Origin of the sequence: Microbacterium shimangi, assembly GCF_043556445.1 — a bacterium.
Lineage (GTDB): Bacteria > Actinomycetota > Actinomycetes > Actinomycetales > Microbacteriaceae > Microbacterium.
In genome coordinates this window covers 792,630-848,785 of record NZ_JBIGII010000003.1, presented here as the reverse complement: position 1 = coordinate 848,785, position 56,156 = coordinate 792,630, and the positions used below count along the sequence as shown (strand labels likewise).

At 68.8% G+C, this 56,156-nt stretch carries 54 protein-coding genes, 1 tRNA gene and 1 pseudogene (2 of these 56 cut by a window edge); 14 read left to right on the top strand and 42 right to left on the bottom strand.

Annotated elements, in window-relative coordinates; all coding sequences use genetic code 11:
• Both ACFXQA_RS05715 and ACFXQA_RS05710 read right to left on the bottom strand, forming a co-directional pair.
• Nucleotides 1–848: the start of an ABC transporter ATP-binding protein gene (locus ACFXQA_RS05715; protein WP_394518827.1), read on the bottom strand. It extends 1,264 nt beyond the left edge of the window; 848 of the gene's 2,112 nt are visible here — the first part of the coding sequence; it begins with the start codon at nt 846–848; the stop codon falls past the left edge of the window.
• Nucleotides 845–2,572 carry an ABC transporter ATP-binding protein gene (locus ACFXQA_RS05710; RefSeq protein WP_394518826.1) on the bottom strand — a complete coding sequence of 576 codons (1,728 nt, stop codon included), beginning with the start codon at nt 2,570–2,572 and terminating at the stop codon, nt 845–847. The genes ACFXQA_RS05715 and ACFXQA_RS05710 overlap by 4 nt, the downstream gene beginning before the upstream one ends.
• A 113-nt stretch (nt 2,573–2,685) precedes the next feature.
• On the opposite strand from ACFXQA_RS05710, the gene ACFXQA_RS05705 reads away from it, so the two are divergent.
• Entirely contained in the window at nt 2,686–3,294 is a 609-nt protein-coding gene (locus ACFXQA_RS05705; RefSeq protein ID WP_394518825.1) for a hypothetical protein, read from the top strand.
• A gap of 56 nt (nt 3,295–3,350) precedes the next feature.
• Here the strand turns inward: ACFXQA_RS05705 and ACFXQA_RS05700 are convergent, their stop codons facing one another.
• The 5 genes from ACFXQA_RS05700 to ACFXQA_RS05680 all read right to left on the bottom strand — a co-directional run bounded on the left by ACFXQA_RS05700 (nt 3,351) and on the right by ACFXQA_RS05680 (nt 8,081).
• Nucleotides 3,351–3,809, bottom strand: coding sequence for a heat shock protein transcriptional repressor HspR (locus ACFXQA_RS05700; RefSeq protein ID WP_394518824.1), 459 nt, complete (start codon nt 3,807–3,809; stop codon nt 3,351–3,353).
• A gap of 34 nt (nt 3,810–3,843) precedes the next feature.
• Nucleotides 3,844–4,833 (bottom strand): DnaJ C-terminal domain-containing protein, encoded by a 990-nt coding sequence (locus ACFXQA_RS05695; RefSeq protein ID WP_394518823.1) that lies wholly within the window; start codon nt 4,831–4,833, stop codon nt 3,844–3,846.
• Between the two features lie 7 nt (nt 4,834–4,840).
• On the bottom strand, nt 4,841–5,449 hold the full coding sequence (locus ACFXQA_RS05690; protein WP_394518822.1) for a nucleotide exchange factor GrpE: 609 nt from the start codon (nt 5,447–5,449) through the stop codon (nt 4,841–4,843).
• 2 nt (nt 5,450–5,451) lie between these two features.
• Nucleotides 5,452–7,311, bottom strand: a complete 1,860-nt coding sequence (dnaK, locus tag ACFXQA_RS05685) for a molecular chaperone DnaK (protein WP_394518821.1) — start codon at nt 7,309–7,311, stop codon at nt 5,452–5,454.
• Nucleotides 7,312–7,511: 200 nt separating this feature from the next.
• Nucleotides 7,512–8,081 carry a hypothetical protein gene (locus ACFXQA_RS05680; protein WP_394518820.1) on the bottom strand — a complete coding sequence of 190 codons (570 nt, stop codon included), beginning with the start codon at nt 8,079–8,081 and terminating at the stop codon, nt 7,512–7,514.
• A gap of 140 nt (nt 8,082–8,221) precedes the next feature.
• Here ACFXQA_RS05680 and ACFXQA_RS05675 point away from each other — a divergent pair, with 140 nt between their 5' ends.
• A complete protein-coding gene (locus tag ACFXQA_RS05675; protein WP_394518819.1) occupies nt 8,222–9,643 on the top strand; it encodes an MFS transporter in 1,422 nt (473 codons plus the stop codon).
• A 73-nt stretch (nt 9,644–9,716) separates the two neighbouring features.
• On the opposite strand, the gene ACFXQA_RS05670 is transcribed toward ACFXQA_RS05675, so the two are convergent.
• Both ACFXQA_RS05670 and ACFXQA_RS05665 read right to left on the bottom strand, forming a co-directional pair.
• Nucleotides 9,717–11,078 carry an HNH endonuclease signature motif containing protein gene (locus ACFXQA_RS05670; protein WP_394518818.1) on the bottom strand — a complete coding sequence of 454 codons (1,362 nt, stop codon included), beginning with the start codon at nt 11,076–11,078 and terminating at the stop codon, nt 9,717–9,719.
• Between the two features lie 179 nt (nt 11,079–11,257).
• Nucleotides 11,258–11,773: a MarR family winged helix-turn-helix transcriptional regulator gene (locus ACFXQA_RS05665; RefSeq protein ID WP_394518817.1), complete on the bottom strand. Its 516-nt coding sequence runs from the start codon at nt 11,771–11,773 to the stop codon at nt 11,258–11,260.
• A gap of 118 nt (nt 11,774–11,891) precedes the next feature.
• On the opposite strand from ACFXQA_RS05665, the gene ACFXQA_RS05660 reads away from it, so the two are divergent.
• Nucleotides 11,892–12,563 (top strand): MarR family winged helix-turn-helix transcriptional regulator, encoded by a 672-nt coding sequence (locus ACFXQA_RS05660; RefSeq protein WP_394518816.1) that lies wholly within the window; start codon nt 11,892–11,894, stop codon nt 12,561–12,563.
• A gap of 19 nt (nt 12,564–12,582) precedes the next feature.
• Here ACFXQA_RS05660 and ACFXQA_RS05655 read toward each other — a convergent pair whose 3' ends face one another.
• From ACFXQA_RS05655 to dcd, 6 genes are read right to left on the bottom strand one after another with little or no spacing between them, the layout of a single operon-like run.
• Complete coding sequence (locus tag ACFXQA_RS05655) at nt 12,583–14,562, bottom strand: hypothetical protein (protein WP_394518815.1); 1,980 nt, start codon at nt 14,560–14,562, stop codon at nt 12,583–12,585.
• Nucleotides 14,559–15,683, bottom strand: coding sequence for a VWA domain-containing protein (locus ACFXQA_RS05650; protein ID WP_394518814.1), 1,125 nt, complete (start codon nt 15,681–15,683; stop codon nt 14,559–14,561). The genes ACFXQA_RS05655 and ACFXQA_RS05650 overlap by 4 nt, the downstream gene beginning before the upstream one ends.
• On the bottom strand, nt 15,680–18,148 hold the full coding sequence (locus ACFXQA_RS05645) for a DUF5682 family protein (protein WP_394518813.1): 2,469 nt from the start codon (nt 18,146–18,148) through the stop codon (nt 15,680–15,682). Before ACFXQA_RS05645 ends, ACFXQA_RS05650 begins: the two co-directional genes overlap by 4 nt.
• A 4-nt stretch (nt 18,149–18,152) precedes the next feature.
• The gene (locus ACFXQA_RS05640; RefSeq protein WP_394518812.1) at nt 18,153–19,271 is read right to left on the bottom strand and encodes an ATP-binding protein; all 1,119 of its coding nucleotides are present in this window, start codon (nt 19,269–19,271) and stop codon (nt 18,153–18,155) included.
• Nucleotides 19,268–22,978, bottom strand: coding sequence for a DUF4132 domain-containing protein (locus ACFXQA_RS05635; RefSeq protein ID WP_394518811.1), 3,711 nt, complete (start codon nt 22,976–22,978; stop codon nt 19,268–19,270). Before ACFXQA_RS05635 ends, ACFXQA_RS05640 begins: the two co-directional genes overlap by 4 nt.
• Before the next feature lie 36 nt (nt 22,979–23,014).
• Nucleotides 23,015–23,620 carry a dCTP deaminase gene (gene dcd, locus ACFXQA_RS05630; RefSeq protein WP_394518810.1) on the bottom strand — a complete coding sequence of 202 codons (606 nt, stop codon included), beginning with the start codon at nt 23,618–23,620 and terminating at the stop codon, nt 23,015–23,017.
• A 198-nt stretch (nt 23,621–23,818) separates the two neighbouring features.
• On the opposite strand from dcd, the gene ACFXQA_RS05625 reads away from it, so the two are divergent.
• The 3 genes and pseudogenes from ACFXQA_RS05625 to ACFXQA_RS05615 all read left to right on the top strand — a co-directional run.
• A tRNA-Gly gene (locus ACFXQA_RS05625) sits at nt 23,819–23,892 on the top strand.
• A 113-nt stretch (nt 23,893–24,005) separates the two neighbouring features.
• Nucleotides 24,006–24,914, top strand: coding sequence for a hypothetical protein (locus ACFXQA_RS05620; RefSeq protein ID WP_394518809.1), 909 nt, complete (start codon nt 24,006–24,008; stop codon nt 24,912–24,914).
• 175 nt (nt 24,915–25,089) lie between these two features.
• A pseudogene (locus ACFXQA_RS05615) lies at nt 25,090–25,290 on the top strand (tyrosine-type recombinase/integrase); the annotation flags it as partial.
• Nucleotides 25,291–25,425: 135 nt separating this feature from the next.
• On the opposite strand, the gene ACFXQA_RS05610 reads toward ACFXQA_RS05615, so the two are convergent.
• The 4 genes from ACFXQA_RS05610 to ACFXQA_RS05595 all read right to left on the bottom strand — a co-directional run bounded on the left by ACFXQA_RS05610 (nt 25,426) and on the right by ACFXQA_RS05595 (nt 28,772).
• Entirely contained in the window at nt 25,426–25,689 is a 264-nt protein-coding gene (locus ACFXQA_RS05610; protein ID WP_394518808.1) for a WXG100 family type VII secretion target, read from the bottom strand.
• A gap of 209 nt (nt 25,690–25,898) precedes the next feature.
• The gene (locus tag ACFXQA_RS05605; protein WP_394518807.1) at nt 25,899–26,504 is read right to left on the bottom strand and encodes a hypothetical protein; all 606 of its coding nucleotides are present in this window, start codon (nt 26,502–26,504) and stop codon (nt 25,899–25,901) included.
• Nucleotides 26,505–26,698: 194 nt separating this feature from the next.
• Nucleotides 26,699–27,613, bottom strand: a complete 915-nt coding sequence (locus ACFXQA_RS05600) for a hypothetical protein (RefSeq protein WP_394518805.1) — start codon at nt 27,611–27,613, stop codon at nt 26,699–26,701.
• A gap of 148 nt (nt 27,614–27,761) precedes the next feature.
• Nucleotides 27,762–28,772, bottom strand: coding sequence for a hypothetical protein (locus ACFXQA_RS05595; protein WP_394518804.1), 1,011 nt, complete (start codon nt 28,770–28,772; stop codon nt 27,762–27,764).
• 402 nt (nt 28,773–29,174) lie between these two features.
• Here ACFXQA_RS05595 and ACFXQA_RS05590 point away from each other — a divergent pair, with 402 nt between their 5' ends.
• The gene (locus ACFXQA_RS05590; protein ID WP_394518803.1) at nt 29,175–30,083 is read left to right on the top strand and encodes a hypothetical protein; all 909 of its coding nucleotides are present in this window, start codon (nt 29,175–29,177) and stop codon (nt 30,081–30,083) included.
• 36 nt (nt 30,084–30,119) lie between these two features.
• Here the strand turns inward: ACFXQA_RS05590 and ACFXQA_RS05585 are convergent, their stop codons facing one another.
• Together ACFXQA_RS05585 and ACFXQA_RS05580 are read right to left on the bottom strand one after the other, a co-directional pair.
• Nucleotides 30,120–30,584, bottom strand: a complete 465-nt coding sequence (locus ACFXQA_RS05585) for a hypothetical protein (RefSeq protein WP_394518802.1) — start codon at nt 30,582–30,584, stop codon at nt 30,120–30,122.
• 282 nt (nt 30,585–30,866) lie between these two features.
• Nucleotides 30,867–31,358: a hypothetical protein gene (locus tag ACFXQA_RS05580; protein ID WP_394518801.1), complete on the bottom strand. Its 492-nt coding sequence runs from the start codon at nt 31,356–31,358 to the stop codon at nt 30,867–30,869.
• A gap of 1,229 nt (nt 31,359–32,587) precedes the next feature.
• Here ACFXQA_RS05580 and ACFXQA_RS05575 point away from each other — a divergent pair.
• The 3 genes from ACFXQA_RS05575 to ACFXQA_RS05565 all read left to right on the top strand — a co-directional run bounded on the left by ACFXQA_RS05575 (nt 32,588) and on the right by ACFXQA_RS05565 (nt 35,061).
• On the top strand, nt 32,588–33,151 hold the full coding sequence (locus tag ACFXQA_RS05575) for a TetR/AcrR family transcriptional regulator (protein ID WP_394518800.1): 564 nt from the start codon (nt 32,588–32,590) through the stop codon (nt 33,149–33,151).
• An 86-nt stretch (nt 33,152–33,237) separates the two neighbouring features.
• Complete coding sequence (locus tag ACFXQA_RS05570; RefSeq protein ID WP_394518799.1) at nt 33,238–34,671, top strand: MFS transporter; 1,434 nt, start codon at nt 33,238–33,240, stop codon at nt 34,669–34,671.
• 36 nt (nt 34,672–34,707) lie between these two features.
• A complete protein-coding gene (locus tag ACFXQA_RS05565) occupies nt 34,708–35,061 on the top strand; it encodes a hypothetical protein (RefSeq protein ID WP_394518798.1) in 354 nt (117 codons plus the stop codon).
• Between the two features lie 130 nt (nt 35,062–35,191).
• Here the strand turns inward: ACFXQA_RS05565 and ACFXQA_RS05560 are convergent, their stop codons facing one another.
• Together ACFXQA_RS05560 and ACFXQA_RS05555 are read right to left on the bottom strand one after the other, a co-directional pair.
• Nucleotides 35,192–35,521 (bottom strand): nuclear transport factor 2 family protein, encoded by a 330-nt coding sequence (locus ACFXQA_RS05560; protein WP_394518797.1) that lies wholly within the window; start codon nt 35,519–35,521, stop codon nt 35,192–35,194.
• Nucleotides 35,518–36,120 carry a TetR/AcrR family transcriptional regulator gene (locus ACFXQA_RS05555; RefSeq protein WP_394518796.1) on the bottom strand — a complete coding sequence of 201 codons (603 nt, stop codon included), beginning with the start codon at nt 36,118–36,120 and terminating at the stop codon, nt 35,518–35,520. The genes ACFXQA_RS05560 and ACFXQA_RS05555 overlap by 4 nt, the downstream gene beginning before the upstream one ends.
• Before the next feature lie 56 nt (nt 36,121–36,176).
• On the opposite strand from ACFXQA_RS05555, the gene ACFXQA_RS05550 reads away from it, so the two are divergent.
• Nucleotides 36,177–37,238 (top strand): NAD(P)-dependent alcohol dehydrogenase, encoded by a 1,062-nt coding sequence (locus ACFXQA_RS05550; protein WP_394518795.1) that lies wholly within the window; start codon nt 36,177–36,179, stop codon nt 37,236–37,238.
• 3 nt (nt 37,239–37,241) lie between these two features.
• Here ACFXQA_RS05550 and ACFXQA_RS05545 read toward each other — a convergent pair whose 3' ends face one another.
• From ACFXQA_RS05545 to ACFXQA_RS05535, 3 genes are all read right to left on the bottom strand, one after another.
• Nucleotides 37,242–38,096 (bottom strand): sulfurtransferase, encoded by an 855-nt coding sequence (locus ACFXQA_RS05545; RefSeq protein ID WP_394518794.1) that lies wholly within the window; start codon nt 38,094–38,096, stop codon nt 37,242–37,244.
• A gap of 271 nt (nt 38,097–38,367) precedes the next feature.
• The gene (locus ACFXQA_RS05540) at nt 38,368–39,282 is read right to left on the bottom strand and encodes an EamA family transporter (protein ID WP_394518793.1); all 915 of its coding nucleotides are present in this window, start codon (nt 39,280–39,282) and stop codon (nt 38,368–38,370) included.
• Nucleotides 39,283–39,304: 22 nt separating this feature from the next.
• Complete coding sequence (locus tag ACFXQA_RS05535; protein WP_394518792.1) at nt 39,305–40,585, bottom strand: serine hydrolase domain-containing protein; 1,281 nt, start codon at nt 40,583–40,585, stop codon at nt 39,305–39,307.
• A 131-nt stretch (nt 40,586–40,716) separates the two neighbouring features.
• Between ACFXQA_RS05535 and ACFXQA_RS05530 the strand changes: the two genes are divergently transcribed.
• Together ACFXQA_RS05530 and ACFXQA_RS05525 are read left to right on the top strand one after the other, a co-directional pair.
• Entirely contained in the window at nt 40,717–41,028 is a 312-nt protein-coding gene (locus tag ACFXQA_RS05530) for a DUF2470 domain-containing protein (RefSeq protein WP_394518791.1), read from the top strand.
• 68 nt (nt 41,029–41,096) lie between these two features.
• Nucleotides 41,097–41,750, top strand: a complete 654-nt coding sequence (locus ACFXQA_RS05525; protein WP_394518790.1) for a biliverdin-producing heme oxygenase — start codon at nt 41,097–41,099, stop codon at nt 41,748–41,750.
• Here the strand turns inward: ACFXQA_RS05525 and ACFXQA_RS05520 are convergent.
• Nucleotides 41,738–43,105: an ATP-dependent DNA helicase gene (locus ACFXQA_RS05520; protein WP_394518789.1), complete on the bottom strand. Its 1,368-nt coding sequence runs from the start codon at nt 43,103–43,105 to the stop codon at nt 41,738–41,740. The genes ACFXQA_RS05525 and ACFXQA_RS05520 overlap by 13 nt on opposite strands.
• A gap of 83 nt (nt 43,106–43,188) precedes the next feature.
• Here ACFXQA_RS05520 and ACFXQA_RS05515 point away from each other — a divergent pair, with 83 nt between their 5' ends.
• Nucleotides 43,189–44,268 carry a hypothetical protein gene (locus ACFXQA_RS05515; protein ID WP_394518788.1) on the top strand — a complete coding sequence of 360 codons (1,080 nt, stop codon included), beginning with the start codon at nt 43,189–43,191 and terminating at the stop codon, nt 44,266–44,268.
• Between the two features lie 11 nt (nt 44,269–44,279).
• Here the strand turns inward: ACFXQA_RS05515 and ACFXQA_RS05510 are convergent, their stop codons facing one another.
• The 15 genes from ACFXQA_RS05510 to ACFXQA_RS05440 form a co-directional block, all read right to left on the bottom strand.
• On the bottom strand, nt 44,280–46,355 hold the full coding sequence (locus ACFXQA_RS05510; RefSeq protein WP_394518787.1) for a bifunctional copper resistance protein CopD/cytochrome c oxidase assembly protein: 2,076 nt from the start codon (nt 46,353–46,355) through the stop codon (nt 44,280–44,282).
• A 104-nt stretch (nt 46,356–46,459) separates the two neighbouring features.
• Nucleotides 46,460–46,747: an HU family DNA-binding protein gene (locus tag ACFXQA_RS05505; protein ID WP_116646894.1), complete on the bottom strand. Its 288-nt coding sequence runs from the start codon at nt 46,745–46,747 to the stop codon at nt 46,460–46,462.
• A 288-nt stretch (nt 46,748–47,035) separates the two neighbouring features.
• Nucleotides 47,036–47,341 (bottom strand): 30S ribosomal protein S14, encoded by a 306-nt coding sequence (gene rpsN, locus ACFXQA_RS05500; RefSeq protein WP_394518786.1) that lies wholly within the window; start codon nt 47,339–47,341, stop codon nt 47,036–47,038.
• Between the two features lie 2 nt (nt 47,342–47,343).
• Entirely contained in the window at nt 47,344–47,514 is a 171-nt protein-coding gene (gene rpmG / locus ACFXQA_RS05495; RefSeq protein ID WP_013584775.1) for a 50S ribosomal protein L33, read from the bottom strand.
• On the bottom strand, nt 47,514–47,750 hold the full coding sequence (gene rpmB / locus ACFXQA_RS05490; RefSeq protein ID WP_394518785.1) for a 50S ribosomal protein L28: 237 nt from the start codon (nt 47,748–47,750) through the stop codon (nt 47,514–47,516). The genes rpmG and rpmB overlap by 1 nt, the downstream gene beginning before the upstream one ends.
• 133 nt (nt 47,751–47,883) lie before the next feature.
• Nucleotides 47,884–49,140, bottom strand: a complete 1,257-nt coding sequence (locus tag ACFXQA_RS05485; protein WP_394518784.1) for a hypothetical protein — start codon at nt 49,138–49,140, stop codon at nt 47,884–47,886.
• Between the two features lie 80 nt (nt 49,141–49,220).
• A complete protein-coding gene (locus tag ACFXQA_RS05480; RefSeq protein ID WP_394518783.1) occupies nt 49,221–49,892 on the bottom strand; it encodes a DNA-3-methyladenine glycosylase in 672 nt (223 codons plus the stop codon).
• Complete coding sequence (locus ACFXQA_RS05475; protein WP_394518782.1) at nt 49,889–51,307, bottom strand: hypothetical protein; 1,419 nt, start codon at nt 51,305–51,307, stop codon at nt 49,889–49,891. The genes ACFXQA_RS05480 and ACFXQA_RS05475 overlap by 4 nt, the downstream gene beginning before the upstream one ends.
• Nucleotides 51,297–52,115, bottom strand: coding sequence for a TIGR03943 family putative permease subunit (locus ACFXQA_RS05470; RefSeq protein ID WP_394518781.1), 819 nt, complete (start codon nt 52,113–52,115; stop codon nt 51,297–51,299). Before ACFXQA_RS05470 ends, ACFXQA_RS05475 begins: the two co-directional genes overlap by 11 nt.
• Nucleotides 52,108–53,058, bottom strand: a complete 951-nt coding sequence (locus ACFXQA_RS05465; RefSeq protein ID WP_394519084.1) for a permease — start codon at nt 53,056–53,058, stop codon at nt 52,108–52,110. Before ACFXQA_RS05465 ends, ACFXQA_RS05470 begins: the two co-directional genes overlap by 8 nt.
• Nucleotides 53,059–53,122: 64 nt before the next feature.
• A complete protein-coding gene (locus ACFXQA_RS05460) occupies nt 53,123–53,536 on the bottom strand; it encodes a Fur family transcriptional regulator (RefSeq protein ID WP_394518780.1) in 414 nt (137 codons plus the stop codon).
• Between the two features lie 285 nt (nt 53,537–53,821).
• On the bottom strand, nt 53,822–54,340 hold the full coding sequence (locus ACFXQA_RS05455) for a DUF2087 domain-containing protein (protein ID WP_394518779.1): 519 nt from the start codon (nt 54,338–54,340) through the stop codon (nt 53,822–53,824).
• A complete protein-coding gene (locus ACFXQA_RS05450) occupies nt 54,337–55,197 on the bottom strand; it encodes a metal ABC transporter permease (protein ID WP_394518778.1) in 861 nt (286 codons plus the stop codon). The genes ACFXQA_RS05455 and ACFXQA_RS05450 overlap by 4 nt, the downstream gene beginning before the upstream one ends.
• Before the next feature lie 43 nt (nt 55,198–55,240).
• The gene (locus ACFXQA_RS05445) at nt 55,241–56,062 is read right to left on the bottom strand and encodes a metal ABC transporter ATP-binding protein (protein WP_394518777.1); all 822 of its coding nucleotides are present in this window, start codon (nt 56,060–56,062) and stop codon (nt 55,241–55,243) included.
• Nucleotides 56,059–56,156, bottom strand: the 3' portion of a protein-coding gene (locus tag ACFXQA_RS05440) for a metal ABC transporter solute-binding protein, Zn/Mn family (RefSeq protein WP_394518776.1). It continues 886 nt past the right edge of the window; 98 of the gene's 984 nt are visible here — the last part of the coding sequence; its start codon lies beyond the right edge, outside the window — the gene reads right to left on this strand; the stop codon is at nt 56,059–56,061. Before ACFXQA_RS05440 ends, ACFXQA_RS05445 begins: the two co-directional genes overlap by 4 nt.

Sequence of the window (56,156 nt, the reverse complement as noted above, 5' to 3'; positions counted from 1 at the left end):
ACGCGGGCGTTGAGGCGCCCGACCTTGCGCCACTGGACGCTGAACGCCTTCTGCGAGCGGGGGCCGATGACCCCGAAGATCACCGCCATGAGCGGTAGCGAGATGAGCGCCACGATGGCGAGCTGCCACGAGATCGTGAACATCATCACGAGCACGCCGATCACCGTCAGCACGGAGGTGACGACCGTCGAGAGCGACTGCTGCATCGTCTGAGTGATGTTGTCGATGTCGTTCGTGACCCGCGAGATGAGCTCGCCGCGCTGCACCTTGTCGAAGTACGACAGGGGCAGGCGGTTGATCTTCGCCTCGACCGATTCACGCAGGCGCCACATCGTGCGGACCATGATGATGTTGATCACGTAGCCCTGGATCCAGCTGAGGAACGACGAGGCGACGTAGATCGCGAGCACGGCGATGATGACCATGCGCAGCCGGTCGAAGTCGACGCCGGCGCCGACCTGGAAGTTCTGCATCGCGCCGACGATGTTCGCGAGGTCGCCTTGGCCGGCGTTTCGGAGCGACTCGACGACGTTCTCCTGGCTGGTGCCGAGGGGGAACTGGTCGGCGAGCGAGCGCGACACGACCCCCTCGAAGATGAGGTTCGTCGCCTCACCCAGGATGCGCGGCGCGAGTACTGCGAGCATCACACCGATGGCGCCGAGCACCGAGACGAAGGCGAACGCGACCGCGTGCGGCCGCAGGAGTCCGATCAGACGGGCGAAGCTCTTGCCGAAGTTCGTGGCCTTGCCGGGGGCGACCGAATCCCAGTCGCCCGAGTTCTGGCGGGCCTGCTCGGCGAGTTCGAGTTCGAGGCGCTCGTCTTCGGTGAGGGCGTCGGGGGCGCTCATGCTTCCACTCCCAGCTGGGATTCGACGATCTCGCGGTAGGTGGTGCTGGATTCCAGCAGCTGTTCGTGCGTGCCGACGCCGGCCATGCGGCCGTTCTCGAGCACCACGATGCGGTCGGCGTCGGTGATCGTCGACACACGCTGCGCGACGACGACCTTCGTCACCTCGGGAAGTTCTCGCCAGAGCGCCTGACGCAGTCGTGCGTCGGTCGAGAGGTCGAGCGCCGAGAACGAGTCGTCGAAGACGAGGATCTCGGGCTGGTGCAGGATCGCGCGCGCGATGGCGAGACGCTGCCGCTGACCCCCCGAGACGTTGGTGCCGCCCTGCGCGATGCGCGCGTCGAGCCGGCCCTCCATCTCGAGAACGAAGTCTTTGCCCTGCGCGATCTCGAGTGCCTTCCAGAGCTCGTCGTCGGTGGCCTCTTCTCTGCCGAAGCGGAGGTTCGACGCGACGGTGCCGGTGAAGAGGAACGGCCGCTGCGGGACGAGCCCGATGCCCTTCCACAGCTCGTCGAGGTCGGCCTCGCGCACGTCGACGCCGCCGACGCGCACGGCGCCACCGGTCACGTCGAACAGTCGCGGGATGAGCGAGATCAGCGTCGTCTTTCCGGCCCCCGTCGACCCGACGATCGCGACGGTCTCACCGCGTGCGACCTCGAAGCTGATGCCCTCGAGCACCGGCGACTCTGCACCGGGGTAGGTGAAGGCGACACCGTCGAAGGCGAGGGAGCCGGGGGCGGGGAAGACCGTCACGGGCTTCGCCGCGCGGGTCAGGGTCGACTCGCTCGCGAGCACCTCGCCGATGCGCTCGGCCGACACCGCCGCGCGCGGGATCATGATCGTCATGAAGCTCGCCATCAGTACCCCCATGAGGATCTGACCGACGTACTGCATGAACGCGAACAGGGTACCGATCTCGACCGTGCCGGCATCGACCTGGATGCCGCCGAACCAGATCACGCCGACGACCGTCACGTTGAGCACCAGCATCGCGAGGGGGAACAGCAGAACGAACAGCGACCCCACTTTTCGACCGACCACCATGATGTCGGTGTTCGCGACGCCGAACCGTTCTTCTTCGATGTCTTCGCGCACGAACGCCCGAACGACGCGGACGCCGGTGAGCTGCTCGCGCATGACGCGGTTGACCGCGTCGAGCTTCTTCTGGAAGGTGCGGAACAGCGGCACCATACGGCTGATGATGAGCGCGGCGACGATCAGCAGCGACGGCACCGACACCCCGATGAGCCAGCTCAGCCCGACGTCTTGCTGCAGCGCCATGATGACGCCGCCGATGGCCAGGAGCGGGGCGGTGACGAGCATCGTCGCGCCCATCATGGCCAGCATCTGCACCTGCTGCACGTCGTTCGTGTTGCGCGTGATGAGCGAGCCGGGGCCGAACTGCGAGACCTCGCGCTCGGAGAACCCGCTGACCTTGTCATAGACGTCGCGGCGGATGTCGCGGCCCGCCGCCATCGCGGCGCGCGCGGCGAAGTAGGTCGCGATCACCGACGCGGTGATCTGACCGAGCGAGATGGCGAGCATGACCATGCCGGTCGACCAGATGAAGCCGGTGTCTCCCTGGGCGACGCCCTGGTCGATGATGTCGGCGTTCAGACGCGGCAGGTACAGCGACGCCATCGCGGACGCGAACTGGAAGACGAGGACACCCACCAGAAGCCAGCGGTAGGTCTTCAGGTAGCGGATGAGGAGCTTACCGAGCACGGGGACTCCGAAGGGTGCGAAAGCGTGAGGTGGACGCGACCGAGGCCGTAGTCACAGCCTGCCACGGACCTCCGACACGGGATAGACACCGTGAGCCGCCTACGCTAGGGGCCATGCCGACCCGACTGCAGGCAGATGCCGATCCCGCCCGCTGGGTGCCCGTGACCGAATCGCTCGGGCTGCGCGGCCGCCGCCATCGCAAGGCCGCCATCCGCATGCTGCTCGGGCAGGCGAAGACGGCGGTGGGCGCGACCGAGCGTCCCGCGAGCGGCTTCCTCGCGTGGGCGGCGAGCCAGGCGACGCCGTTCCTCCTGCGCAGAGCCGCGGGCCGCGTGCGCGTCTGGGTGTGGAAAGCCGACCCCGAGCTGGTCGTCGTCATGGCCCAGGTGCAGGAGGCCACCTCTCAGCTGCGCGCCGCCCGCGCCAGCATGCCGATGGAGTACGACGACACCGAGGACTTCCGGAACCCCTTCCTCGGAACGGGCGAGAAGCTCGTGATGGACCTTCCGGCCGACCCGCGCACCCCGCCCTTCGCCACCTACACCTGGGACACCGGCACCCACTTCGTGACCCTGACCGCCGTGTGCTCCGATCGCGAGCGCGTCGCGACCGTCATACCCGCCGTCGACGAGATCGCCCGCAGCATCCGCATCGTCGACGACTTCTCGGTCGGCGAATCGCCCGAGGTTCTGCGGATCGACCCCGGTCCCGGTCCGCGCTGAGCCCGCGACGCGTCACGCCGCACGGCGGGCGTTCTGAGCGAGAACGCCGTACCGGGTCAGTCCGCTGCCGACCCGTCGGCGGGCTCTCCGGGATGCCGGGGACGCCACAGCACGACGTCTGTCGCGCGCCGCACGCGCGCGCCGTGGCGAAGCGTCACCACGGAGCCGGTCGCGCCGGCCGCGAACACGCGGGCACCCGGGCGCGCCTGGCGTTCCGCGCTCAGCTGGCGTTCGAGGTCGGTCACGCGGCGGGTGAGGGCGTGCACGTGTTGTTCGAGCGTGAGCAGCCGCGCGATGGCCGGGAGGCTCATGCCCTCGCTCGAGAGCCGCGACACCTCGCGGAGCTGACCGACGTGACGCGAGGAGTAGCGCCGCGATCCGCCGCGCGTGCGTTCGGGCACGACGAGCCCGAGTCGGTCGTACTGGCGAAGGGTCTGCGGGTGCATGTTCGCCAGCTCGGCCGCCACGGCGATCGCGAAGATCGGAGCATCGTCGTCGAGTTCGTCGTCCATCATCTCCGTCACCTCCGTCGGTCAGCCCACGCGCGTCTCAGCCGCGCGCTTTGGTCATGAGGTCGGCGCGCGGGTTCTCTCGGGGCTCGAGCTCTTGATAGCGCATCAGCGCCTCACGAGCCGCGTCGTCGAGGTGCGACGGCACAGCGACCTGCACCTCGGCGAGGAGGTCGCCGGTGCCCTTCGAGGTCTCGACGCCGCGTCCCTTGACCCGCAGCACGCGGCCCGACGGAGTACCCGGCGCGACCCGCAGCTTCACGGAATCACCGCCGAGGGTCGGAACCTCGATCGTGGCTCCGAGGGCGGCCTCGGTGAAGGTCACGGGAACCGTCACGCGCAGGTTGAGTCCATCGCGCACGAAGACCGGATGCGGCCGCACGGCCACCTGCACGACGATGTCGCCGCTTTCGCCGCCGTCGGGTGAAGGGCGCCCGCGCCCGCGAAGACGGATCTTCTGCCCGTCCGAGACACCGGCGGGGATCTTCACCTTGAACGGCTTTCCGTCTTCGCCCTGCAGCGAGATCGTCTCGCCCTTGGTCGCCGTGACGAAGTCAACCGTCGTCCGAGCCGTGACGTCGGAGCCGCGCTGCGGACCGCCGAAACCGCGATAGCCGCCGGTGGTCTGGCCGAACCGGCCCGAACCGAATCCGCCGGGTTCGAAGTTCGCGAAGAAGTCCTCGAAGTTGCCCGCCGACTGGGTGCGCGAGCCCCCGCGACCCTGACCGAAGGCGCTGAACACGTCTTCGAAGCCGGCGTTCCCGCCGCCGCCCGCGGTGAACCGGGGCGCACCGGAGCCCATGGCGCGAATCTGGTCGTACTCCGCGCGCTGCTCGGCGTCGCTCAACACCGCGTAGGCCTCGCTGACCTCTTTGAAGGTCGCTTCGGCTTTCGCGTCACCGGGGTTCGAGTCGGGATGATACTTGCGGGCGAGCTTGCGGTAGGTCTTCTTCAGATCGGCCTCCGCGATGTCTTTGTCCACCCCGAGCACCTTGTAGAAGTCCTTGTCGAACCAGTCCTGACTCGCCATCGTGCTCCTACTCGGTCGGGACGGCGACGACGACCTTCGCCGGTCGCAGCTCGACGGAGCCGAGGCGGTAACCCACCTCGACGACCTCGAGCACGGTGGGCACCGTCACGCCCGCGGTCGGCGCCTGGAAGATCGCCTCGTGCTGCTGCGGATCGAATGCCTCACCGGCGACGCCGTACGAGATGACGCCCAGACGCTCGGCCACGGCCCGCACCTTGTCGGCGATGGCCGAGAACGGCGTGCCGGGCACGAGGTCGCCGTGCTTGACGGCACGGTCGAGGTCGTCGAGCACCGGAAGGATGCCCTTGACCGCCTCGCCCTTCGCACGCTCGATCTCTCGCTCGCGCTGGTCCTCGGTGCGTCGACGATAGTTGGCGTACTCGGCCTGCAGCCGCTTCACGTCGTTCAGGAGCTGCGACTCGAGCTCTTCGACAGGCCCGGGGACAGGTGCGTTGTCTTCGGCGTGCGCCTGAGCGGTCTGCGCAGCGCCGAGGATGTCGTCCACCGTCAGATCGTCCGCCGACGAGGGGTCGGTGGGCTCAGCCACCGATCCCTCGTCGTTCGGCCGAACCTCGTCGTCGCCGTCCTGCGGCTGGTCGAAGTTCTTGTCGGCCATGACTACTTCTTCTCTTCGTCTTCGTCCACGACCTCGGCGTCGACGACGTCCTCCTCAGACGAGGGGGCATCCGTCGGTGCGTCGGGCGCAGCATCCGGAGCCGACTGCTCGGACTGGCCCGCGTTGTAGATGGCCTCACCGATCTTGCCCTGGCTCTGGTTGAGCTTGTCGAACGCGGTCTTCACCGCGTCGTCATCCTCGCCCGCGAGAGCGGCCTTCAGCGCGTCGACGTCACCCTGCACCTCGGACTTGACGTTGTCGGGCAGCTTGTCGGCGTTCTCAACGAGCAGCTTGTCGATCGAGTACGCGAGGGTCTCGGCCTGGTTGCGCACCTCAGCCGATTCGCGGCGCTTCTTGTCTTCTGCCGCGTTCTCTTCGGCCTCGCGCACCATGCGCTCGATGTCGTCCTTCGACAGCGAAGAGCCGCCGGTGATCGTCATCGACTGCTCCTTGCCGGTGCCCTTGTCCTTCGCCGAGACGTGAACGATGCCGTTCGCGTCGATGTCGAAGGTGACCTCCACCTGCGGAATGCCGCGGGGAGCCGGCGCGATGCCGGTGAGCTCGAAGGTGCCGAGGGGCTTGTTGTCGCGGGTGAAGTCGCGCTCGCCCTGGAAGACCTGGATCGCGACCGACGGCTGGTTGTCGTCTGCCGTCGTGAAGGTTTCGCTCCGCTTGGTGGGGATGGCGGTGTTGCGCTCGATGAGCTTCGTCATCATGCCGCCCTTGGTCTCGATGCCGAGGCTCAGGGGGGTGACGTCGATGAGCAGAACGTCTTTGCGCTCGCCCTTCAGCACGCCGGCCTGGAGGGCAGCACCCACGGCGACGACCTCATCGGGGTTGACGCCCTTGTTGGCTTCCTTGCCGGCCTCGCGCTTGACGAGCTCGGCGACGGCGGGCATACGCGTCGACCCACCGACGAGAACGACGTGGTCGATGTCGCCGACCTTGATGCCGGCCTCGCGGATGACGTCTTCGAACGGCTTCTTGGTGCGGTCGAGGAGGTCCTTCGTCAGGTCTTCGAACTTCGCACGCGTGATCGTCTCGGACAGCGACACGGGGCCGGAGTCGGTCAGCGAGAGGTAGGGCAGGTTGACGCTGGTCGAGGTCGAGCTCGAGAGCTCCTTCTTCGCCTGCTCGGCCGCTTCCTTCAGACGCTGAAGGGCGATCTTGTCGCCCGAGACGTCGACACCGGTGGTGTCCTTGAACTGCTTGATGAAGTACTCGACGAGACGCTGGTCCCAGTCGTCACCGCCGAGGCGGTTGTCACCCGCGGTCGAGCGAACCTGGATCGTCGAGAAGTCGTCGTCCTTGCCCACCTCGAGCAGCGACACGTCGAACGTTCCGCCACCGAGGTCGAAGACCAGGATGAGCTCGTCCTCTTTGCCCTTGTCAAGACCGTAGGCGAGGGCCGCGGCCGTCGGCTCGTTGATGATGCGCAGCACGTTGAGACCCGAGATCTCGCCGGCCTCTTTCGTGGCCTGGCGCTCGGCGTCGTTGAAGTACGCGGGAACCGTGATGACCGCGTCGGTCACCGTGTCTCCGAGGTACTCCTCGGCATCGCGCTTGAGCTTCTGGAGGATGCGCGCCGAGATCTCCTGCGGCGTCCACTTCTTGCCGTCGACGTCGAAGCCCCACGTGGTACCCATGTGGCGCTTGACGCTCGAGACGGTGCGGTCGACGTTCGTGACGTTCTGGCGCTTCGCGGTCTCACCGACGAGCACCTCGCCGTCTTTCGTGAACGCGACGACCGAGGGGGTCGTGCGGAAGCCCTCGGCGTTCGCGATGACCTTGGGCTCGCCACCCTCGAGGACTGCGACGACCGAGTTCGTCGTTCCGAGGTCGATTCCAACAGCACGTGCCATGTTGATCTCCTTATAGACGGACCGAGCGGATGCTGCGGACCTTGAGTTCATATCGAGTTCTGGGGGGCTCGATCCCTGAGTGGGTCGATAGGTCCCTGACCTTTTCGAAGGGTTGAGCCCGTATGACTCAAGGCTAACGAGCGGTCGCGGAGCCGTCAAGCGGACTTGCTATGAATCGGCTCAACTTCGCGCCGGCGGTCTCAGACGGAGTGCGCGATCGTCTGCAGGCCGATCACGAGCAGCCCGAGGGCCAGGAGGATCACCAGCGCGAGCAGCTGTTGCCACCAGGGCAGACGGGAGCGACGGACCGCGAACCAGCCGATCACGGCGAGCGTCATGATGAAGACGACGACGCAGGCGATCAGGGCGCCGTCCAGCGGGAACACGTCGATCCACGCCAGCACGAGGATGACGCCGGGCACCAGCACCGTGCCCATGGCTCCGCCGGCGATGCGCAGCGCGAGGACGAACCCCGCGCGATCGGGGAACTCCTGGTGCACCGACAGGTGGGAGATGATCTCCGACACGAACCCGGCCGCGGTGATGCCGATCACCCCGAGGATGAGTGCGAAGAAGGCGTGGTCGGCCTCGGGATGCTCCGACGTCGCCGCGACGAGGACGATCGCGAGCCCGGTGAAGGTCGCGTACACCCGCTCCTTGAAGTAGGCCGCGATGTCGGCGGGGTCGATGCCCGAGTCCTCGATCCGCTGCCGACGGGTGGGGCGGCGGGCACCAGCCCCGCGCGGCGGCTTCTGGTGATCGTCGGCCATGTCGGTTCCTCTCGTCGGTCGCGAGCCTAGCGGCGCGGGTGGGCGGCGTTCATGCCCGGGCCCCTGCCCCGCGATCACGGCGCACCGGTGCCCGGCGTGACATCACCGGCTGTTCACCCCGACGCCCTAGCGTGACCGGAATGAGCGCATCTGACCGCGACGACTCCGTGCCGTCGGCTCCGCCCGCGACCGCCAACACGGGCGCCGTCGCCGCGATGGGCCTCGACCTGCAGGTCGACAAGAAGGTGCCGGGCCGCACGGTGCTGGCGTGGGCCTTCTGGGACTGGGCCACCCAGCCCTTCAACTCGGTCATCCTGACGTTCATCTTCGCGTCGACGCTCTACCTGACCGGCGAGGCGTTCCTCCCCGCAGACGTCGCGGCGCTCCCCGAGAACGACCCCGTGCGCACCGGCGCGTTGGCCGACCTCGCCGCGGGCTACGGCTGGGGCGGCACGGTCGCCGGACTCCTGATCCTGCTGTTCGCGCCCGTCCTGGGTCAGCGAGCGGATGCTTCGGGCCGCCAGAAGCGGTGGCTCGCCGGCGCGACGGGACTCCTCGTCGCGTGCATGTTCGCGCTCTTCTTCGTGCGGCCCGAACCCGAGCTGTTCGTGTGGGGTGTGGCCCTCATCGCGGCCGGCAGTGTCTTCAGCGAGATCGCGGGGGTCAACTACAACGCCCTGCTCATCGGCATCGCGAACCCGAAGAACATCGGCCGCATCTCGGGCCTCGGTTGGGGCTTCGGTTACATCGGCGGCATCGTGGCGCTGACCCTCGTCATCGTCTTCTACCTCGCCGACTGGTTCGGCCTCCCCGCCGACGACGGACTGCCGTTCCGGCTCATCGCCGTCGGCTGCGCCGTCTGGGCGATCGTGTTCTCGGTGCCCCTGTTCTTCGCGGTCCCCGAGCCGAGTTCCGGTCGCGAGATCGCCCGTGTGAGCTTCTTCGCCAGCTACAAGCTGCTGATCAAAGACGTCATCGGGCTGTATCGCAACACCGAGACGCGACCGACGTTCTGGTTCCTCGTCTCGAGCGCCGTCTTCCGCGACGGCCTCGCGGGGGTCTTCGCCTACGGCGCGATCATCGCCGGCGGTGTTTTCGGGTTCGACTTCATCAAACTCGTCATCTTCGGCATCGCGGCGAACCTCGTCGCCGGCATCTCGACGATCCTCGCCGGACGCCTCGACGACCGTTTCGGCGCGAAGAAGATCATCGTGACGGCGCTGATCGGCATGATCATCGCCGGGCTCGCGGTGTTCTTCCTCCGCGACGGCGGGCAGGTCGTCTTCTGGATCGGCGGGCTCATCCTCTGCGCCTTCGTCGGTCCTGCCCAGGCCGCTGCTCGTTCGTTCCTCGCCCGCGTCACCCCCGCCGGGCGCGAGGGCGAAATCTTCGGCCTGTACGCCACGACGGGTCGGGCCGCGAGCTGGATCTCGTCAGCGCTCTGGTCGCTTCTCATCGTCATCACGAGCGTCACCGCGTTCGGCATTCTCGGCATCGTCATCGTTCTCGTCGTGGGGTTGGCCCTGCTCCTGCCGGTGCGCACCCCGCGGGTCGGCGGATAGCCGCCACCCCGAGCCCCCGCTGATTCCGCGAAGCCGGCCCCTGAGCCTGTCGAAGGGCCCCGCGGGCTCGCGATTAGAAGGGTGCGGCCCCGCCAGCCCCCGCCTGGTCGGGCGCGGGTCGGAACGTGGGCACCTTTCGTTCCGGATGGACGATGAATCGTCTCCCGCCCGGTGAGAGCCACTCGATCGCGCCACCACTCCCGTCGAGTTGGGCGACCCGCCACCCGCCGTGGTGTTTGACGGTGTGGTGTCCGACGCAGAGGGGGGTGAGGTTCGTGAGTTCTGTTCTGCCGCCGTGTTCCCACGCGATCTGATGATCGATCTGGCACCGGTCGGCGGGGATCCCGCACCCGGGCGCGGAACATCGCTCCGCCCGCCACCTCACCACCCGCCGCAGCGACTCCGGGGGCCGATACAGATCACGCCCCACCGAGAGAACCACCCCGGTCTCGGGGTGGGTGAGCACCCGCATCCACCCCTCCGCCCCACCACACAACTCCCGCGCCTCGCCGATCGGGATCGGCCCGACCCCCTCCACCACCGCCGGGTCCGTCCTCGCGTGGGCGTGGTCGAGGAGGGACAACGCCGGCACCGTCACCGCGACCGTCGCCCGGATCCCCCGCACCGCCCCCGGAGTGCTGTCGATCTCCCCATCCACCAACAGATCGACCACCACATCGGCGCGGAGTTCATCGAGGGTGCGTTCCTCGCCTTCTTCCGCGGCGAGGACCTTCCCGATCGCGGTGACCCGGTTCGCGACCGCCCGGATCTTCACCATCGACGCGTGAACAAGCAGCCATCCCATCCCGTCATCGGCGGGTTGCACCACCATCCGCCGCTCCCGCAACGCCTCCCGGTGACGCTCCTCCAACGTCGCCGCCCGCACCGTCTCCACCAGCGCCCGCAGTCGCCGGCGGAACGCACCCAGCGCGTGAGTCTCGGCAAGCTCCACCCCCAGGGGGACGACCCGGTCGCGGAGTTCCGGTTCGACCGTGTCGACGAGCTCCACGAACACCTCACCGTGACGCTCCGTCGTGCGGGCACGCGACAACGACTCCCACATCGTCGGATACCGGTTCACGAGACCATCAGCGGTGATCAGCATCCGCTCCGCCGCGTTCTCCGTCACCTGCAACACCGCCGCCAACTCCAACCGCAACGACCGCCAGATGATCTCCGACGTCACCCCACGAAACCGGTCACCCTCCACCATCGCGTCACGACGCAGGGCCTCGACCCGCTGGAACCGATGCGCCGCGAACGACGACATCAACGTCGACACATCCATCACGTCATCGAGCGCGTCACGCCCACCCGCAGCGCGACCCGCCTCCGCATCGAACCACTCACGATCCTCGTTGGAGACGGAATCGAACCCGTACGACGCACGCACTTCGGGGGCCTCGCCCGCGGGATGTTCGCCGTGCTCGCTCATGATCAAAGACTAGAACATACCTCCGACACTCGAACTTGCGGGCCGACCCTCCTGGCAAGCCCGCCCTCGGACGCTTCGACAAGCTCAGCGACCGCGACTCGACGAGACGCACGAGAGGAGCACAGCCGCCGCCAACCCGCTCAGCGACCGAAACCCGGCGGAATGCGCGGGGCGGCTCGCTAACGCGGCCAGGCCTCCGCGAACTTCGCGAGAAGGCGGGCGAATTCTGCCCGGTCGGCCTCGGTGAAGTCCGCCAAGGCCGTGCTCACCGCATCGCGGCGCTCGCCCCGAAAGCCGCGGACGAGCGCATCGCCGGCGTCGGTGAGGGCGATACGCGTGCGCCGCGCGTCGGCCGGATCGGCCTCCCGCCTCACCAGCCCGTGATCGGCCAGCTGCTGCACCAGGCGTGAGGCGCGCGGCTGGTCCACACCGATCGCTGCGGCGGCTTCGCTGACCGTGAGGGGGTCGGATGCTGCGAGCAGAGCCTCGAGCAGACGCAACCGCGCCGGCCCACCGAACCGGCCGCGCCCGCGCTCGGCCCACGGCGGTGCACCGGACATTCCCCCGTGGGCATGGGGGCCGCCGTGACTCCATGGCCCGTGCGCTCCACCGTCCGGGCTCCACGGGGGTCGCGGACGACCGCCACGCAAGCGAGCGAGCGCGGCAGCGATCTGTTCGGCGGGATCGGTGGTCACGGCATCCAATTTACATGTGACTTGACATGCATGCGAAATACATGTCACTCTACAACTACTTGTCATAAGACATACATCCCGGTGGCCGTCTAGGCCCCGCAACGAAAGGACTCTCCCCATGGAGAACTCAGACACCAACGAAAACGAAACCCCCCGTCGTCCGCTCGGCTACTGGCTGCGCGTCGTCGACGGCCTCCTCGCCCACGAGTTCGCCGCGTCGCTCGACGACGCCGATGTCTCGCGTCGCGACTGGATGCTGCTGAACGCCGTCGACAGCAGCGTCGACACCCCGTGGTTGGCCGAGCGGCTCGCCCGAAAGAGCGGCCGTGTCCGCCGCCTCGCCGACCGCGGCTGGATCGTCGAGGCCGACGGTCGATGGGAGCTGACCGAAGCCGGCAGGGCCGAGAAGGATCGGCTCGCCGCCCTGGTCGACGGAATGCGCGAGCGCGTCTCGGGCGCCGTCTCACCCGAGGACTTCGACACCACGCTCGCCTCGCTCGAGGCGATCGCGCGTGAGCTCGGCTGGGACGAGAGCGCCGATGCGGGCCACCGCCGCCACGGCTTCGCCGGCGGATTCGGCCCGGGTTTCCGGGACGGCTTCGGGGGCGGCCACCGCGGCTTCGGCCCGGGTCACCGAGGCTTCGGTCCCGGCCACGGGCACCGCGGATTCGGCCACGGCCGCGACCATGGCTGCGGCGACCACCAGCCGCACGGCGAGCAGGCCTATGAGCGCGGCTTCACCGCCGGGTTCGAGCGGGGTCGCGCCGCCGCATCCGCTCCCGTCGCCTGACCGGGGTTCGGCACCGCCCTCAGCCGACGGGCGTTCCCCTCGGCCGCACCCTCGCCAGTTGCAGGGTGCGGTCGAGGAAGAACACCGCACGGGCGAGAGCGGCGGGGCTCTGCTCCTCCCCCACGTTCGCGAGCGCGACGACCGCGGTCGACACCCCGAGTGCGTCGAGGGCCGCCCCCCGACGTTCGAGCTGCACGAGCTGTGCGGGCGAGGCGCGCCGGCCGGTCGCCGCGAGGGACACCACGGCCTCGAGCGCGGCGCGCGTCTGGGCGATGAGCGGCGGGTCGACCGGCGCAGCCCCCGCCCGAGGAAGCCGTTCGAGAACCCGGGAGGTCGGCACGGCCGACTTCGGCCGGGCGACCGGAGTGAGCGAGAGCGAGACCGCCTCGAGCCCTCCCCGCGCGGCACAGAAGACGGTGAGCGGCAGCATCCCTTCGTCTCGGTGCTCGGCAGCGACGGCGGCGACATCGCGGTCGTCTTCGATGAGGGCGATCAGAGCACCGACCGCCGTCTGATCGGCCGCCGGCAGACGAAACTGCTCGATCCCGCGGCCTTCCGAGGCGACAGACCACACCAACTCTTGGCGCACCCCGTCCACGGCGAGGGCGAGGGTTCGCCCCACCCACACGATGACGGGCACCGTTCGCGCCCTGCCGAAGGTGACGATCGCGGAGGAATCGGCTGCCCGCACCCCCCTCAGGTCATCCTCGGTGAGCGCGGCGCCCGACACGAAGCGGGTGCGCGCGGTCACACTGACGCTGCCGTCGTCGCGCACCTCCATGCCGCTCAGACCGAAACGGCCCGCCGCGATGCGTGCCGGCGACACCTCCCACAGAGCCGGTGCGTCCCACGATCGGGTGAACCCCGGATCTTCGCCCGCCCGTCGGGCGCTGGTCGCGCGATGCATCTCACCGATCACCGTGTCCCAGAACGACACGGTCACCCCGCGAGCGCCGGTGGGCGACCGCCACCACTCCGCGGCGACCGGAACGAATCGGTCGGGGTCGGCCGTTTCACCGTGCACCGCTTCGCTCCCCTGCCTGACCGTGCCGACGAGGTGGGGCGGTGGCTCGGCGGCGCGGCTCAGCACGTGTGCGAGCGCCCGCGCGTGCGCGAATGCCGTCGCCACGTGCGTCTGGGTCGTCGCATCGTCGCGCGCGGCGTACGACTCGGTGCGCGAAGCGGCCTCGACGAGAAGGCGCTCGAGGAGAGGAAGACGCGCGAGTCGAGCTCGCGAACCGGCGAGGCGTATCTCGGCCGCGGCGTCGGCACCCACGTGCGCGAGGCCGCGAGCGAGGTGGGCGTCGAGGAGTTCGCCGGCCTGCGCCGCGACGGTCCGAGACTCGGAACGATCGACGCCGGCGACGTCCGCCGGCCACTCCCACGGCATGCCGGCACCGAGCCGCAGTCGCACGACGGCCTCCAGCGCGACGGCCTTCTGCCCTGCGGCGTCGCGGGGGCCGTCGAGCACGGTGAGGCCGGCAAGGCCGGCGCCCGCCACGGCGAGAACCCGGCGAGGCGTTCCTTCGGCGGTCCAGACGATCTCGGCGTTCGTTCCGGAGAGCATGACCTCGCAGCTGCCGTCCGCCCCCTCGGGCAGCACTTCTGCGACGCGCCGCAGAGTGGACACGCCCGCCCAGCGGCGCACCTCGGCGAGCGACATCGCGAGGAGCTCGGCGATCGGATCGGCGTCGGGAGCGTCGGCGGGAATGGCCGCCACCACTTCGTCGCGCAGCCACATCGCCGCGGCGATCGCGTGGGCGCACATTCCCGTCAGCGGGCAGTCGCACCGCGCAGCGGCGGGCCCCGCACCGGAGAGGACCACCGTCGCCTCTCCCACGCGAACGGTCGCGGATGCGTCGCCTCGCCCGGCGAGCGTGACCTGCGGGAGCTCGCGGCGCGCGCGGCGCACGACGCCGGCGTTCGCGAGGCCGGCGAGCGCCGCATCGTCGAACCCGGCAAAGACCGCCGCCCACTTCCCGAAGGCCCCTTCGCTCACGCCATCACCTCGGCGAGCCACTCCGCGAAACGGTCGGGGGTGACGGCGGCGACGTCCATGCCCACCTCGACGAGTCGACGAGCGAGGGCCGTGTCGTACGCCGCGACACCGGTGTCGTCGAGGGCGGCGATACCGATCAGCCTGGTGCCGCCGGCGGCCATACGCCGCGCCGTCGCCAGCAGTGCCCCCACCGACCCGCCTTCGTAGAAGTCGCTGACGACCGCGACGACCGTGCGCGCCGGTGTGGTCACGACGCTCTCCGCATAGGCCAGAGCGCCCGCGATGTCGGTCCCGCCACCCAGGCGCGCCGCCATCAACACCTGCACGGGGTCGTGCGCGAACGACGTCAGATCGACGACGCCGGTGTCGAAGGTCAGGAGCCGAACGCGGATGCCGGGGAGCCCGCTCAACACGCTCGCGCACACCGCGCTGTAGACCAGCGAGCTGGCCATCGACCCGCTCTGGTCGACGAGCAGCACCACGTCCCACGACAGGGTGCGTCGAGCACGGCCGGTGAAGGAGACCCGGTCGATCATGAGCCGCTGCGTTTCGCGGTCGTAGTTGCCCAGGTTCTCGCGCACGGTGCGCCGCCAGTCGAGATCGGCCGCGCGCGGGCGGAGCGATCGCTGCCGCGGGTTGCGGCTTCCGCCGAGGGCGGTTTCGAATCGAGGACGGAGGCGGCGGACGAGTTCGTCGACCACCCTGGCGATGATCTCGCGAAGCCCCGCCGCGGCCGCCTCGTCGAGCCGCTCCCGCACCTGGAGGAGGGCGGCGGCGAGCCCCACGCTCGGCTCGATGCGGCGCGCGGTCGCGGGGTCGGTCAGCAGCTCGGTGAGCCCGTAACGGGTGATCGCCTCGGCCTGCACCCGTTCGAACGTCGAGGTCGGGAAGAGCTCGCGCGCGTCTCCCAGCCACCGAACGGCCTCGACCACGGAAGCATCCAGGCTCGCCCCCTTGCCCTCGCCGGCACCGAGGTGCCCTCGGCGCCGATACTCGCGATCGTAGAGATAGCCGAGGGTCTCGTCGAGGCGCTCGTTTCCCGGCCCCAGGGGCATCCGCTGTTCGGCGTACCGTCCCAGCACGAGCCGCCATCGTCGGGCGAGGGCTGCACTGTCGCTCATCGGCGCCCCCCGGTCGGTACCCAGTCCGCGAGTCCGTCGCGCCCCAACGAGCGCGCGAGCTGCTGCTCCACCGCGAGTGCGGTCCGCACGTCGTCCTCGGTGAAAGCGCTCACGACGTCGATGGACTCGGCACCGACGCCCGTGCTCTGCGCGACCCGCGTCGCAACCTCGTGGGTCTCGGTCGGCCGCAGGGTCGAGAATGCGCGCCGAAGGTCGGGCAGCCGCGAAAGGAAGGACTCCTCCGACATCGCCGCCAGGCTCGCGCCCACGGTGTCGATGACTTCGGGGGTGTGCACGACGAGATCGGATGCTGCGCGCATCAGGCCGCCGACGAACCTCGCCGCCGCGGAGGCCTCCGCACCGGGCGACAGGTAGGAAGCGACGGAGCGGGCGAACTCTTCGATGGACATCTCTTCGTGCGCGGCGGCGAGGCCCAGGATCGCGGCCCGCACCCCCGGCGCGGCCTCCGCGTCCGCCCCCACCACCGCCGCAGCGCGCGTCGTCGCACCGATGTCTACCGGGAGCCCGGTTCGCCCGAGTCTGTCGCCGAGCGCCCGCGTCGACACGAGAGCCTCGATCGCCGCGCCCTCCTCGTCTTCGCCGACCGCGGCAAGGCCCGGGATGCGGTAGGCCAGTGCCGCCGCGCCGGTGGAGAACAGCGAGACCACGAGCGCCTCGTGCCGCTCGAGGTCGAGCTCGGTCCGGGCCTCCCAGAGCGCGGCGAGGCGGTGGAGCGCGGCGGCGACCGACCCGATGTCGCCGTCGTCATGCAGCGCGCGCGTCAGCACGACCCCGAGATCGGGGATCATGGCGTGCAGGCCGACCGTCACGGCGTCCACGAGCGCGGCCGAGACGCGGGCCGATGCGCCGGCCCCGTCACCCGCGGCGTCTGCCCGATGCGCGATGCGGCTCAGGGCGGCCGCCTCGAGGGTGGGGTGTGCCAGAGAGCGGGCGATGAGGGCGGCCTCCACCGCCGGAGTCCAGGCGTACTCCCACTCCTCCTGGGCGCGGCCGAGGCCCGTGCCGGCGGCGAAGTCGGGGCCCGTCAACCGCCGCGAGAAGCCCGAATCGACCAGCGCCATGAGCGCGAAGTACCGCCCGCGCGCCCGATGACGCTCCGCGCGCGCGCCCGTCGCCCGACGGTCGAGGCGCGAGACGCGGGTCGTCGAGGTGTCGACTCCGAGGCCGAGCTGCACCGCACGGGCGCGGGCTTCGCGAACGAGCGGCGGCGCGTCGACCGAGGGCGCGACCTCGCCCAGGGTCGCACCGCCGAACACCTCGCCGACGCCGCGGCGAACGGCCGGCGGCACCCCTTCGCCGTCGGCGAAGCACGAGGCCACGGCGTCGAGCAGATCGGTCCGGCACGGCCACGGCCGCTCGCGCAGTTCGGCGAGCCGACGTGCGGCCTCGGCCGCCGCGATCAGCTGCGCGGCACTGATCGGGCTGCCGTGCCCGCGCGCGGCGACGGCGATCTCGTGCAGGAGAATGATGGCGAGTTCGCCGGGGTCGCCGCCGCGTTCGAGCTCCTGCCAGAGCCGCTCGTAGAATCCGGGGGCAGGCAGCCCCGCCCCGTACCCCCGCAGCGCGTCGAGACGCTCGTTGTCGTAGCGGATCAGCCACGACTCGCTGCTGCTCACCTCGAGATCGACCGCACCGGCTCGCGCGCGGACCGGCTCACCTTCGGCGATGTCGCCGAGAGCTTCGACGAGGGCGAGGGTGTGGAACGCCCCCGTCACGACGACCACGGGTCCGCCGGCGCGGTGACGGCGGATGTGCGCGAGCATGTGCGCCTCACGATCGAAGGAGTCGTCGTGGGCGAGCTCGTCATCGGTGTAATCGAGACGGGCCAACGCCGCCCACGCGAAGACGTCGTCGAGCAGGGTCGGCGCATCGGCGAGCGCCTGCGGGGTCCGGCACTCGAACAGCTGGTCCCAGAGTTCGTCATGGTCACGGCAGTGCAGCCGTTGTGCCAGAGCGGCGATGCTGCGACTGCGTGCCAGCTGCCCCTCGCCCTGGAGCGTACGGGCGAGGGCGTCGTCGGAGGCTCCGTCGTCGGTTCCGGCGCCGCGCACCGGGCTGTCGATGAACGCCACCGGGATCCCCGCATCGGCGGCCGCGCGAACCGCCACCCATTCCGGCGACGAGGCGGCGAGGGGATAGAACGCCGCCCCGTCGCCGGCGAGACTCAGCACCGCGATGGGCGGGCGGGTGGTGGGGTCTTGCAGCTCTCCGAGTCGCCGATCGAACTCGGCCGGACCCTCGATGAGAACGACCGAGGGGCGGACCTCGGCGATGAGCGCCCTGACGGCCAGGGCGCACGCCGGCGAGTGGTGACGGATGCCGGCGAGGTGAACACCATCTGCGGCGAGCGCCCCGCGCGCCGCGGCCGCCCGCTGCAACCGCTCGGGCGCCTTTCCCCAGGCCGCGCGCTCCCCCCGCTCGCGCAGGTGGCCGCCGCGGGTCACGCCTTCACCCCCACAGCTCCTCGGCGGCCACGAAGAAGGTCCGCCAGGTGCGGGATCCGCGGGCGCGCTCCCGCACGACCGTGTCGACATAGGCCTTCAGTCGCTGGGCGTCTTCGTCGTCGTCCTTGTGCGCCACGCCGGCCATGGCTCTCGCGATCTCTGCCGCACCGGGTCGCCCACCGCCGAGGTAGCGCGCCTCGAGAGAAGCGGCGATGGCGGTGTTGACCGCCTCCGCCGTCGACATCACCGTCTCGGGCCGCCGGAGGGGCGACCCCTCGGCGGTGACCCCCGAACGAAGCTCCTGAAACACCGTCACCAACAGCTCGAGAACGTCCGTCTCGAAGAGGTCGCCGCCCCCGGGCGCCGACCCGAGCGCGGCGGCCACCTCCAGGCGCACCAGCTCGCGCTCGAAGACGGGATCGGCGATAGGTCGCACCGTTTCGAAAGCGAATCGGCGTTTCAGTGCCGCCGACATCTCGTTCACGCCACGGTCGCGGAGGTTCGCCGTACCGATCACGTTGAACCCGGGGCGCGCCGACACGGTCGACTCCTCACCGAGTTCGGGCACCATGAGCACCTTCTCGGAGAGGATCGACACCAGGCTGTCCTGCACCTCGGGCGCGCACCGCGTGACTTCTTCGAAGCGCGCGATGCGGCCGGTCTGCATCGCACGGAAGATCGGCGACGGAACGAGCGCGCGATGGCTCGGCCCGTCGGCGATCAGCAGAGCGTAGTTCCAGGAGTAGCGCACGTGGTCTTCGGTGGTGCCGGCGGTGCCCTGCACCGTCAGCGCCGAGGTGCCGCTGATCGCCGCCGCGAGGAGCTCCGACAGCATCGACTTCGCCGTTCCGGGTTCGCCCACGAGCATGAGACCCTGCCTGCCGAGGAGAGCGACGATCGCGCGGTCCACCAGCGGGTCGTCGCCGTAGAACTTTCGGCGCACCCCCCACCGCTCGTCGCCGATCACGAAGGCGCGCACCGCCCGTGCACTCAGGGCCCAGCCCGGCGGTCGCGCTGCATCGCTCTCGGCATCGGCGCGTCGCAGCGCGGCGAGTTCGTCGGCGTAGCGCTCTTCGACCGGTGGTCGAAGCACCGCCGGCACGGCCTCCTCCTCGGCGGTCACGCCGTGGCCTTCTTCCATCCGGGGTCGAAGGCGCCCGCCTCGGCGATGGTGACGTAATCGCGGTAGGCCTCGGCGAGCAGCACCGGGGGAACGTCGGCCAGGCGTACAGCATCCGCGCTTCCCGAGCGACGGAACGAGAGGGTCGTCACGGCCGCCGGCGACTGCTCCTCGGGCACGTAACTCCCCGTGATTCCCAGAACCACCGAGAGATCGGCGGCGGGGAAGTCTTTGCGGTAGGCGTCGAACCACGCCTCACCCTGCATGTCGCGCACGTAGCCGCGTGTGGTCGCTCGGCCGCGAATGGCGAAGGTGTCGCTGAGCCACCCCTCACGCTCGTCTATCGAGAGCCCGTCAGCCGTCGGCGCCGGGGGCGCACCCTCCTCGAGTTGGGGGAACAGCGCCTGCACCTCGTAGTCGGCCACGTGCGTCCGCCACGCCTCCACCTCATCGGGCGCCATGATCGCCGCGTGCGCGACGGTGACGGTCGTTCGGGGCCGAAGTGTGAACTCGGCATCGTCGGCGTCGATGAGTTCGCCGTCACCCACGGGACGGAACGCGCGGATCCCACCCTCTCCGTGCTCGGCCCACACCAGTCGGGCGGCGAGCCGTCGCATGATCGGGTGCCCGTGGACGTACTCGGTCCACTCGTCCACCGGCCACGCGCGCTGCAGGCACATCGCTTCGTACAGCCGCGCGGTCTGGGTCGCGAGCAACTGGGTGAGCTCCTTGCGACTGGCCGACAGCTGCTTCTTGGCCTCGGCCGCCTGCTCGGCGTCGTCGCCCTGACCCGGCGCGGGCAGCGCCTTGACGACCTTGCCGGTGTCGTTCGAGAGCTCGATCGTGAATCGATCGGTCAGCCGGCCGGTGTATTCGCGGCGTCCGAGGTCGAGGCGCAGAATGCCGTCGTCATCGAAACCGGCGGTCGGAACGGTGCGGTCGGCGAGCTGGTCCATCGTCCATCCCCGGTCTTCGGCGATCGACTCCACCAGCTCGCGTGCCGACTCCCGCACGCTCGCCATTGCGAACCGACGTGCCACCGACAGCACCACCTGGAGCGCGGCCGGCTCACCATTGGCCCCGCAGGCCACGACGAGCGACTCTGCCTGCGACCGCCGGCCCTTGTGCGTCTTCAGGTACGACAAGGCGCTGTGCGCGAGGTCGGCTCCGGGCATCGCCACCGTCAGTGCCAGCAGTCCCTTGTCGCTCGCGGCCGTCGCCAGGTAGAGGCCGATGTGCTCCCGGTACACGTCTTCGAGATGACGCTCCAGGGGAATCGCCGCTTGCTCCTCCAGCCAATCGAGGTGCGGACTCTGACCTCGCTGCCGGGCAGTCGCCAGGCGGTCTTGCAGACTCTGGTGGCGCGCGGGGGCGGCCGATCGGGCGAATGCGCGGGCGGCCTCCTGCGACGGATGCTGCGTGTCTTGCGCGATCCACGCATCGAGGACGAAACGACCGAGCGCGCCGGCATCGTCGGAGTGGAGCCGGCCGAGGTAGAGCGCGAGGATTCCGCGGCCGTCGGGGTCGTTCAGTTTGTGGGCGAAGAAGATCCACCACCGCACGACGTCGGGGGCGACCGGGGATCCGTCGGCCCATCGCACGGTCGGGGCAGCGGCAAAGGGGAACCAGTCGAGCTTCGATGAGGCTCGCTTGAGCCCGCGCGCGGCCTCCTTCTGCAACGCCTCGGGCGAGAGGTATGCAGACGTGTCGGCACCCAGCTTCTCGAGCGCGGAGATCAACGCCGCGCGGGCCGTGTCGTTGCGTTCAGCCGCGGCAGCCGCGATCAGCGCGTCGTTCGACGCCGTCTCCCCGAGCGCCGCGAGCCACCGGGCCGACGCCGCACGCACCACTGCACGGGTGTCGCGAAGCCCCTGCTCGGCGAGCGGCCGGGCGTCGCCGTGCCGGGCGAGGAGAGCCTGCGCGCGGCGACGGAAGGTCTTGCCCGTTCCGAGCGCGACGTCGGCGACGATCGGCAGCACGCGGGGGTCCAGGAACGGGGCGGCCTCGAGGATCGAGAACGCGCGTGCCCGGCGTTCGTCGACCCCCCACCGCGAGGCGTCGCCCAGCACGATGCCCTTGAGCGCCGACTCGAGGTGCTCAGGATGCTCCACGTAGAACGCCCAGGCCGCGGCGGGTTTCACGGTGGAATATTGGATGCCGAGGGCACCGACGGCATCCACGGCGTCGGGAATCCCGACGCGCGCGCACGCCTCGGCCACGGCGCGCAGGTCGTCGATCTGCAGTGAGCGCCACGGCACGTCGACACCGATGCCGCGGCTGCCCTTCCCGAGGGCGAGACTCAGCCGCAGCCACTGCACCAGGGTCAGCTCCCGGCCGAGGACGGCCAGATCGCCGTGCGACAGCAGCTGCCTCGAGTCGGCCTCGATCGTCGCCCCGGTTTTGCCCTGCAGGGTGTCGCGGAGGCGGGAGAGCTTCGCGCGATTCATTTCGCGAGTGCTCGCGATGGATCGGTCGATCCACGTGATCGTCCAGCTGTTCGCGTCATCCGCGATCGCTTTCGCGCGATTCTCCTTCAGCGCGGCGAGACGGTCGGCCAGCATCGATTCCGCTCGACCCACGAAGTCGGTCGGCACCTCGCCGTCGGGAATCGGTTCGAAGGGCGGGAGCGGAGGCGTCCCCGCCGCCGAGTGGCCGTCATCGCCGGTCGCACCCGATGTGAGAGATGCCCGCTCCTCGACACGACGGAGGGTTGCCAGCCGCGCACCCTTGGCGTCAGCGATGAGCCCGGCCAGCGCCTCGGACCCACCCGGCATCGCGGCGATCGCCGCGGCGGCGGTCTCGATCACCGCGGCCGGCGCCCCGGCGACAGCCGGGACGAGCACGGCGAGCTGCTTGCTGGACGAGACCGTCGACCAGACGTCGATCGCGAGCGTCCGCACGGTCTTCGCCCGGTCGACAGCCAACAGGGCGACCTCCGCAGCGAACTCGTCGGCGACCGCGAGCGACTGGATGCGGGCGAGCAGAGCGGTCTTCGCCTCCGCCGGCAGGGTCGGGAGCATCTCGATCACGACGTCGCGTCTGCGACGCAGGAGCGCGGTCGCCGCATCCGTCGTCAAGAAGAGTCCGAGACCGCCCACGTCCCAGTAGTGGTCCGACGGAACGTCGAGCGTGAGTCGCAGAACCGCCCGCTCCGCCGCATCCTCGCTCAGCCCGCCCGCACCCCCGACGCTGACGAGCGCTGCGGGGTCGAGCACCGGCGCATCGCCGGACCGGCGGTTCATCGGGACGCCGTCATAGGCCACGGCGGCGAGCCACCCGGGGATCTCCTGCCCCGCGGTGCGGGGAGCCGGCCCGACCGACACGAGCAGTCGGCCGAGGCGAGCCACCTGGTCGGCCTGCGCAGCATCCGACGCCATCCATTCGCGACGCGCCGCCTGCGTGTCCTGAGGAAAGCGTTGCTGGGCCGTCGGGTCGGTGATGCCGAGGGCACGCGCTTCGTCGGCGGAGACGCCCTGCATCCCATACATCCAGCGCGCCGGAAGCTCGCGGATGGCGGCCAGTTCGGCAACCCGGGGGTTGCGGGTCTGATCGAGTTCGAGGACGACCTCGGGCGTGGTGCCGTCGAGCACATAGCCGACCGCACGGTCGAGTACATCTCCGCCGAGGAGGACCAGGGGGCGCAACCCCGTGCGGAGTTCCTTGACCGCGGCCCCGTTACCCCCGTGCCGACCGCCGAAGACCTTTTCCATCCACCCCATGGTCACCCCTTCGTGCTTTTCGCGTTCTCAGGACCCTTGGGCCCCGGCATCCGTGACTCCCACGTCGGTGCGGTGGAAGTTGATGAACGAGCGCGACGCCGTCGGTCCCCGCTGGCCCTGGTAGCGGTTGCCGTAGGGCCCCGAGCCGTACGGATTCTCGGACGGCGACGACAGCCGGAAGAAGCAGAGCTGCCCGATCTTCATTCCCGGCCAGAGCTTGATCGGCAGCGTCGCGACGTTGGACAGCTCGAGCGTGACGTGCCCGGTGAATCCCGGGTCGATGAACCCCGCGGTCGAGTGCGTCAGAAGGCCGAGGCGGCCGAGCGAAGACTTGCCCTCGAGCCGAGCGGCGACGTCGTCGGGCAGCCCGATGAGCTCGAACGTGGAGCCCAGCGCGAACTCGCCCGGGTGCAGGATGAACGGCTCGTCCGGGGCGACCTCGATGAGCCGCGTCAACTCGGGCTGATCCTCGGCCGGATCGATGAACGGGTACTTGTGGTTGTCGAACAGCCGGAAGTATCGGTCGAGCCGCACATCGACGCTCGACGGCTGCACCATCGCCGGGTCGGAGGGGTCGAGCACGATGCGTTTCGCATCGAGCTCGAGCAGGATGTCGCGGTCCGAGAGCAGCACGGGTTCAGCCTAGGGGCGGGCTACAGACGCGTCGACACGACATCACCTCGCCGAGACGACACCTCGTCGGGTCCGACACGATGTCGGCTCGGCGAGACGATGTGGGATCGACCGGATGCTGTGCGCTGCCGAGGACGAACGACGGATGCTGCGCCACGACGCCCCCTGATATGCTGGGCCCTCGCCGAACGGCGTCCCGGGGATGTAGTTCAATGGCAGAACTTCAGCTTCCCAAGCTGATAGCGCGGGTTCGATTCCCGTCATCCCCTCCACTACAGAAGCGCGGATTCCTGCGGGTTCCGGGTTATCGTGGACTGTCAGGTGAGTGAGTTCAGACCCTCTCCAAGTACTCCCGTGTACTCACGGGCCGAAAAGAGGGCTCAAGATGACCCGTCGCACCACCGCACCAAGTCGCCGTACCCCGAGCCAGCTCGGCACCGTTCAACAGCTTCCTTCCGGTCGGTGGCGGGCCTTCTATCGCCGAGATGGCCGGCGCTTCGCGGCGCCGCACACCTTTGACACAAAGACCGAAGCAAACGGGTGGCTAGCCGCTGAGTTCGCCGACCGCGCCCGCGGATCCTGGAAAGACCCAGAGTCTGGTCGATCGACCCTTTCGGACTACGCCTGGACCTGGCTCGAGTCGCGGCCAGACCTCGCGCCCCGCACGAGAGACAACTACGCGCGCGGACTTCGCCGCTGGATGCTTCCCCGCATCGGTCAGCTCGATGGTTCTCGGGGCGTAGAGCTCTGGACCACGAACGTCGCGGACTTGACTCCTGCTGCGATCCGCACCTGGTATGCGGCAGTCCACCGTCACGCGCTGGTATCCGTCTCACGCCAGCTCTCCCACAACCGTGAGCGTCCAATGCACCCTGCCCGGGTCTGGGCGCTCAGCGCGGGCATGGCGGTGGCCCCAACAGGTCGACTCAGCCCCGCCATCCTGGACGCGTGGCGCGACATGGGGGCGCCTCTTCCAGCCACCATCAAGGCGGTCCGTCCAGACATCTTGGACAGTGCCGGAGAAACTACCGCCGCGCAGGCATATCGAGCGCTGCATGCCATTCTCGCGACCGCCGTCTCTGATGGACTGCTGCCTTCGAACCCACGCCAGATCAAGGGTGCCGGTCAGACGTCGCATCGGGAGCGCGGCACTGCGACTCCGGCAGAGGTCTCACAGCTTGCTGCGCTCATGCCGACTCGGTTTTCCGCGGCGGTCACGATCGCCGCCTGGAACAGCCTCCGCTATGGAGAGTTGTTCGCCCTGGCCCGACGGCATGTCGACCTCGAGACTTGAACATTGCGGGTCGAGCGCGCGCTCGAACAGGTTCCTGGCATGCCGATTCGATTTGGAAAGACAAAGACGCGCAAGAGTCGCCGTTCCGTGACTCTCCCTGCCTTCGCCGTCGAAGCTCTTCGCGTCCATATGGAGCGCCACGTTGCCCTCGAACCCGACGCCTTGGTTTTCAAGCATGCCTAACGGCGCACCGGTTCCGAATGCACGCATCTCGCGGGACTTCCGCGCTGCGCGCACGCAGATCGGCCGCGCCGATCTCGCTTGGCACGACGTCCGACACACCGGCGCAACTCTCGCGTATACGGCTGGTGCGTCAATGCCAGAGGTGATGCGCCGCCTTGGGCATACAACTACCCGCGCGGCCGCCATCTACTCCCACACGGCTGACGGCTCCGATCGCGTTCTGGCGGCCCGCCTAGACGCGCTCTTCGGTGAAACCGGGGGTTCATCAAGGAGGGGGTACGGGTGCAGCAAACGCCGCTCACGAAACCATCTAGTTGGCGCCTGGGCGCTAAGACCACAGGCCCCTTGCAGCCGTCTCGGCGCCGCGAAGGGCCTCGCCGGCAACAACGGCCGCAGCGTCCGCCTGGTCGAGGATGCCGTTCATAGTCGTCATGGCGCCACTCCAACGCCCTTGTGCATATTCGTAGGCGTCGCGGGCAGCGCCGTCCCAACGCGTGCTTGTCCGACTGACTTCTGCTTCGAGCTTGTCGAGGATGGCGAATACCGTCGGTGGCGGAGTGCAGTTTGCCGAGGAGGCGTTCGTGCTGGGCACTATCGAACGCGAGGCTCACGGTTTGGGCCAGGTGAGGTCGAACTCACGGGTCGAGTACTCGGGTGGGACCATCCCAGTCTCGTAATAGTGGAAGAAGATGCGCGTAGCTTCCTCCTGGTCGAACACCTCGTCCGGGTAGACGGGCGACGTCGATCTAAGCCGGGGTCACGGCTGGCGAGTCTCGCGGAGGCTTCAACGCGGCTACTTCGTTACTGCGAGCGTCCGGCTCTACGCGCCTCAGGTTGATTCGGACTCATCCAAAAACGTACTCCCCGGTTGCCCGCCTCGTGTGTGAGTCTCGGCAGGTCTGCCTTCGGCGCGCTGGCCTCGGCCATGAACCGAGCTCGAGAACGCGTGATGAACGAGTCCATGGCGAATGCAAAGAAAACGATGTACGCCACGAAAACCACCGCAACAAGCCACGCGGCCGTCGACGCTGAACCCACCTCGCCCGCGACGCCGTCGCCATCCCTATCCGTGCCCCACGGGAGGGCCAGCGACACGAGGCCGGTGGAGAGAACTCCGACCGTGATGGCCGCGGTGACCACAAGCAAGCCCAAGAACTGAACAAAGACTTGAGGCGTCCCAATTATTGAGAGCGAAGCGAGTCGCAGGCGCTCTCGGTCTAGCGCAAGACGTAGCGTCTGCTCGCCGGCCCCCTTTTCGTCGCCCTCAAGGGATTTCTTGATGTGCTCGATCAGCCGGGCGGTGCGCGCGGCACGACTGAACTGAACGAGACCAGCTAGAGCGCCGCTGAGACCGGCGCTACCCAACGCAGCTCCAATGATGACGCCCAAAGGCTCCACTTGATCCACCTAGCGACCGTATCGTTTCCCAACCGGTCAGACAGCGGCAGTTCGAAGTGAAAGCCACAGCGGAAAGGGTGATCGTGCGAAACCGAACGGGATGTCGGGTCGCTAGAGGACTCGGTGCAACCGGTCAGCCTGCGTAGAGGGACATGGTGCGCTCATGGCCGCACAGAGGCTGTGGCGTTCGCGCGTTGGATCCCTTACGCCAGCAAGTAGGCCCTCGTATCGCCCGGCGCGAGCTTCCGCCTGCCAAACAATTCGACCGCCGTCGTGAAGGCGAGGAGGGCTGCTTCAATCGAGTACTTCCCCTTCGCGGTGTTGCTCGTGAACACAGCCCCGATGGTGCCATCGCCGTGGTCGACGATCTCCTCGACGTTCATCGCGCGCATGGACCGCATCATCGATGGATGCGACAGCCCGCTGATTTCGCGCCAGACCATCTCGCCGAACGCTGGTCGAACGCCCGTGGCTGCTGCGGCGTCGCGCACGATCTCAGCAAAGCCAACCGTGCGATCCGACAGAGTCGGGTCGGTGGCGCCGATCCCCCTCGCGCAACCGCGGATTTGCGAGACGTGCTTGCTCTTCCACGCCTTCGTCTGCTTCCGTCCCTTGTCGAGCATCGAAGAGAGCCCGATGGTTGGGTCCGTGGCGATCGCTTTCATGGCGACGGACGTCATTTCTGCGTCCGCGCAGACCTCGCGCCAAGCGTTGCGAAGGTGACGTTCGACCCGCAGCCGCGGGTCATCGGGCGCAAGGATCCACAGGGCTAAGGAGGCAGCCTCGAGCGCGGACCGCGCCACGGCGTAGTGCGCGACGTAGGGGATCGTCACTGGACCGTCCGGAGGAATCAGCATCGTTAGCGCCGTCAAAGTATCCGCAGCGTGGTGGAGTTGATGCGCGATCCCATGACTTATTTGACGCCAGCCGGTGGCGGTATCGTCGAGCGCCATCTGTGAGCCGCGCTTCGGATGAATTCTCGCTATCCGATCCCACCTTTTTATCGCGTCCGGGACGGTCGAAAGGCGCTGACGAAGCGCGAGCAGAGCGGCGAGATCCTCCTGGTCGTCGATCGCGATCGTTCGAAATCCGGCGTAGTCGTGTGCTGGGTCTCCCATGCCGGAACCGTATAACGCATCCACGACAGCGTCATGGCACATGCCCTTCCGCTCTGAGCCTGGGCTAGCCATTTCGATGCCGCTCTTGACTGACCGTCCTCGATGCTCACGACCCCAACCGAGACGATGCTGGTTGAGACACCGCGGGTCAGGCTACGTCGAAAGCTCCCGTGTCACGCTCAAGCCAGCACAGTAGAGATGTCGCGTTCATGACTGCAATGAGGCTATTGACCTTCGTGTACTGCCTCTTCGAGACGCCGTGGGCAGTCGCGTGCCGGGTGAACGATCGCGGGATCGGCTCACCAGATCGGTAATTGTCGTGACCTGCGGCAAGCGGCCCAAGTACAAGGAGGGCTCGAATATCGAGTCTCGACAGCCGCTCGCGCCCGTTCCTCGCCACGATGGACTGCCAACGATGTCCTACGAGTTCGTTCTTGACGAATGAGTTTCCAAGGGTGTCTATAACGTTCGCCGCAAGTGCCTGAGCTGTTTCAAAATGGCCATCACGAATCGCATCCGCGCACAGACGGACGAACCGAGCACCGTCGCGCCCATCCCGGCTCGAGAGACTGCCGACTGCTACCTCGCAGTCACGCACTATTCCTCGCCACCCATCACGGATGTATTGCCGTCGCTGGCGTGGGCTGTCAGCGGAAACAAGTCGGTCGATGAGCCCGGCACTTGGAACCCACGCGAGCGGGATACCCTCCTCGAGCAGGAGCCCTCGCAGTTCTTCTCCTTCGAGATCAAGTGCGACTTTGACGCCCCACCAATTAGGTGGCAGGAGGCGGTATCCGCGACGCGCCGATTCGACGAGCTCGGCCAGCCATGATGTGTCGAGCGCACTCAATAACCGACTGGAATCGAACAACGCCCGATTCGACGCCGCGACACTCGCCAACGCAGACTGCGCGCCCGTCACCCAAGACGTATCCAGCGCACTCAACAACCGACTGGAATCGAACAACGCCCGATTCGACGCCGCGACACTCGCCAACGCAGACTGCGCGCCCGTCACCCAAGACGTATCCAGCGCACTCAACAACCGACTGGAATCGAACAACGCCCGATTCGACGCCGCGACACTCGCCAACGCAGACTGCGCGCCCGTCACCCAAGACGTATCCAGCGCACTCAACAACCGACTGGAATCGAACAACGCCCGATTCGACGCCGCGACACTCGCCAACGCAGACTGCGCGCCCGACACCCAAGACGTATCGATGCCGCCCAGCAGCCGCTTAGCGTCAAGGGCGCCCTGGGAGGCTGACACGACTGCATCGGAAGGAGCTAAGCGGTCTGAGCCATCCGCTGGATCCTCGTGGGGAGCGGAAGCTGACCCAGTCGCTCCCCGAGAAGATGCGATCGACGTAACCACGTCGTCGTCCGCCGCCTCGCCCTCGCTCATACGGTGATGATGTCAGCTAGCCGCACCCGCACAAGAATTACGTGATTGCCCAAGTTCACACCCCAAGGCAAGGGGTGGCCTCGGGGAGGAGGGGTGGCGCATCGCAAGCCCGACTCGAAGCGCCTCGCCAAGCGTAGGGGTATGGTTCCACCCGTGACAATCGAGCTTCGAGGCGAACTCGACCCCGTGCCGATCAAGCGCATCAGCACTTCGGCTCCAGTCGAACCAGCGCTGACGAACAAGCTACACCGCGTGTCCATTGACGGTTTCGAGATCATGCTCGCACTGGCAGATGCGACCTCGATGTCGTTCTCTGTGGAAGGGGCCGCCGTGGCCGGTCTAATCACGGTCGCCACTGAGGCGTCCGACCGGGCAGGCATAGATAGGGCAGCCCGCGCGATGATGACCGCAGCAATGAGGTTCTCGGACGCCATTAGGTCTGCGAAACCGAACGTTGGGCTGGTGGGCCAGCCTCCTGAATTTGTGTCCTTCGCAGTTCGCGAGAGGGGCGGCGAGTGGGGCTCGTATAACCACTGGCCCCCAGCCTCGCCTTGGTACGTGTACGAGACGATCAAGGCAGCTGATGTCGAAGACGCGTTGCAGCAAGACCTCGGCCTTGTAGATCGGCTCTTGGCGCAAGCGACGTACTGGGCCGCCCACGCCGCCGGCAGCGATCCTTCTACAGCCCTACTTCTCGCGGCGATCGCGTCTGAATCTCATGCCAAGAGAACATTCCACAGCGTGTTGGAAGCACGTGGAGAGGGAGCACTGGGCGAGCTATTGCTGACCAATGTGCTGTCCTCGAGAGCCTTCGAACTCTACGGCCCCATTGCGCAGGCGGTGGTGGGCCGCCATCTCAAGACGGACCACCCGTTGCTCTACAAAGGGGTGGGTCGACTTTTCGAGTTGCGGAACAAAGTGGCGCACACAGGGGCCCTCGATGCGGACACCACGAGAGAGACCGCAGCCGCGGATGCGCTATCGGCCGTGCGGTCAGCACGAGGAGCCACCAGGTGGCTCACGGGTGTCGTCAGCACGGCAGCCGCAGCCGCAGAGCTCTGAACTCGCAAGCGATCTCCTCGCGCGTGCGTGCCTGTCTCAGAAGGAAACTGCACCGTCTCGCGCAACCCAGAAGACGCTTATTCCGAGTTGCCGGAGCGCGGGGGAGATGCCGTCGATCTCGACGCGATGAAATTCGGATCCCGGCAACGCCACCGCACCACGAGCTGCCCCTGCAGATGCCACCCGCATCGCGCGGGCGACTGCGACGGCCACATGTGTCCTGACCTGCCCACGGGTGAACGGCTCTCCATATCGGGCCGTGCTGCGCTTTGAGCTACCGTCGCCCTTCGCTTCGATGACTAAGCGTTCATGACCACGACTGGCGACGATGTCGTCTCCGCGCTGGTGGCTCAGCGCAAATGAGTCGATGGTCCACCCTTCTGACTCCAGGTACGCCATAACCGCCCGCACAACATCGTCTTCATTCAGAAAACGAACGTCGGATTGCGCCGACTCTTTGGTGACTTTCCCCCGATTCTTGGTCGCTCTCTTGCCTTCCACTGGAGCACCGTAGCGGAGATACGAGAGGCGCACTGCAGCGCTTAAGCGGGAGCGGACCCCAAAGCCTCGGTGGCGCTTCGGCTCCCGGGGATGTGGACGGACATCCGAAACGGCTCGAGGTGGTCAGAACACAAGGTGCGTCGGTTCTTCACCCCAACGAACGTGACAGTTCGTAATTCTCGGGATCGGAAGGTAGGTCGAAGCCGCCCCACCTAGGCGCGGCCTACGAGATGCGAGAGGTCACAGGCGGGGGCGACCCATCCGGCAGGTGACTGCTTTCCTTTAGACGGGTGGGGGGTCGTCCTGCAAGCGATCGAGGTGAAGTGTGTAGAAGTTTCGCTGGCGCGGCTCACCTTGATGCGAGAACACATCCCGCCGGACGGTGAGGAGCTCGGCCGCCTCGAGCTCCTTTGTCGCCCTGGTCCAGGTGTCCTCGGATAATCCGTACTGACGTTTCCGGATCGCGTCGACATATCCCCCCTGCGCCGTACGCCCATTCGTGAGTTCGCGCAGGATGATCAGGAGGGCGATGGCTCGGCCCGATAGCACGATAATCCAGCCTCGTTGCCACAGGGCGGGCGGCAGAGTGATGTAGCCCTTCTCCAGCCTGTTGGCATTCCAGTCAGTTTGGTCGCCGATCGGATTCAAGACACGAGTTTCGGGGACACGGCCCGGGTCGCCCTTCCTATCGATGAGCTTCATCGCGACGAGGTCCCGGAATGCTTTGCCCACCCGCCGCGCTCCTGCACCTTCCGGCTCGGAGAGATTGAGCATGGCCGCCAAGTCCTTATTCGTGACGCGTGTTGCGTGCGGAGGTGCAGTGGCCATCATCAGTGCGGTCAACAGAACTTTGAGCCGGACCTCCCCACCACCTTGCAGCAGACGAGCCAGCGGCGGACTGTAGTCCTTCGTCGAGCGGTCTCGTGCAAACCCTCCTGGGAACCTGACGCTCCCACTCCGCTTCGAACGAGCAACCGCCTTCTCGAGTCGGTCGATGGCCTCCTGGGGTACTTGTTTCGCAACCATGGGGGCTCCTCTCAAAGTCGCTAGCGCGATCAGCGGAGCGACCAGTCGTGCGAGGGATGCGCTGGGATGCGCAGGGGTACGCAGGGCTTCTATTTATATACCGCCCGCTCGAGAGGTAGGGGTTGCAACGCTAGTACAGGAGGCCTGGCACCGCCATAAACATGGCAGTAGATCCGCACGGCACGTATCCCTGACCCCGCTCATCGGGTGCATGATGAGCAGTTGCGCCGACCGGTGGCACAGAGGAGTCTGGAATCGATGGGGTTGCTTTGCATCCGCGACTGGCGTTTCCGCAGCGACTGGACGGCGACAACGAAGCCCCAACGGAGGGGCGCGCGGAAGATTGACGGCCCACTACCACATCTCCGGGTCAAAATCAATACCCGTGGTAAAATAGAAGAGAAGAAGAATCCGCGAGCTGGCGTCTCGTCCATAACGGACGAACGCCCGGTGCTGGAACACCGAGCGCTCAAATCCTGATAAGTCCCTTGAGGAGACTCACTATGAACAATACGCCACCCGAGGCCTCTGCGCCAGGTAGCAACCCTGACGTGCACGTTACTGTGAACGTCAACACCGGTCCGGCGAATCCTGCCGTCCCCGCTGGTCCAGACGTCTGGACAGTCCTGAAGATTGTCGGGGGGGGGTCGCGCTCGGCCTCGTTCTTATTGGCTTCGTCGCGGGCACGCTGATGGTCGGGGGAACGGTCTCAATCATTCTGCCGGGGTCGTAGCACCCCGGCAGGGTGATGGCTGACAGACCGTGGCGGTCGACCGTGCGGGACCCATCCTCATCGGTCGCCCCTCACAGCCTGGTCGGACATGGATCGGTTGCATCGAAGGAGCGCGGTCGAACTGGCATCCGACCCGTCGCGGTCAGCCCAGACGTTCTGACAGGGTCGATGCCAGCGCCGCCTCCCGCGCGCTCGGCACCACAGCTCTTGCGTTCGCGCGAGCAGTGAGTGTACGATCACTCTCATGCCTGCACGCAACTCTGTACTCTCCACCGCCGAGGTTCGACGGCCGCTCGTCATCGACCACGCGGTGGCCGAGTTCGCACGCGGCGGGTACCACGGCACGACGATCGCTGACGTCGCCCGCGAGGCGGGCATCTCCCCGGCCTACGTGTTCAAGCTCTTCCCCAGCAAAGAGCGGCTTTTCGTCTCGGCGCTCGAAGAGTGCTTCGCCCGCATCGTCGGAGCGCTCGAGGCGGGCGCCGAGGCCGCGGAAGACCAGCGCGCCGAGACCGTACTGACGGCGATGGGCGACGCCTACGCCCACCTCATCTCCGACCGCGCTCTGCTCATGCTCCAGGTGCACGCTCAGTCCGTCGCCGACGTCACCGAGATCGGAGACGCCCTCCGAGCGGGACTCGCCCGCGTCACCACGTTCGTGAAGAGCCGCTCCGGCGGCTCCGACGAAGACGTCCAGCGGTTCATGGCCTACGGGCAGCTCTGCCACCTCATCGTCACGACCCGCGTCGACGAGATCCCCGAAGCCTGGGCGATCCTCCTCTCGAACGGCATCACCCACCCGGCGTGAGCCCCCTGCGGGGTCACATTCCTTTTTCATGACCTCAAGAGTGAGTGTTCAATCACTCTCCAACTCCCGAACCGAAGGACGACCTCATGACCACCACCGCCACCCCGCCCGGCACCGCGACAGCGCGGAGCACCCGCCGCTGGCTCGCGCTCAGCATCCTGGCCCTCGCCCAGTTCCTCGTCGTCCTCGACGCGTCGATCGTCAACATCGCTCTGCCGGTGATGGGCGAACAGCTCGACATGGACACCGTCGCGCTCGCCTGGGTCATCACCGCGTACGTGCTCCCTTTCGGCGGGCTCCTGCTCCTCGGCGGTCGCCTGGCCGATCGCTACGGCCACCGCCGGATCTTCGTGATCGGAACCGTCGGCTTCGTCGCAGCGTCGATCGTGGCGGGCCTTTCCGTCAGCAGTGGGATGCTGCTCGGCGCGCGCGCCGCGCAAGGGGCCTCCGCCGCCCTGCTGGCTCCCGCAGCACTCGCCCTGGTCACCCACCTCTTCCCGATCGCGAAGGACCGCACGAAAGCGCTCGGCATCTGGGGCGCCGTCGCCGGCGTCGGTTCTGCGGCGGGCGTGCTGCTCGGGGGAATCCTCACCGCGACCGTCGGGTGGCAGGGCGTCTTCTTCGTCAACGTGCCGATCGGCGTCGTCGTCATCGCCTTCATCCCCCGCCTCATCACCCGCGACACCGCGACTGCGACCACCCGCCTCGACTACCCCGGAGCCGCCACCATCTCGAGCGCCCTCGTCGCAGCAGTCGGGGCGCTCAGCGCCGTCGAGCAGGTCGGCTTCCTCCACCCCCTCACGATCGGCCTGATCGTGGCCGCCCTCGTCCTCGGTACCGCCTTCGTGCTCATCGAACGGCGGACGGCGAACCCGCTCGTGCCCCTGGGCATCTTCCGCAATCGCGGCCTGCGCGCGGGCAACGTCGTCATGCTGCTCGTCGGGGCTGCGATGGTCGCCCTCTTCTTCGCACTCTCGGTCTACATGCAGGCCGTGCTCGGCTACGACGCCCTTGCCGCGGGACTCACCCAGCTGCCCCTCGCCGGTGCGCTCGTCATCGTCGCCGGAACGGCACCGATGATCGTCGGACGTTTCGGAACCGCGAGAACGCTCATCGGCTCCCTCCTCGTCCTCGCCGGCGGACTGATCTGGCTCGCCGCCTCTCCCTCCGACGCCGCCTTCGCGGTGCACATCCTCGGCCCCAGCATCCTGATCGGCACGGGTCTCGGCGGGGCATTCGTCACGGCGACGCAACTGTCGGTCGACGGCGTCGAAGGCGCAGAAGCCGGTCTCGCTGGCGGACTCGTCAACACCAGCCAGCAGATCGGCGGCGCACTGGGCCTCGCGATCCTCGCCTCGCTGGCCACGGCCCGCACCGGCTCGCTCGAAGCGGCCGGAGCCCCGGTCGCCGAAGCGCTGACGTCAGGCTTCTCCTGGGTTTTCCTCGGAGCCGCCGCGTTCTCACTCGTCGCTGCCGGAGTCACCGCCGCGGCGCGACGCGGCGAGCACACCACTCAGTGACCACCCCTTTTCACCGACACCTCGAGGAGCATCACCATGACTGACCCCCTCACCGCGCTCACGCCCGCCACCACCCGCCGGACGCCCGTGTACTTCCAGATCGCGGCCTGGAGCGTCCCCCTCCTCGTGCTGGCCCAGTTTTCGATGGTCGCCGTTCTGCCGGTGGCGGTCCTCGCCATCGCGCCGCTGATCGACCGACGCGTCCGCCCGCTGCGCTGGTGGACGGGACTGCTGGCGGCGACCTACGCGACACCCCTCACGATCTGGATCCTCCGGGAAGACGGCGCCCAGAGCCTGTCGAAAGACATGAGCCCGGTCTTCGTCGTCCTCATCACGCTCGTCTCGGCCGTCGTCCTGCTCAAGATCGTTCGGCGGCGGCGCGCGCGCTGATCACGGCTGCCCGCCGCGGCCCTCGCGGCGCGCCCCCCTCGGGTTCCCACCCGAGGGGGCTTCGCTGTGTGCAGCAGAACGCCGGAGTCATGGGGTCGCACCCCGAAGGATTCAGGAAGCGGGGGGCGGGTCAGCTGATGATCAGACGGGCGATGAGCCCGCCACGCAGCTCGAACACCATCGGCCCCGTGCCGTTATAGCCGTCGCCGCTGACCGTCAACGTCACGACATAGGCGTCGGAATGCGACCCCGGCTCGATTCCGACGAGGTCGAAGTGCGACCGCTTGCCGATGTTGTCAGTGCGATCCCACGACAGCACGCCGTCGCGACCGTGGAATCCGCGACCCCCATCCTCCAGGTAGGCGTCTTCGGTGAAGGCGGCGGCGAAAGCATCCGAGTCGCCGCTGTTGGTCGCATCGATGAAGGCGCGGATCGCATCGGGGAGGGCAGTCGTCGTCATCGGGCGTGCTTTTCGTTGGTCGGCAGGGCCGCAACCGCCAGCCCGTCACGCACCATCGACGCCACCGCGCTCCGTCGGCGCCGGTGGTCGTCCTCGACGTCGTCTGCACCCGCGACCGCGGTGATCGACAGCTGGGCCCAGGTCGACGAGGCGGCGATGAGGAGCGACCAGACGTCGGCGGGGTCGACATCGGGGCGGATGCTGCCGGCTTCCTGCTGTTCGGCAATGCGCCGCAGGTTGCCGGCATCCACTTCTTCGAGACCCGCGAACAGGTACCCGGCCGACACGCGCTCGAGGCGTTTCCACGCGACGAGCCGCAGGAGCGCCGGGTCGTTCACGTAGTCGTCGTACAGCCGCTGCGCGTACCCGGGGAGATCTTCGGCGGTGAACGGAACGCGGTCGCTGTTCGCGATCACGTGATCGAGGAATACCGCGTCGAACAGCTGATCCTTCGAACCGAAGTAGGCGTAGAGCATCGGTTTGCTGGCCCCGGCCGCGAGCGCGATGCGATCCACGCGCGCTCCGGCGATCCCGCGCGCGGCGAACTCGCTCGTCGCGGCGTCGAGGATGCGGCGGCGGGTCGCCTTTGCGTCTGCCATGCCTCGATCCTATTGACCGGCGGCTGTTACTACCAACTGGTAGGTAGACTCACGTTATGGACACCATTGCACTCCAGGCCCGCCGAGTCGACGGACCACTCGTTCCCACGACGATCCACCGACGCGAACTTCGCGCCGACGACGTCGACATCCGCGTGAGCTTCTGCGGCGTGTGCCACTCCGACCTGCACGCCCTGCACACCCCCGCGACCGACGGTGAAGAGTTCGCCCTCGTTCCGGGGCACGAGTTCGTCGGAGACGTCGTGCGGGTGGGCGCCGCCGTCACCTCGTTCGCGCCGGGCGACGCCGTGGCGGTGGGCAACATCGTCGATTCGTGCGGGCAGTGCCGCATGTGCCGAGCAGGGCAGGAGAACTTCTGCGAAGAGTTCCCGACGCTCACCTACGGCGGAGCCGACCGGGTCGACGGCAGCCCGACGATGGGGGCGTACTCCGGCCGGTACGTGGCGAAGGAGCGCTTCGTCTACCGCCGGCCGGTCTCGCTCGACCCGGCGGCCGTCGCGCCGCTCATGTGCGCGGGGATCACCGTCTGGGAGCCGCTGCGCGCAGCGGGCGTCGGGCCGGGCACCCGACTCGGGGTGGTCGGTCTCGGCGGCCTCGGTCACCTCGCCGTTCGCCTCGGCCGTGCGCTCGGCGCCGACGTCACGGTCTTCACGACGACACCGGCGAAGGCGAACGACGCCCGTGCCCTCGGCGCGCAGCACGTCGTGGTGTCGACCGACCCCGACGCGATGCGGCAGAGCCGGGGCACCCTCGACGTCGTGCTCGACACGGTCGCGGTCGAACACGACCTCTCCGGCGTGCTCGCGACGCTCGATCTCGACGGCATCCTCTATTCGCTCGGCTACCTCGGCCCCGTGACGATCGACGCCCTCGAGCTGCTGGTGGGTCGCAAGCGTCTCTCATCGGGAGGCAGCGGCGGACACCGGCGCACCCAGGAACTCCTCGACTTCTGCGCCGAGCACGGCATCACGGCCGACGTCGAGGTCGTCCCCGCCGCCGATGTCGCGTCGGCCCTCACGCGGCTCGCGTCGAACGACGTGCGCTATCGGTTCGTGCTCGACCTGCGCGGCATCGACGAGGCTCTCGAGCTCGACTGACCCTCAGCCGGACGCGACGTCGCCGGCGGGCAGAATGCCGCGGGCCACCGGTCGTCCGCGGGTGTTCGACCACTCGCTCCAGGAGCCGGGGAAGACGCGCGCCGCGATGCCCGCCTCTTCGAGGGCGAGCGCGGTGTGGGCCGCCGTGATGCCCGAACCGCAGTACGCGGCGACGGGCGTGTCTGCGGTGATCCCCACCTCGGCGAAGGCCGCGCGCAGTTCGTCGGGATCGCGGAGGGTTCCGTCGGGGGCGACGTGCACGAGCGTGGGGAGGTTCACGGCTCCGGGAATGTGCCCGGCGATCGGGTCGAGGGGTTCGACGTCGCCCCGGTAGCGCTCAGGGGCGCGCACATCGAGCAGCACTCCCGCCTCGGGGAACGCGGCCGCCTCGTCGATGTCGATGACTCCGGCAGTCGTGTCGGTGAGATGCGCATCACCCTTCGGCACGGCGACGTCTCCGCTCTCGAGCGGATGCCCCGCGGCGACCCAGGCTCGGAGCCCGCCGTCGAGCACGCGCACGTCGACACCGGCCCGGCCCAGCAGCCACCAGGCCCGCGCCGCGGCGATGCTCTTCACGTCGTCGTACGCGACGACCACGTCGCCGTCGCGGAGGCCCCAGCGACGCGCGGCGCGCTCGAGGGCCTCGATCGGCGGTACGGGATGCCGGCCCTCCTCCGGCCGGCCGTGCGCCGAGAGCTCCCGGTCGAGGTCGACGTACACCGCGCCGGGCAGGTGCCCCTCGAGGTAGTCGGGCCGCCCTTCGGGGCGGTCGAGTCGCCAGCGCACGTCGAGCAGCCGCACGGGCACGCCCGCCGCGAGAAGCTCGCTCAGGTCTGACACGCTCACCAGGTGGGTCATGGCTCCAGGCTGGCATCCCGCCCGTCGCTGCGCACCACTGTTACCCGACGTTGCGGCGCGCCGTCCCGCGCGGCAACCCTCGCTTCCGCTGTCGCAAACGGCCGGTCGCACCCGCATTTTGCGACAGCCGAACGCTCGGCTTCCCCGCTCCCCTGTCGCAGATGGCGGCCGCAACCCGCCTTTTGCGACAGGGGAAGCGAACGGATGCTGCGCAGGGCGCCGGACGAACGGATGCTGCGCAGGGGAAGCGAACGGATGCTGCGCGGGGCGCTCAGGCGACGGGTTCGCCGAACGGGGCTTCGGGATCGCGGATCGCGGAGGCCGCAGCATCCGCTCGCCCGGAGGGGCGGCTGGACGCCCGCACCGCGCCGATGCTCGCGATGATGACGAGCGCGATCCCGACGACCTCGAGCCACGCCAGATGCTGACCAAGCAGGATGAACCCGGCAAGCGACGCGGTGACCGGGCCGAGGCTCATCAGAATCGCGAACGTGGAAGCGGGCAGACGGCGGAGGGCCAACAGCTCGAGCGTGTACGGGATCGTCGACGACAACACCGCGACCGCGAGACCGAAGGCGAGCAGCTCGGGTCGGAGAAGAGCCGCGCCGGCGTCGAAGACACCGAACGGCAGCGCGATGAGGGCGCCGATGGTCATGGCCAGGGCGAGGCCGTCGAGCCGCGGAAACTCCTTGCCCACCCGCGCCGAGGCGAGGATGTACAGCGCCCACGTGACCGCGGCGCCCAGGGCGTAGAGCACGCCGAGCAGATCGAGTCTGTCCCACCCACCTCCGCCCAACGCCGCGACGCCGACGAGCGCGAGCCCCGCCCACACCCACGCCGACGCACGGCGGGCCGCGATGATCGACAGGGCGAGCGGGCCCAGTACCTCGATCGTCACCGTCACGCCGAGCGGAAGCCGTTCGAGCGCGAGGTAGAACAGACCGTTCATGAGCGCGAGCACTCCGCCGAACGCGACGACGGCCCGCCACGCCCTCGGACCGTGCCCGCGCAGGCGCGGCCGGGCGATCGCCAGCAGGATGACGGCAGAGAAGACCAGCCGCAGCATCACCATCCCGAGCGGACCGACGTCGTCGAACAGCAGCACGGCGATCGAAGCGCCGACCTCTTGGCAGACCAGGCCGACGAGAACGAAGGCGAGCGCGGTGTTCGCGCGGCCGTTGCTCACGACCGCGCCGACGGGGCGCGCATCAGGCGGCGGGCGGCGCGCAGATCGCGTTGGCCGCGATCTGGTCGTGCCACTGCTGGGCCGTCCAGGGCAGCCCCGCCTGGGGAGCGGTCTGCCCGGAGGCCGCCGGGGCCTTCGAGGCGATCGATGCGAGCTCCCACGCGAGCCACGCTCCGATGGCCTGGTTCGCGCCCGAGTTGTTCAGCACGACCGCGACGCTCATTCCCGTGGCGGGGTCGGCGAAGGCGGCGGTGATGTACCCCGGTATAGATCCGTACTGGCCGATGAGCGAGCCCGCCTGGTAGGCACCGCCCCCTGTCGTGAGCCACGACGGCTGGTCTGCCGCGACCGGCAGCGGGCTGTCGAAACGGGCGGAGCCGTCGGGGGTCAGCGCGCCCGATGCCAGCGCCTGGGCGTAACGGCCGAGGTCGGCGATATCGGTCACCGCACCGGAGTCCGCCCCGCCGACGCTGGACGACATCACCGTGATGTCGAGCGGGTCGGTGCAGTTCCAGGCTCCGGCAGCATCCGGTACCGACCAATGCCCGTCGAGCACCGCGCCGTCGCCCGGCGCCGCAGCGGCGCCATCGGGCAGCCGCGTCGCGGGCAGTTGCAGCGGCTGGGCGACGTACTCGTCGATGAGCGACTGGATGCTTTCGTTCTTGGCCCGCTCGAGCGCGAGGCCCAGCAGCAGGTAGGCGGCGTCGGAGTCGCGGAAAGCGCTGCCGGGCTGCGACTCGTCGCGCTCGGCGAGTCCGTACCCGGCGAGTTCGCGCGGGTTCCACACGCGATCGGGGTTCGACATCCACAGCGCCTGCAGCTGCGGCGCGTACGAACCGATGCCCGAGGTGCCGTCGCAGAGCTGACGGAGCGACACCGACGAGAGCTCGGGGACCGCCGAGACGTACGTCGTCACCTTGTCGTCGAGCGAGACGGTGCCTTCGGCGGCGATGCGGAACAGCACGTCGCACGTCATCGCGCGGGTCACATCGGCCGCGCGAAAGGTCATGTCGGCCGAGACGGGCTCGGAGCCGCCGAGCGACTGCGTGCCGAGGCCGGTGACCCAGCTGCCGCTCCACGGGGCCCAGACGCCGACGATCGCGCCCGAGGCGCCGGCCGCCGTCATCGCCGATGACACGGCGGCCTCGAGCTGAGAAGTGGTGTCGGCCGGCAGCGGTCCGTCGACCTGAGCGGGCACGTCGATGTCGACCGTCTGCTCAGCGGAACAGCCGCTCAACGCGATCATTGCGACCACCACGGCCGCGGCGACCGCGGCACCGCGGCGCTTGGGAAGGATTCGCATCCTCACCCCCCGGGGGATCCTGCTCGCGCCGTTTGACGCGTCCAAGAATTGAATCACACCGTCTCGGGCACGCCCCGACCATCGGCCCGGCACAGGTCACATGTCGATCACGAGTTACTTAGGCTGGGGCCATGCCGCACCTCTTCGACGACGCGACCCTCGCCGGTGTGCTCGGTCACATGAACAGCGACCACACCGACGACAACATCCTCATCGCGCGGGCCTACGGCGGCGACGACCGGGCGGTGTCGGCGACGATGACCTCGTTCGACGGCGACGGAGGCGACTGGTCGGTCACCCTGCCGGGTGAAGTCGTCGCACCACTGCGGGTGGCCTGGCTCGGCGGGTCGATCACCGAGCGGCGCGACGTGCGGCGCGAGATCGTCGCGCTCTACGACGAAGCCTGCGCGCGACTCGGCGTCGAAGCCCGACCGCACGGCTGAGCGAAGCCCGGGCGCTCCGGAGAAAACTCGAAGTTAGGGCGCCCTAACTTTCCCCTATGATGACCGATATGAGCGACGTCATCCTCTTCTCCGCCGCGCTGCGCGAGCGCTCGAGCAACGCGCACTCGTCGAGCGAGCATTCCGGATTCATGTCCGACCTGATGAAGGGCGAAGGAACCCGCGACGACTACATCGCGCTCGTCGCACAGCACTGGTGCATCTACTCGGCGCTCGAAGCAGCCGCCGAGCAGATGCGGCAAGACCCCGTCGCATCCGTGTTCATCACCGACCGGCTCACGCGCCTGCCGGCCCTCGAGGCCGATCTGGAGTTCTTGGTCGGTCCCGACTGGCGGCAGCGCATCGAGCCTCTTCCGACGACACGCGAGTACGTCGCCCGCATCGAGCAGGTCGGCGCCACCTGGCCCGGCGGTTTCGTCGCCCACCACTACACCCGCTATCTCGGCGACCTGTCAGGCGGGCTCTTCATCGGCCGCCTCATGCAGCGGTGCTTCGGCTTCGAGACCAACGGCATCGGCTTCTACCTCTTCGACGAGATCGCCGATCCCAAGGCCTTCAAAGACGTCTACCGTGAGCAGCTCGACGCCGCCCCCTGGGATGCAGACGAGCAGGAACGCGTCATCGATGAGGTGCTGCGCGCCTACCGCTACAACACCGAGCTGTTCGAAGATCTCGGGCGGGCGAAGGCCGTTCAGGTCGCCTGAGGCCGGGAGGCGCGCACCCCGGCCATGAACCGCTGGACATCGGGGTCGACGCGGATGTCGCTGGGCCGCAACGGCCGCGACAGGTAGAGGCCCTCGAGCGAGGTCAGTCGGCTCAGCGCCACGTAGGTCTGCCCCGGCGCGAACGCTCCCGCCCCCAGATCCACGACCGCACGCTCGTACGTCTTGCCCTGCGACTTGTGGATCGTGACGGCCCACGCCAGACGCAGCGGAAACTGCTGGAACTCCGCGACGATCTCGCGCGACAGGGTCTTCGAGCCCGGGTTGTACGCATACCGGAACCTCTCCCACACCGCCGGTTCGACGTCGTAGGTCTTGCCGTCCACGTCGACGCGCACGCTCGAACCGGTGATCCGCCGAACGGTGCCGATCGTGCCGTTGACCCAGCGCGGTGGTTCGCCGAAGTTCGAGACGTCGTTGCGCAAGAACATCACCTGCGCGCCCACCTTGAGCTTGAGCTCGGCGTCGGCGGGAAAGCTGGCCTCGCCGCGACCGAAGTCGCCGTTGATCTCGGCGTTCGCCGTCTGCATGCGCCCGACGAGCGCATCGAGGTGGCGGCGATTGATGGTGTTGACGATGTCGTTGCGGGTCGCGAGGGTGATCACCGGCTGCTCGCCGTCGGCGGGGTCGGGGGGTGTGCGTGCTCCCGCACCGTTGAGCACTCCCGCCATCTCGGCCGTGACGTGGCCGTAGCGGACGGCGTTGAGAAGCGCCTTGAAGGCGGGGTCCGACTGCCGATGGATCTCGGTGAGCTCGCGGATATGGAGGTGCGCGCCGTGCCGACCGAGCTCGATGAGGCCGTCGCCCGCCGCGTCGCCCGCCCACACCTTCGCGTCGAAGAACCAGAACGAGCGGTAGTGGTCGGCGATGTAGCGCGCCTCGTCGCCCCGCGGCGGGACCGGAGCGAGCTGGTAGGGGTCGCCGAACATGATGATCTGCACTCCGCCGAACGGCTCGGCCTGGCGGCGGCGGGCCTGACGGAGCGAGCGGTCGATGCCGTCCATCAGGTCGGCGTTCACCATCGAGATCTCGTCGATGACGAGGGTGTCGATCGCGTTGAGGATCTTGCGCGTCGCATCGGTCTGATCGATGTCGCCCGTCGCGATGAGTCCGATCGGCAGCTTGAACAGCGAGTGGATCGTCTGCCCCTCGACGTTCAGGGCCGCCACCCCGGTGGGCGCGCAAACGGCGATCTGCTTCGAGGTGTTATGCGCGAGGTGCTGCAGCAGGGTCGACTTGCCGGTACCCGCGCGACCGGTGACGAAGACGTGCTCGCGGGTGTCTTCGATCAGCCGGAAGAGAGCTTCCTGCTCGGCAGACAGGGCGGGCGTAGTCACCGGTTCATGCTATTCGCCCCGCGCCCCCACTCCCGCGATCGGATGCTGCCGACTGCGGCGGCCAGGTTTCCTAGACTGGAGGCGTGACTGACGAAGAGCCGGGGGGCGCAGCATCCGCACCGACTCGTCGTCGCGGGCGTCTCGGACTCGAGCTCGGCGCGATCGGCGTGTTGGGCGTCCTGCTGCTCGCCGCCCTCGGCGCGGGAGGCGTCACGCTCTACCGCGAGCTCTACAGCCCGACGGCTTTCGTGATGCGCTACCTCGACCTGCTCGCCGAGGGTCGCGCCGCCGACGCGCTGGCGGTGCGCGGCGTGGCGGTGGATCCCGCCGGCCTGCAAGCCGCTGGCCTGCCCGCGAGCGCCTCAGACGCGTTGCTGCGGAGCGCCGCCCTCTCGTCGCTGTCGAACGTGAAAGCGGTCTCGGAAGAGACCGTCGATGAGCGCACGCTCGTCACGGTCGACTACGTCGCGGGCGGCCACGGCGGGCGAACCACGTTCGACGTCACCCAAGACGGCTGGATCGGGGTCGCCCCCGACTGGCGCTTCAGCCGGAGCCCCCTCGCCGTCGTCGATCTGGTCGTCCGCGGATCGATGCGCTTCGCCGTCAACGACTTCGAGGTCGACAAGCGGCAGGTCTCCGCCGACGGAACCGCGGTCGATCCCCTCGCGCCCGTGCCGCTGCTCGTCTTCTCCCCCGGCATCTACTCGGTCGACGTCGATACCGCGATCTCGGCCACCTCGGGCGTCGCCGTACTCGCCGACCTGCCCTCCGCCGGCATTCCGGTCGATATCCAGGCCGAACCGACAGCGGAGTTCGTCGGGGTCGTGCAGAAGAACGTCGAGGAGTTCCTCGCCGGGTGCGCGACGCAGCAGGTGCTGCAGCCGACCGGCTGCCCGTTCGGCTTCACCGTGCAGAACCGCATCATCGGCCTGCCGACCTGGTCGATCACCCGGCAGCCGCAGGTATCGGTGCTGCCGGACGGAGCGGGGTGGTCGATTCCCCAGGCGGACGCCGTCGCGCACATCGAGGTCGACATCCGCTCGCTCTTCGACGGAACGGTGCGCACCGTCGCCGAAGACGTGCCGTTCGTCGTGAACGGAACCATCGAGGTCACCCCCGAGGGCACCGCGTCGATCAAAGTCGGTGGCACCGAAGCCGAGTGAGCCTGCGCCGGTCAGCGCGCGTCGCGGTCGGCGAGAGCCGCCAGACGTTCGTTGTAGGCGTCGAGTTCGAGGTCGCCGACCCGGTCGACCTGACGATCGCGTCGCCGCTGCATCCGCTCGTCCGAACGACTCCACTGGATCGCGACGGCGATCGCGAGGATCAGCGTCGGGATCTCGCCGACCGACCACGCGACACCGCCGCCGACGTACTGGTCTTCCAGCGGCGTCGCACCCCACGTGCGACCCATCGCCCCGAACCACTCCGCCACGAACAGACCCGACTGCATCATGATCGCGATGCCGAAGAACGCGTGCATCGCCATGATCCCGATGAGAACCAGCAGACGCATCGCGTACGGCAACCGGTAGGGCACGGGGTCGATGCCGATGAGTGAGAGCACGAAGAGGTAGCCCGAGATCAAGAAGTGGGCGACCATCCACTCGTGCCCGATGTGGTCGTAGAGCGACCACCGGAACAGGTCGCTGTAGTAGAACAGCCACAGCGAACCGATGAAGAGCCCGGCGGCGACGTAGGGGTTGGTGAGGATCTTCGACGCGGGGCTGTGCACCGCCCACAGGATCCATTCCCGTCCGCCCCGCGTGCCGTCGTCGCGTTTGCGGATCGCCCGCGCGGCGAGGGTGACCGGGGCACCCGGCACCAGGAGGAGAGGGATCGCCATGCTCAGGAGCATGTGACCGATCATGTGCATGCTGAACAGGTAGTCCTGATAGGCGTTGATCGGCCCCGCGGTCACCCAGAGCAGCAGCAACATGCCCGCGACCCACGACACGGTGCGGTGGAGCGGCCACTTATCGCCGCGACGGTGGAGCCGGTAGACGCCGGCGAGGTAGAAGAACAGACCGAAGCCCACCGCGAACGCCCACAGCAGATCGACGTCGACGGTCGTGAGCCACCCGTTCAGGTCGAGTTCGGGCGGCAGCGGGGCGCCGGTGAGCACCTCGGCGGGGGTCTGCAGAGGCAGGGGTGCTGCCGACCCGGGAGGAGGCGTGCGGGCGAGCGCCGCCGCGGCGCCGCTCGCGAGCCCCATGAAGCCGAGTTCGAGGGCGATGAGCCCCCAGAAGCGGCGGGATGCGGAGTCGTCGGGCATGCGTCCGATGAGGCGCACCCGGTACCACGCACCGAGAATGCCCATCGCGAGCAGTGCCACGACCTTCACGAGGACGAGAACCCCGTAGGGCGAAGCCAGTTGGTCCCACCCGCCGAGGCCGATGGAGGCACGCACCGTACCCGAGATCGCCACCACGACGAACGACGCGAGGGCGAGGCTCGAGTACCGCAGCAGCACCGGACGCAGCGCATCTCTTTCGAGCACCGGGCGCACGACGACGAGCAGCACGAGCCCGCCCAGCCACACGGCGGCCGCGATGATGTGCAACACGAGGGCGGTGACCGCGAGGGTGTGGTTCGCCTCTTCGCCGGCGTGGCCCTGGGTTGCCATCGGCACGAGAGACGCGACCGCGAGGATCGCGACGAAGAGCGTCGGCGTCCATGAACGCACCGCGAAGGTGAGGACTGTCAGCACCGCCCCGGCGATGGTCGTGATGAGCCACGCGCGGCCGAGTTCGACCTCGACCAGGAAGCGCCCGAGCTGCTGACCGAAGACCGCGTCGGCGCTGGGGAGAGCATTGACCGTGTTCACGAAGGTGAAGAACCCGGTCGCGGCCGAAGCCAGCGTGAAGACCGCCGCGCTGATCGACGCCGTGTCGAGCGCAGCGTCGAACGCCCGCTTTCCGGCCGGAAGCGCCCAGAGCGCGAGGACGAGGGATCCGAGCATGCCGGCCGCGGTGAGGTTGACGACCAGCTTCGCCGCCGGAAGGCCCCAGCGGATGACCGGACCGGCGTCGGCGATGACCAGCGGCGCCGCGCCCCCACCGAAAGCGAGGCCCCAGACGAGGGTGACCACGCTGACGATCACGAGGATCGCGGGGCCGGCCACGCGGAAGACCCGGGAGTGGCTCGTGCGTCGCTGCCCGGTGTCGGCGCCCGCAGGCACGGTGGGAGGGTTCACGCGCCCCGACGTCCCGCGCGGCGCGGTCGTGCCGCGGGGAGTGGGCGTTGTGGTCATTCGACCAGCTTATTCGCGCCGGCCGGGGACAGAGCAGAAGGGGGATGCCGAAGCATCCCCCTTCGAGAGAACGAGCTGCACCGCCTTCGCGGTGCGCGTCGGTCTTACTTGACGGCAGCCTTGAGCTTCGAGCCGGCGGTCACCTTGACGCGCTTGCCCGCGGGGATCTTGATCTCTTCGCCGGTCTGGGGGTTGCGGCCCGTGCGCGCCGACGTCTCGACCTGCTCGAAGGCGATCCATCCGGGGATCGAAACCTTGCTGCCCTTGGCGACGGCCTCGGACACGGTCGAGAAGAGGGAGTCGAGCACGCCCGACACGGCGGACTGGCTCTGGCCGGTGGCGCTCGCGATGGACGCTACGAGTTCGGTCTTGGTGATGGACTTGTCAGCCATAGGGGTGTCCTCCAAGGCGGCAGACGCCGCCCCATATTTCTTCGGACGGAGGCTGATTGCCTCCGGGTGGTCGGATCGACCGCCTCGAATGTATCAACGATCGCTATGAAAACCGCGTATTTCCGGGGTTCACGACGCATTCCGACGCCGTGTCCTGTGAGGGGAGTGACGAATGTGACGCCTGTGACGGGCATCTCGTTCTCCGCCGGGAACGCCGAAAGGGCGGGACCCCCGTGAGGAGATCCCGCCCTTTCGGCGATCAGACGGTCGCTGAGACCGTTGCGGGTGTTACCAGCTCGACTTGGTCACGCCGGGCAGCTCGCCGCGGTGGGCCATGTCGCGGAAGCGCACACGCGAGATGCCGAACTTCGTCAGCACACCACGGGGGCGGCCATCGATGACGTCGCGGCTGCGCACGCGGGCGGGCGAGGCGTTGCGGGGCAGCTTCTGCATGCCCACGCGGGCGGCTTCGCGCTGCTCGTCGGTGGAGTTGGGGTCGACCAGAGCCTTCTTCAGCTCGGCACGCTTCGTGGCCCAGCGGGCGACGATGACCTTGCGCTGCTCGTTGCGCGCGATCTTGCTCTTCTTAGCCATGTTTAGCGCTCCTCTCGGAAGTCGACGTGCTTGCGGACCACGGGGTCGTACTTCTTCAGCACGATGCGGTCGGGGTTGTTGCGGCGGTTCTTGCGCGTGACGTAGGTGTACCCCGTGCCGGCGGTCGAACGCAGCTTGATGATCGGACGAACGTCCTGAGCTTTCTTAGCCATCAGAGCTTCACACCCCTTGCGAGCATGTCTTTGACGACCGACTCGATGCCGCGAACATCAATGACCTTGATGCCCTTGGCGGACACGTTGATCGTGATCTTGCGACCGAGCGACGGAACGAGATAGGTCTTGCGCTGCACGTTCGGGTCGAAGCGGCGCTTCGTCCGACGGTGCGAGTGCGAGATGTTGTGACCGAAGCCGGGAACAGCTCCGGTCACCTGGCACACTGCTGCCATAGTGATTCTCCTTAGTACCGTGACACCGGACGGTGCCACCCAAGATCCCTTGTCTGCGCTTCGCGAGGCCCCTCGATGGACTCGGGGACTGCAGAAGCGCGAACTACGTGCTGGAGTGCGCGCAGACAAAGAGTCATCCTAGCATGGGCGGCGCGGCTGCCCCGCGGGGGGCGGATGCTGCGGTGAGCGCGGAACGCGAACGCTCGGTCGGCACCCGCAGCAGCTGCTGCACGACCCACACCAACAGCACGATGAGCATCGCGTTGCGCGCGGTGAGCACGACGACGCCGATCGGGTTCGCCACGCGCACGAGGTCGAAGACGAGCGGGTAGACGCCCTGCGTGAGGAACGCGGTGACAGCGGCGAACTGCAGTCCGCGACGGATGCGGTGCCGGTCGACGACCGTCCAGAGCACCAGCGGCGCGATGATCCACGCGACGAACTGCGGTGACCCGACCTTGTTGAAGACGATGAGCACGAGGACGAGCGTCAGGGTGAGCGGGGGGAGGAGGCGCAGCATCCGCGCCCCCGCCATCGATTTGCGCACGCCGATGACGCAGACCGCGGCGACGGCGAGCGCCATCAGCGGGGTCAGCAGTGCCGCCATCGTGTCGACGCCCGGTCCGTACACGGCGAACGTGATGATCTCGGAATCGAAGGCCACCTTCGCCCCGTTGACGCCGAAGGCGGCGAGCCAGACGAAGGGCGTGGCGGCGGTGCTCTCCATCTGCAGCCCGCGACCGACCTGCGCGGTGATGAATCCGGTGAGGTTCTCCGCCCCGCCGAGCGCGACGATCACGACGACGACGGCCGCGGCGGTCGCACCGGCCGAGATCACGACGACCCACCAGCGCTTGCGCGCAGCGATCGTGAGGGCGAGCACCACCGCGGCGGGCCAGATCTTGATCCAGGCCCCGATGGTGAGGATCGCCGCACTGATCGCGGGGTGCCGCAGCGCCAGCAGAAGCGCGACGACAGCAAGCGGAACCGTGATGGCGTCGATGCGGTAGAGCCCGATGGGTCCGAGCAGGACGAACAGGACCAGCCAGATGCGGGCACCCGCGAGGCGCGCCTGAGACCGGCCGCGGCCCACCAGCATGGCGAACGCGCCCGCGTTGAGGATGCAGACGAGAACCGCCCAGCCGAAGGTGTAGCCGCTGATCCCCGCGAACAGGTGGGCGAGCAGCATCGGTACCAGCGCGACCTGCGGGTACACCCACTCGGAGGTGATGCCCACGATGTCGCCACCCTGCAGCGCCTGGGTCGACCACGGCTCGTACACGTTGTAGACGTCACCCATGGGCTGACTCCACAGCACGAAGCCGAGCGTCACGACGAGCGCATGAGCGCCGACGAACCACAACCACAGATTTCGGAGTTCTCGCGACACGAGAAGCCAACCTAGCTCAGCCGCCTGGACGGCGACCCCCCAAGACCCCCCAGACCCGCGAGCGGGTCGGCGGGCCCGCGTCAGGCGTCGCGGGCGCCGCGGCCCCAGCGGAACGCCGAGACCGTCGGGTCACCGGCGATCCAGAACCGCCATGGGAAAGCGGCGGTGCCCGCGACCCCGGCCACTCCGACGCGGGGTCCGGTGATCACGGTCTCGAGCGGCTCGGCGCGCAGCAGCAGCTTCGCGGTCGCGCCGGCGCGTTCCGACCCCGTGATGGCGTCGATGCCGTCGTGCACCGGATGCTTCAGACCCACCGCATCGCCGAGACGCCCCGGCCCGCCGGCGAGGTCTTTCGGCGACCGGACGACTCCATGGCGTTCGAGCCGGCGGCGGGTCGCCGCATCCGTCCCCTCGATCACTTCGCCCGCCCGCAGGAGGATTCCGCCCGCGGCTCCTTCGGGGCCGCTGACGACGTTGACGCAGGAGTGGATCCCATGGCTGAGGTAGACGTAGAGGTGCCCGGGCTCCCCCCACATCGTCGCGTTGCGCGGGGTCGGCCCCATGCGGGCGTGCGAACCGGGGTCGGCGATCGGCCCCGTTCCGAGCCCGTGGTACGCCTCGACCTCGGTCAGGCGCACGGCGACGCGTTCTCCGGCGACGGTCGTCTCGAGCACCCCGCCGAGCAGGCGCGGCGCCACCTCGGCCGGCAGCCCGGCGAGATCGTCGCGCGTGGCCGGGCGCACAGCGCTCACGCCGGGGGCCCCTGGCACCACGACAGACCGAACCCGTCGAGCACCGCGACCTCGTCACCGGAGTCGATCTCGACCACGTGCGTCTCGACCCGCGTCGGCAGCGGCAGTTGGTAGGTGTCGTAGGGGTTGCCGGCCGAATCCGGTGCGAGCAGCACCGCGGCGTACCGACCGCTCGCCGATACGCACGTCTGCAGGACGGCATCCGACGTCGACGCATCGAGCAGCACGGTCGACGTTCCGTCGTCGGTCACGCGCGCGACGACGGTCGAGACGAAAGAGCCGTCGTCGGCGAGCACCGCGTACGTGCGCACGGTGCCGGCGGCCTCACCCGGCATCGGAGTGACCGCGCCCAGCGAACCGATCGGCGGGTCCGGCTCCACGAGAGGTGCTTCGCTTCCGTCGGTGAGGTCGACGACGCGCATGCCCTCGAGCCGCTCGACGACCGCCTGCGAGGAACCGCGGGCGATGCCGTCGATCGCGAGCGCCGTACCGAGGGGGGCGGCGTTCTCGCCGTCCGAACCCGCGAGCAGAAGTCGTCCGTCGAAGGTGAGCACCAGGATGCTGTCGCTGTCGGGCACGAACCGCCACCCCGCCACCCGGATGTCACCCGCCAGCGCCACCTCCTCGGGGGGCGCGTCACCCGCACCCGTGGCCACCGAGGTGGTGAACAGGGCGCTCTCGCGCCCGCCCCCGGCCCCGAGGTCGGCGTCGGAGAACGTGAAGCCGATGGTCTCGCCGCGATCGGCGCTCTGCAGGTTCGACACGAAGCCGTCGCCGGGCAGTTCGAGCTCGCGCGGATCTTCTCCGCTCGGGCCCATCACCAGAAGGGCCGCGCGGTCGTCGTCGGTGCGCACCGACACGACGAGGTGCGTGGCGGTGGCACGGTAGTCCTCGATGTGCGGGTGGGTGAAGACCGCCTCGGCCTCGCCGTCGAGCGTGGTGCGGAAGATCGTGTCGCCGTCGTCTGCACCGCGTTGCAGCAGGTAGGGCTGCAACGCGGGCGTGCGGAACGCGGTGGTCAGCGTCGCCGCGGGGCCCGCGCCTCGACCCGCCGCACCGGCGATCGTCACGGTGTAGTCGGTGTCGTCGCGCAGCGGCAGGGTGAAGCGCACACCGACGCTCCGCCCCGAGGTGTCGACGGTGAAGGGGGCCGGCGGATCGACGGTGACCTGCGCGGCATCCACGTCGCGCAGCGCCTGCGTCGTCTCGATGATGACCCGCGACCCCGAAGCCGCGACCGCGCCGGTGGGATCGACCTGCACGCCCGAGACCCGGGGGCCCTGGGCGACGCCGACGACCGCCCCCGCCGCTCCCACCAGAGCGAGCGCGGCGAGAGCCGCGGCGAACGCGGTGACGAAGGCACGGCTGCGACGCTTCTGACCGCGCATACGCCGCGAAGCGGGGTCAGTACTCATAGGGGTCCTGCGGCTCGTCGATCGTGACGACGTCATCGGGGGTGATCTCGAGTGCACCGCTGCTCGTCGACCTCACCGTTCCGGTGACGGTCACCCACTGCCCGGTCTCGGGGATCGGCGCGCTCGAGGCGATCGGCAGACTCGCGGGCTGCGCGTCGATGACGCAGTGCGTGATGACGAGGCGGGTGAGGTCGAAACCGCCACTGGTGTCGCTCGGGGTCACGAACCCGGTGAGCGAGATGGCATCGCCGTCGAACGTGTCGGGGTTGGTCGCCGTGGCGAAGATGCTCGCCCACTCGCCGACGCCGAACTCGGTCGTGTCGCCCGATGAGGCGAGGGTGATCACGTCTGCTCCGGCGAACAGCGGCGGTGCACCGACGTCTCGCGAGATCGCGAGCTCTGCCGACAGCGAAGCCGGGGGCGAAACCAGCATCGTCACCACGACGCCCGAGGCGACGAGGCCCCCGGCGAGCGTGGGGAGGCCAGGAAGGTGGAGCATGTCCCGATTTCCGCCAGGATCGCCGCCGATCGTTGCGGAAAGTGGGACATGGTCGTGGTCGTCGTGGTCGTGGTCGTGATCATCGCCGTGGTCGTGGCCGTGGTCGGCTTCTTCGCCCAGCGGAAGGGCGAAGCTGGCGACGGCGCCGACGAGGAGCAACACGGCCATCCCCACCGCGAACCACGCCGAGTCGGGGTTGATGTAGAGGGCGAGGCGCCCGGTGGCCCACAGCGCGAGGGTCACCACGGCCAGGCAGGCCGCGAGACCCACCCCGAGCCAGCGTGTGCCGACGAAACCCGCGTTACGCACCGAGATTCACCACCGTTCCGAGGGCGAAGGCGAACAGCACGACGACCGCCGTCAGACCCACCAGCACGCGGGTGGTGAAGGTCGTCCGCAGCAGCGCGAGCATCTTCACGTCGACGATGGGGCCGACGACGAGGAAAGCGACGAGCGAACCCGGCGTGAACGACGCGGCGAACGACAGTGCGAAGAACGCGTCGACGTTCGAGCAGATCGACACCACCAGGGCGAGCGCGATCATCGCGACGATCGACAGTGCGGGGTCTGACCCGATGGCGACGAGCGTGTCGCGCGGTACGAGGATCTGCACCGCGCCGGCGAGCGCCGATCCGATGACGAGCGCCGGCATCACCGAGCGGAGCTCGATCACGAACTGCGCGAGGCTGCGACGGCCGCGCCCGCTCGCGCCGCCCTCCTGCGAGAGCTGCAGCTCGCACGTCTGACGGAAGCGGTCGGTCACCAACGCGTCGGGAGACGGGTGCCGACTGTAGAGCCAGCCGATCAGGTTCGCCACGAGGTACCCGCCGATGAGGCGCGCGATGAGGATGTTGTCGTCGAACCCGAATGCGGCATGCGTGGTGATGATGACGATCGGGTTCACGATCGGGGCGGCGACGAGAAAGGTGAGCGTCTCCGACACGGTGAATCCGCGCATCAGCAATCCCCGCGCGAACGGCACGTTGCCGCACTCGCAGACGGGGATCAGCATGCCGAGGAGCGAGAGCACGGCCCTGCGCGCCCAGGCGCGGCGCGGCATCCATCGCTCGAGGACCCCCGGCGGAACCCAGACCTGCACGACGATCGAGAGCACGACGCCGAGGACGACGAACGGCAGCGACTCGATGAGCACGCTGAGCGCGAGGGTGATGGCGTCCTGCGCCCGGGTCGGCAGCGGTGCGGCGAACAGTTGCGGCGCGAAGGCATCGATCGCGAACAGTGCGGCGATCACGGCGGCACCGACGAGCAGCGGCACACCTACCCGGAGCGGTGCGCCCTGCCGTGTCGCGGTCGCGTTACTGCCCCGCACGCTCGCTCGCGCGGGCTGCGGCGCACGCGGCGCACAGCCCGAAGATGTCGACGATGTGCTCGGCTTGGGTGAACCCGTGGGTGGCGGCGGTGCGCTGCGCCCACTCCTCGACGTCGTTCGCCTCGATCTCGACGGTCAGCCCGCACGAGCGGCAGATGAGGTGGTGGTGGTGGCCCGGCGTCTCGCACGCGCGGAAGAGGTTCTCGCCCTCGGGGCTCTGCAGCGAATCGGCGTCGCCCTGCGCCGCGAGCCCGGCGAGCGTCCGGTAGACCGTCGCGAGACCGATGCCGGTGTTGTCCCCCCGGAGCGTGGCGTGCAACGACTGAGCGCTGACGAAGCCGCGGGCGTCGGAAAGCGCCTCGCGTACCCGTTCCCGCTGCCACGTGTTGCGCTGAGCCATGGCCGGAATCCTACCGGCGCTCGCTGGACGTCGCCCTGGGCGCAGCATCCGCCCGCGTCGAAACGGCCCGCTCAGTTCGGCTCCGCTGTCGCGAACGGCCGGTGCCACCCGCCACGTGTGACAGGGGAACCGACGTGTCCTCGCTCCGCTGTCGCAAACGGCTCGTGCCATCCGCCAGTCGTGACAGGGGAACGCCGCGGCGCAGAGGTCCACAAGCGGTCGGGCCGCGGCGCAGTGGTCCACAAGCGGTCGGGCCGCCGCGCGGTGGCCGACCGGCGGTCGGGCTCACCGGGCCACCCCGGGCGCAGCGAGGGCGTACTGCGACCCCGAGCGGGTGCGTTCGAGGACGCCGTGGTCGACGAGGTGCCGGCGCAGGAGTGCGACGTCGTCGGCGAAGGGGGCAAGCCGGTCGGTGAGCTCGCGCTCGGTGACGACCTCGCCCGGCTGCAACACCTCGGCGCCGACCCGCGCGAGCATCTCGACCCGCTCGGTCGCCTTCGTCGGGTAGCGGTCGATCCGTCCGTCGGCACGGAAGAACCGGTCGACGCCGGTGGGTCGCGGAGCAGCGGTCGCCAGCATCCGCTTCAGGTTCGTCGTATCGGCGACGAGATACCCGTCGCGTTCGACGACCAGGCCCGAGGCCGTAAGGAGCGCGATGACCGACTCGGCGCGCGCCGCGGGCAGTTCGGCGACCGCATCGGTCGCCGACGCACCGAGCACGATGCGCGCGTAGACCTCCCGCGCCGTCTCGTTCACCAGCGCGGCGATCGCCGGACGCCACGCGTTCGCGTCGGGGCCGCTCATGCGGTGCGGGTCACGCGCCCGCGGCGAGCGCCGATGATCCGGCAGACGAGGTAGATGACGAAAGAGATCGTCGTGATGTACGGGCTCACCGGGAGGGTGCCGGCGACGGCGAGCAGAATGCCCCCCACCGCCGAGATGAACCCGAACGTCGCAGCGAGCGCCGGCACCGAGACGGCGCCCGACGCCACCCGCATCGCCGCGGCCGCCGGGGTGACGAGCAACGCCATCACGAGCAGGGCGCCGATGATGTGCACAGCCACCGCCACGACGAGCCCGAGCAGCAGCATGAACACGAGCGACACCCCCGTGGTCGGCACCCCGCGGGCCGCGGCCGACTGGGGATCGAGCGAGTCGAAGCGCAGCGGCCGCCAGACGAGCAGCAGCGCGAGCAGGGCCACGGCGCTGAGGGCGACGAGCCACCCGAGCTGCCCCGTCTGCACCGAGACGATCTGGCCGGTGAGCAGGCTGAAGCGGTTGGCGCTCCGGCCGTCGTAGAGCGAGAGGAACAGGATGCCGAGTCCCAGGCCGAACGGCATCAGCACACCGATGATCGAGTTGCGGTCCCTGGCCCGCGCGCCGAGCCAGCCGATGAGACCGGCGGCGATGATCGAGCCCACGATGGAGCCCGTGACGACGTCGGCTCCGATGAGGAGGGCGGCCGCGGCTCCCGCGAACGACAGCTCGCTGATGCCGTGCACGGCGAAGGCCATGTCGCGCTGCATGACGAAGACGCCGATCAGGCCGCCGACGAGCCCCAGGATCGCGCCGGCGATCACCGAGTTCGACACCAGTGCGAGGATGTCGCCGTAGTCGGCGAGGCCGCCGAACAGCGCGTCTCCCACGTCTGCGGCGTTCATTCGGGCACCTCGGCAACGAGGTCGATCGCTCCACCGTGACGGGTCATGGCGTCACATCGCCGTCGTCGTGGTGGTGGTGATGCTCCTCGTCGGCGTCGGGGGCGCCGACGACCACCAAACGCCCTCCGGCGCGCAGGACGTAGACGGGCGCGTCGTAGAGGTCGCTGAGCACGTCGGAGTTGAGCACCTCGTCGGGGGTGCCGAGCATGAAGCGCCCGTGGGCGATGTAGAGGATGCGGTCGACGTGCGCCAGCACCGGATTGATGTCGTGGGTGACAAAGACGATGGCCGCCCCGGTGCGCGCCCGGTGCTGGTCGATGAGGCGCACCACGGCGCGCTGATTCGCCAGGTCGAGGCTGGTGAGCGGTTCGTCGCAGAGCAGCAGCCGCGGATCGTCGGCGAGCGCCTGCCCGACCCGCAGGCGTTGCTGCTCGCCGCCCGAGAGTTCGCCCACCGGTCGATCGGCGAAAGCTTCGGCACCGACCGCTCGTACGAGCTCGCGCACACGGTCGCGGTCACCGCGCCGGGGGAACGGCAGCCCGAAGCGGTGCCCGTCCACCCCCAGGCCGACGAGATCCCGACCGCGGAGCGAGGTCTCGGGCGGAAGCGGTCGCTGCTGCGGCACATAGCCGATCCGCCGATTGCCGCGCCGACGCACCTCGGTTCCGAGGGCCCGGATGCTTCCGGTGCTCAGTCGTTCGAGACCGAGGATCGCCCGGAGCAGGGTCGTCTTGCCCGAGCCGCTGGGCCCGAGCACCGCGACGAACTCCCCCGGAGCGACGTCGAGATCGAGTCCGCTCCACAGCTCCCGGTCGCCGCGCCGGAGCGCCGCGCCGCGGATCTCGAGCGGGGAACCCGACGTCACCGCGCCAGTGCCTCCGCGAGCGCCGCGACGTTCTCGTTCATCCACGAGAGGTAAGTCTGTCCCTCGGGGAGCGTCTCCGCGAACTCGAGTACCG

Excerpts from the sequence above, each read along its gene's own strand:
- ACFXQA_RS05705 (WP_394518825.1), top strand. The coding sequence starts at position 2,686 with ATGCCGACCCGACTGCAGGCAGATGCCGATCCCGCCCGCTGGGTGCCC.
- ACFXQA_RS05700 (WP_394518824.1), bottom strand. The coding sequence starts at position 3,809 with ATGATGGACGACGAACTCGACGACGATGCTCCGATCTTCGCGATCGCC.
- ACFXQA_RS05695 (WP_394518823.1), bottom strand. The coding sequence starts at position 4,833 with ATGGCGAGTCAGGACTGGTTCGACAAGGACTTCTACAAGGTGCTCGGG.
- ACFXQA_RS05690 (WP_394518822.1), bottom strand. The coding sequence starts at position 5,449 with ATGGCCGACAAGAACTTCGACCAGCCGCAGGACGGCGACGACGAGGTT.
- dnaK (WP_394518821.1), bottom strand. The coding sequence starts at position 7,311 with ATGGCACGTGCTGTTGGAATCGACCTCGGAACGACGAACTCGGTCGTC.
- ACFXQA_RS05680 (WP_394518820.1), bottom strand. The coding sequence starts at position 8,081 with ATGGCCGACGATCACCAGAAGCCGCCGCGCGGGGCTGGTGCCCGCCGC.
- ACFXQA_RS05675 (WP_394518819.1), top strand. The coding sequence starts at position 8,222 with ATGAGCGCATCTGACCGCGACGACTCCGTGCCGTCGGCTCCGCCCGCG.
- ACFXQA_RS05670 (WP_394518818.1), bottom strand. The coding sequence starts at position 11,078 with ATGAGCGAGCACGGCGAACATCCCGCGGGCGAGGCCCCCGAAGTGCGT.
- ACFXQA_RS05660 (WP_394518816.1), top strand. The coding sequence starts at position 11,892 with ATGGAGAACTCAGACACCAACGAAAACGAAACCCCCCGTCGTCCGCTC.
- ACFXQA_RS05650 (WP_394518814.1), bottom strand. The coding sequence starts at position 15,683 with ATGAGCGACAGTGCAGCCCTCGCCCGACGATGGCGGCTCGTGCTGGGA.
- ACFXQA_RS05635 (WP_394518811.1), bottom strand. The coding sequence starts at position 22,978 with ATGGAAAAGGTCTTCGGCGGTCGGCACGGGGGTAACGGGGCCGCGGTC.
- ACFXQA_RS05620 (WP_394518809.1), top strand. The coding sequence starts at position 24,006 with ATGACCCGTCGCACCACCGCACCAAGTCGCCGTACCCCGAGCCAGCTC.
- ACFXQA_RS05600 (WP_394518805.1), bottom strand. The coding sequence starts at position 27,613 with ATGGGAGACCCAGCACACGACTACGCCGGATTTCGAACGATCGCGATC.
- ACFXQA_RS05580 (WP_394518801.1), bottom strand. The coding sequence starts at position 31,358 with ATGCTCAATCTCTCCGAGCCGGAAGGTGCAGGAGCGCGGCGGGTGGGC.
- ACFXQA_RS05575 (WP_394518800.1), top strand. The coding sequence starts at position 32,588 with ATGCCTGCACGCAACTCTGTACTCTCCACCGCCGAGGTTCGACGGCCG.
- ACFXQA_RS05570 (WP_394518799.1), top strand. The coding sequence starts at position 33,238 with ATGACCACCACCGCCACCCCGCCCGGCACCGCGACAGCGCGGAGCACC.
- ACFXQA_RS05565 (WP_394518798.1), top strand. The coding sequence starts at position 34,708 with ATGACTGACCCCCTCACCGCGCTCACGCCCGCCACCACCCGCCGGACG.
- ACFXQA_RS05560 (WP_394518797.1), bottom strand. The coding sequence starts at position 35,521 with ATGACGACGACTGCCCTCCCCGATGCGATCCGCGCCTTCATCGATGCG.
- ACFXQA_RS05555 (WP_394518796.1), bottom strand. The coding sequence starts at position 36,120 with ATGGCAGACGCAAAGGCGACCCGCCGCCGCATCCTCGACGCCGCGACG.
- ACFXQA_RS05550 (WP_394518795.1), top strand. The coding sequence starts at position 36,177 with ATGGACACCATTGCACTCCAGGCCCGCCGAGTCGACGGACCACTCGTT.
- ACFXQA_RS05545 (WP_394518794.1), bottom strand. The coding sequence starts at position 38,096 with ATGACCCACCTGGTGAGCGTGTCAGACCTGAGCGAGCTTCTCGCGGCG.
- ACFXQA_RS05535 (WP_394518792.1), bottom strand. The coding sequence starts at position 40,585 with ATGCGAATCCTTCCCAAGCGCCGCGGTGCCGCGGTCGCCGCGGCCGTG.
- ACFXQA_RS05530 (WP_394518791.1), top strand. The coding sequence starts at position 40,717 with ATGCCGCACCTCTTCGACGACGCGACCCTCGCCGGTGTGCTCGGTCAC.
- ACFXQA_RS05525 (WP_394518790.1), top strand. The coding sequence starts at position 41,097 with ATGAGCGACGTCATCCTCTTCTCCGCCGCGCTGCGCGAGCGCTCGAGC.
- ACFXQA_RS05510 (WP_394518787.1), bottom strand. The coding sequence starts at position 46,355 with ATGACCACAACGCCCACTCCCCGCGGCACGACCGCGCCGCGCGGGACG.
- ACFXQA_RS05505 (WP_116646894.1), bottom strand. The coding sequence starts at position 46,747 with ATGGCTGACAAGTCCATCACCAAGACCGAACTCGTAGCGTCCATCGCG.
- rpsN (WP_394518786.1), bottom strand. The coding sequence starts at position 47,341 with ATGGCTAAGAAGAGCAAGATCGCGCGCAACGAGCAGCGCAAGGTCATC.
- rpmG (WP_013584775.1), bottom strand. The coding sequence starts at position 47,514 with ATGGCTAAGAAAGCTCAGGACGTTCGTCCGATCATCAAGCTGCGTTCG.
- rpmB (WP_394518785.1), bottom strand. The coding sequence starts at position 47,750 with ATGGCAGCAGTGTGCCAGGTGACCGGAGCTGTTCCCGGCTTCGGTCAC.
- ACFXQA_RS05475 (WP_394518782.1), bottom strand. The coding sequence starts at position 51,307 with ATGAGTACTGACCCCGCTTCGCGGCGTATGCGCGGTCAGAAGCGTCGC.
- ACFXQA_RS05460 (WP_394518780.1), bottom strand. The coding sequence starts at position 53,536 with ATGGCTCAGCGCAACACGTGGCAGCGGGAACGGGTACGCGAGGCGCTT.
- ACFXQA_RS05455 (WP_394518779.1), bottom strand. The coding sequence starts at position 54,340 with ATGAGCGGCCCCGACGCGAACGCGTGGCGTCCGGCGATCGCCGCGCTG.
- ACFXQA_RS05450 (WP_394518778.1), bottom strand. The coding sequence starts at position 55,197 with ATGAACGCCGCAGACGTGGGAGACGCGCTGTTCGGCGGCCTCGCCGAC.